The sequence below is a fragment of the Pseudomonadota bacterium genome, from assembly GCA_039028935.1.
In the GTDB taxonomy this organism is placed as follows: Bacteria; Pseudomonadota; Gammaproteobacteria; order Steroidobacterales; family SZUA-146; genus SZUA-146.
In genome coordinates this window covers 1-43,341 of record JBCCHD010000033.1, presented here as the reverse complement: position 1 = coordinate 43,341, position 43,341 = coordinate 1, and the positions used below count along the sequence as shown (strand labels likewise).

Here is a 43,341-nt window from a genome sequence, read left to right as displayed (position 1 = left end):
GTCCAGCAATGTCCCGGCACATCCTGTGCTTGTCCTCGCTGTGCGAAATTAAGCTCAAGCTCGGGACCGGCAAAATACCATGTACGGTTATCCAAAAAGATCTCGATCCGATGGGTAAACCCAAAAAAATCGGCGACCCCAGGATTGGCTAAACAATCGTTCATTTGATCGGCTTTTGCGTAGAACGAAAGGTTAAGACACGCACTCACGCACAGCAGCCAGAGTGCACTTTTTGTTGGCGCCAAAAAGAAACGTTTCATTACCATCACTCCTTTGCGTTAGGGCGCTACGCCGCTAGGGCCCGGTGCGCCCAAGAAACTCTGGCTGACAAGTACAAAATCAACGAAATTAACCGCACCGTCGCCATTAAAATCGGCGTCAGCGTCGTTGCCGAGGAATACCGCGCTGAACTGACTTACATCGATAAAGTTAATGACGCCATCGTTGTTGAGGTCAGCGTCACAGACATTGCCAAACCCATCACCATTCGTATCACGCTGATCGGGATTAGCCACATTCGTGCAATTGTCGGTGTCGTCACCGACCCCATCACCATCAGTATCGGTGATTACATCGCACAAAAAGACATCGCCGCGAATCGAATCGATTGCGGCTTCCGTCACCGAATCGTTCGGGTTATCCGATACGACGAAACGCACGCGCACGTCGGCACTGGGTGTCACGAAGTCACCAACATTCACGCTGTCTTCGATCCAGTTACCCACGCCACCTGAGTATCGAGCGGCTTCCACCCAGGCACCACCCTCGCTCGACAGTTCGACCACCAAACTGTCATCGCCATCGTCATTAGAAAACCAGTACACATAGCTCACCGGACCATCACCTTGTGAGTAGTCCATGGCGGGTGAAGTCAGAATGGCAGGCCCACCATCGACATCGGCCTCACCAATACCACCACCCGGTGTGCCCTGTCCGGTGAAATAGCACTGGTTGTCGGCATCGCCTGGCCATCCCCCGCCCGGTTGCGCGCCGGTGCCGATTGGCGTACCCAACACCCATTCTCCGGTCGTGAGGTCCGTGGCTACGGTCGACCACCCGGCGTCGGATGCAAACGTATCGCTGAACGTATTCACTACCTGACTCACCGCGGTGGTCGTATAACTGCCCGTCGACGGTTCGGTAAACGTATCCCCCTGCGCATTTTGGGCGGTCACTGAGTAGGTGATCACGCTGCCACACGTTGCAGCGGGTAACACCGCTTCGAAGACGCCACCGCCCAAACTGTTGAGGGCAACCGGGCTTTGGGATACGCCATCGATTGCCAGCTGAAGCGTGGCCGTAGCCGGATCAAGTGGTGATCCAATCTCTGAAATCACTAATTGAAGCACAGTGGGTGACTGTGGTGTCACCGTGGTTGGCAGTCCGCCCGGGAAATCAAATCGCAATAAATTGGGATCGACATCAAGCACAAACAGACCGTTTTGCACGTCGCTGGCTAAAACTCGATCGGTACCCAGAAAGGGGTAGACACCCCAATTGCCGTCAAAGAAACCGTTCGCACCCGTCAAGAGTGACGTGTCGTAACTGGCGACAACGTCCCAGGTAGCACTCACCGGGTCGATTTCAAGCACCTGCAAACCGGCTTCATACCAAGAAGCGTAGACCGTATTACCAACCACCACGGGATTATGGGTACTGAAAGCGCGACTGGAGTCAAGCGTGAGCGCATCGCGAAGTGTGAGGGTGACTGTTGTGCCATTGTCATCGAGTTCGTAGAGCGTCAAACCACCACTCGCCCGTTCTTCTGATACCACCAAGAAACGATTGTCACCCGTTGGCCAAGCCGCATGGACGGCATTGCCTTGCGCCGAACCCATAAACACCGGTGGCCCACTATCGAGGTTCGACACATCAAAAATACGAATCGAGTCCCAGGCGGACACGTAGAGTCGATCATCCTGCACCGTAATGTCGTGCACGAACTGATTCCCGACGTTAACCATTTCGTAGGTGCTTGTCGCAATCACGCTCGGCGCGCTGTCAGGATCGTAATTTCGCAGGTCAACAATGTCGACTTCGTTTAATTGACTGTCCACGAGGTACAACCAGCCCTCATAATAAAAGGTGTTGTGCACCGCCGTTCGGACAGTAATATCGGTGAGCTTCACCGGCGCAACCGGATTGCGCACATCAACGATCTGCGCACCGGGGCTAACCCCTTCCAGGCTCACGAACATCAGGTCGTTGTGTACTTTAACGTCTTGCGCGCTCGCTCCACCGACACCCGTGTCGTAAGTCGCCGCTAACTGTGGCGAAGCAGGATTGGAGATATCCACAATATTGATTTCGTTAACGCCGAATCGAGCAAGATAGGCGTAATTGCCATCGCCCCAAATATCGGCGTAGTTATTCGCCTGATCAAATGTGCCGACCAAGCCAATATTAAACGGTGCCTCCTGCGCAGAGATCGCCGTCGCAAACGACAAAGAGACGAGCATGGTGACCAACGCACTGAATACCTTGCCCATCGACACATTAAAGCGCGCATTGTGTCGTGTGTCAGAATTTGCTGCGTACTCTAGCGCGCAACCCGTTGCGTTCCGAATCATAGTGGTACCCCCCCTAAACATTAACTGAACAGGCGGCTACTGTTGCGTTCGTGCGATGGATCCCCGCCGATTTATTCTGAGTATGCCGCCGATTGTCATCGAGTCTAGCACGCTCCCTTACACCGAGGACATATCGGGCGAATTCCGATCGACGCCTGCAATGTGACGCACCTTAGCCACGCGACCGTATGGGAGTAATCGGTATAAACCATACGGTTTTCAATCGCTAACCGCCCAATACAGGGCGTCAAATGACGACCGTCGATGAGCCTGTATTCGCGCAGACCAATGCCATACGAGACTCAGTATTCACATATGAATGGAAATGCTGCACGAAATTCGGATTGCAGCGCCTAATTGCAAACGCAACGCGGCACAAGTCGCCGTGTGGGGCCTAAGATTGTGCGCTTATCGCGCACGGGTACAAGAGGAGCTTGTGACCGAAACGAAGGAGAACTATATCGGGCGCGCGTGGTATTCCCAGCCAAACGAAAAGAACAACCGATTGGTCGCTATGTCCACGGGACAGGCTTAACGTCTTGGGCATTCCGACGGGGTGGAAGGTAACCTGGTCCATAAACTGGTGCGAGGTGGCATCAGCGTTCTCCCTCTGCCAATGATCCCCACCCCTCCAATCGGGAATCAGCCGACACGCTATCCGATTTACCCTCTCAGTGAACACTCTTTGGAACGGATCGTATCAACCAATTGCTTTGCGCTACCCGCTGTGCCACCTGCGCCTCTACTGCGTCGGCTTCGGTCGATTCACCGAGCATTCGCAACACGACACTCTTCGCAATTTTCCCGGCTATCTGTGCTTCGAAAACATCAAATGATTCCGCTTGGTGAATAATTCCATCCAGATCGTCAAGCGCATCCGTGGCCGACTCTTGATCCACGATGACCGAGCACATCGCCAAATTGATTTGGGCTCGCAGCACGTAGAGCAAATGTTCCTGATTGCTTACAGATTGCCTCAACCGATTGCAGCGATTGGCCATTTCTAGCGGTGGCGCGGCACTTGAAAAGTCGATCATCTCAATCGCAATAGAGAGCGACAGGTAAGCGGCATCATCCGTTATCAGCCCTTGTGCCGTATCAAGGTGTACCTCCTCACTTTCGGGCTCGCCGAGCGCACGATAAACACGTGCCAATGCAATAGCCGCTTCCGCACTGCTCAGATCAAGCCCAAGCTCTTGGAACTTCTTCAGCGTTTTCTCCAATTGTGCTCTCGCTGAATCAAATTGACCGGCATACAACAGATACAGTCCTTGTTCGTAGTGCGCGTTTAGAAGAAGATTACCCTCCGGACGCTCTTGGGCGTTTTCAGCAGCCTGTTCCATTAACCGTCGCGCCTCATCTAGACGCCCTTGACGCAGGGCAATTTGCCCACGCCGAAAAGGTAACCAGGCGATACCAATCTTGTCCCCGATTTCATGAAAGATCGTCTCGGCAGAGGCGTAGGAGCGCAAGGCCTCCTCGTAACGACCCAATTTGAATAACGATACGCCAATATTCTCGAGCGTAATCGACTCCCGGTTCTTGTTCCCCCGAACGCGCTGGTAGTCGGCAACTTCCTTCTTTAAGGCGAGACCGCGCTCCAGCCATCCGTGTAGGTCATAGGCTTGCGCGAGCGAATTCTGGGAGGCCGCAAGCTGCGGCGTGTTGCCCATCTCTTGAGACACTGCGACAGCGTCTTCCAGATAGCCCAGATACTCACTCATGTTGCCCTGTGCGTATTCATGCTGCGACAGCTGGCGAAGTATCTCTGGTTCCCGAGAAGTAATTCCTAGTTCATTGAATATGGCTCGGGCTTCGAGTAGAAGCGTCGGATTGTAGTTATCATCACAACGAGAATAGGCAACGAGCGCTTCGGCCATCAGATGCGACCTTTCGCTGGCTTTTTGTTTTGCTTTCGTTGCCAGTGCCGCACACTGACTGTAGTCACCGACCACATACCAATACCATGATTCGGTCAAATCAATGCGTGGGTCCGCACCGAGCCCGCCGCCCAGAGAACGCATTTCCGCAATGCTCTTTTCAAACTCATCACCCAAATTCTGACTCACCAGGGTTTCGGCCAAAGCCAACCGATAACTCAGATCGTCAGGGCTGAATTCTTTTAGGGCGCCGTAGACCTGCGACGCCCGCTCCCATGTCTCCGTGGCAACCGCATAACGAGCTTCGAGCTCCAATTGACGCTTGCGTGACAGCTTGTCGCTGGCTTCAAACGCTCGCTTCGCCGCATCGACGTACTTGTCTCGGTAGCCAAGTTGCAACCAAGCCCTCGCCAAACCCTCTAAAATTGTGGGGTTGTTCGGCGATACTGCCAACGCTTGATCAAAGTACTCAATCGCTTTAGTTGGATCGAGCGACTCTAGTGCCGCCATGCCGGACCCATAAAGGCGACTGGCTTTAGGACCAGGAATTTCATTGTTGGCAAATGAGACCGTGTCGCGTGCAAGGCCATCGATACCAAACCAGGCGTGCACTTGCTCAGCGCAGCGAATTGCCAGGTCGAAAATCCCATTCTTCGTGCCGACGATCGTCGCACTGCGCTGCGCGGATTCGCCACTATTGTCAACAAGCACCAAGGTTATGGATAGCACATCATCATCGCTGCCACTCACGACTGTCTGAAGAACCCAGGGCGCGTCTTTGCTCGACTGGGTTTGCACTTTACCGCCAAAGCGTCGGCCCAACTGAGCGGATTCGGTCACATTGGCAACCCGCACGTATTCGCTAGAACGTAAAGTTGCGTTCAGTGCTTGATTTAAGGCCTCCGCAACCCATGATCCACCGACTAATGCTTGGTCGACGGCGACCTTCTCACTATAGACCAGCGGGGAATCACTGTTTTTCTGATCAAACCCAAACCACCCGACAAACGCAAACGTACAAACCAGTAAAACGAGTATTGCAACGGCAGGACCCCAATTTGCTCGAGACTCGGACTCATCCAGCGCCCGTAGTGCGTCAAGGTCGCTACGGATGTCTTTGGCAACATTTCCTTTAGGATCGCTGTTCGGCGAATCATTGGCAGTCATCCCTACCCCCACTACATTATGATTTTTGAGACGTTTGAGATCGTTTAGCGGTGTTTCCCAGCAGAGTCAGAATCGCCGATTTAAGTTGTGCCGCTCGAACCGGTTTGTGCAACAACGGAACGCCCTCCGTTAACGCTAGGGCGGCGAGCTCCGGTGACGTGTTGCCGGAAATCAAAAGAGCTGGGATGACGGATCCGTGTTCTTGGCGTACCTCACGCATAATATCGACCCCCGTTTTATGATCACCCAACTCGAAGTCACAAATCAATACATCGGGTTTGTCTTGGGATAAAGGCTCAATACCATTGTTCATCTCAACGACGAATCGCCACTTCTTCAACAGCTTACCTGTGGCACGCAGCGTATCCGGATCGTCATCTACGATTAACACACGAAGCGGCTCCATTGAACGCTTGTCCCTTTCGGCACGCAAGGTCTTCGCAACCGCCGCTGACTGCATTTTGAACGGACCGACCCGAAAAACACTTCCGCGACCAGGTTCTGATGTCAAATCAATCTGCTTTTGAATGAGCTTTGCGAGACGACTAACGATGGCTAGACCCAGACCAAGGCTACTGTATGACTTATCCATTCTGTTCGAGTCTAATCGGGTAAACTCTTCGAAAATCCGTACTTGATCTTGTTCGCTAATCCCGATCCCTGTATCTCGCACTTCCAGCCAAATTCCATCATCCCGCTCACTCGCCACAATGGACACTTGCTGACCATCCGCATGCCTTATCGCGTTAGCGACCAGGTTCTGTAGAATTCGTCGAATCACTGTGATGTCCGAATGAATCCATCTCGAGGTAGGATCGGTAATCAACGCCACTTGATGATGGGTTGCGGCAGCAGAGAACTCAAAGCCAATTTCCTTGATGACTTCGCTAACCTCAAACGTCTCATGCCGAATTGAGACCTGCCCGGTGTCCAACAGTGTCAAATCCAATAATGAATCAAACAGCCCGGCCAGCGATTCAACCGACTTACGTACGCGACCGATGGTATGGGTCGTCTGCTCGTCGAGCTGTTCATCATCAATCGACTCCAATAGCAAGCTCGTTGCATGGAGCGGTTGACGCAGGTCATGACTGGAATGCGCCAGAAAACGCGATTTTGCCAGATTGGCCGACTCTGCCTGACGCCGGGACTCTTCCTCACGAACACGCGCCTGATCAAGTTCCCGCGCACTTTCTTCAACTTTCGCAAGCAGTGAATTTCGACTTGCTATCAATGCCACGCGCTGACGTACAGAAAAGTGTAACCGCAGCCCCAAAAATAACACCCCCAACCAAATGGCAATTAGAACCGATGCCTGCACGATAGAGAGGTTGTCACCCACGCCATAGACTTGTAATGCGGCTACGGGAAGCGCGACGCCAACGCGAAGAACCATAGGCACGATTAAGAGATGCTGAAAGACGACTGTGCAGATCGCAATCAACAATAAAAAGAACAACAACAAATACGGTAACTCGGCGGAAAAGTAGCGCCACGACGCATACGCCCAACAGCATCCGATCATCACATCCACAACCAGCACGAGTCTTGCGGTCGTATCGTCACTCAGCTGCGATAGCCCACATCCAAGTCGCCGGAAAGCAATTTCTAAAACACTTAATCCAATAATAACCACTAACCAAACCGTAAGATCTTCGCGCGAGTGTTCCCGCCAGAAAACCAACACAAAGAAAACTGCAACGATTACGTTAAAGGCAAGCAGTGGCAACGCAGACTTAGGTCGCAACCAAAGTTGGAGAAAATTCCTGGTGTCAGCATTACTGGATTTAGGGAATAACATTCCAAGCATGAGAGCGCGCATATCTCCGGCACATCTACCAAAACATAGTACCAAAACCCCTTGAGATCGCGTACCACCTGCATTAGTGCTTCCGTACTAATGGCACAGAGCTTAAGCTCGGGTACACTCAATACCTAATTGCGAGTAAGGAATTCCCGTGCAAGCGCTCGTCGCCGATGACCACCCGATTTTTCGAGAAGGCATCTGCCTGATGCTGACGCGTCTTTATGCCGGCATCACAATACATGAGGCGGGCGACATCGCCGGTGTGAGGGATGCGCTGGTCGTGAATCCATCGCCGGATATCGCCATACTCGACCTTTTCTTTCCTGGTTTTGATCACCAGAAGGATCTGCCAAAGCTGCGACAACAGCTCCCGTTTACGCCAATCCTGGTGATCTCGATGATGCGCGACAGTGATACCATCAACGAGATAATGGCGACGGGCATTAACGGCTTTGTATCCAAAGCAGTCAAACCGGAGTTCATCTCGACGGCAATCGTCAATGTACTGGACGGTGAGACGGTGACCCTCATGGCATCCAGTCAGGGCGATTTTCAACAAGACGACGTGAATCAAGAGGACCCCCTCGCGGCCCTTTCGCCAAGGCAGATCGACGTGTTGAAACTCATCGCTAAAGGCCAATCCAACAAAGAGATTGCGCGCACACTGGGCCTATCACCCTATACGGTGCGCATTCACGTATCCGCTATGCTCAAGTCACTGGGTGTCAGTTCACGTTCAGCTGCCGCCTCGCTAGCGGCAACCTACGGGTTCCGATAGATCCCTAATTCTGCGAAAGATCCTCTACTTACTCAACCACTAGCCGGGTAATTTCCCCACTGATAATCTCGATAGCTTGCGATGCGATCGAATCGTCGGCAAACGTGATCGTGTACTCGCCGGGTAACAAACTTAGCGTCGGCCCGTTCGTCATACCGCTTGCCACACTGTCGCCGTTTGCATCCTCAACGTCAAAGGCCACCGAAATACGGGTTGCCAGCGCCAGAGAATCCGCCAGCCCATCGGCGCTGTCGGCATCAAAATAAGCGCCCCCGCCAAGCTTGGCCCAACGCTGAAACGCCTCACGTGCTTTCTTCTCATTGTCTGCATCAACGTCAAATCCAATGATGTTCAATTGTACGTCTATGTCGTTTTCGCGAAGCGCATTGATCGCCTCGCTCACATCGCCATCACAGGATTCTTCCCCGTCGGTAATGAGCACCACAGTCTTGCGACCTTTTGATAACCGCAAATCGGTCGCGACACGGCGTATGGAGGCCGCAAGCGGAGTGTAGGCGTAGGGCTGCGGCCTGATTCTTTTGATTTTCTCACGAACAGCTGTGCGGTCGAGCGACGCCAAGGGAATCTCCAGATCGGTGCGGCAACTACTGGCCTCGCGATTACCAAACACGCGCAAAGCGAAACCGATCTGATCCGGTAGTCCATTCGTGACTAAATCATCGAGCACATCGAGTGAAATTTGGTAACGAAATTCATCACCCAGTTTCTTATACATACTCCCAGATGCGTCCAGAATCACCTCAACCGCATCCTGTTGTGAGAGCGAGCGCTCCAGTTCAACTTTGAGGCTGCCAGGATCGGGAAGCGCTCGCTCATCGTAGTGTGCACTGATGCTGTAGGGTTTGGGTCGACGAATCTTGCATATTGCCCGATCAAACCCAACCTGTAGCGATCCCGCCGTTAACGCGTAGTCGTAATAGCCATTATTGACGGCTGCATAGCTTTGCATCATATCCTGTGGTGTCGCCCGCCCTTTGGAACTTAGCTCGAAACTGAATACGCGTGGTCTTACCTCACTCAATGCGCGCCACAAGTCGCCCGTTCTCTGCAGTCCATCGGTTTCTGCATCGGTCACAAACAATATCGCCTTTGTGCCCACACGATCTTTTAATTCTGTTGTCGCCATGAGTAGGGCCGACTCGGCATTACTGGAACCGAACCTCCTTCCTGAATTGACAATTGCTTGTGACACTCCGCTCGGATCACTGCTCCATTGATCCAATAATAGAACAGGCTCAGGATCATTAAACGGAATCAAATTGACTTCCTCGCGCTCTTGTCTGATGCCGTCGGCAAACGCTTTCATGGTGTGATCAATGACATCGTAGTACGGGCCGACACTGCCACTCGTGTCCCAAGAAAAAAGGACGGAGCGCTTTGGCTCATACAACTTCAAATAGTATTCCCCGGGTTGAACGCGACTACTGAGTTCCAAATACTCGTCGACGGTGCGCGACTCTGTTACCACCTCACGACCCGCCGAATCATACAGCTGGTAAGCGTATTCGATGGATGATCGATTGTGTAATCGCCATAAAAGCGTATTGGATCCGGTGGACACGCTCACCCGATACCAGTCCTCATCTTCCCCCACAAGAACCGTGCCGCCGACTCGATTATCGACAGTCAATAATGATGCCGAAGCTCGACTATCACCGGCATCGCGTTGTGTAACAGCTTCGTACGCATCTTGGGCTGCATAACGCTCGAAGGATGCCGCTTTTGTTGCATAGCCCCATTCTCCAACGACCGACTGGTAATCAAGGCTCGTTGCGGCCTCAATAATCTTGACGTGTTTCGGGACAATCGGCACACCGGCTGGCGGTGCAGCACGGAACTTGACAAATCGAGCCCAAACCGGTGAATCCAGCTGCAACGTTGCCACGTTGTCGCTGTCTCGCTTCAAGGGCCACTTGGCCAAAGGCCGCCACGGCCCGGTCGGACTGTCCATCGCGACCGCAATATCCACGTCACTGAAAAACCGATTGGTATTTTTCACGCCCCACTGTTCAGATGAAACCCATTGCAACGATGCGATTTTTGCAGCGCGGTTATTACGAAAACCCATCACCCATTCATACTTCTCATGCGACCCAGAAAACTGCCCATCTTCCGCTGCGGTACTAAATGTCTCATGGCAACAGCGACCACCGGTAAACGGGAGGCTATACACGTCGTAGCCACCCAACTGATTGTCTGCAATGTTGACCGCAGTACCGAGGACTTCGGCAGGCGAGTCGCTGACGATGACTTTCCATTCGCCAAACGCGATTTCGCGATTCTCCCCTTTGTAGCTATTGAGCATTCGCAACCGCGCAAATCGCGCTTTGCCAGGTTGCTCAAGAACGAAACCTTGCTCTTGCGCATCCGCGCGAAGAGACCCTTCGAGTACCGACGTGAAGTGCTTACCATCAGTAGACAGCTCCAGAGCAAACTCCTTGAGTTGATTCTCAGTGTGGGGGGAACCGGTCGGATGAATAATCGTACCAATGACGGTCAACGGCTTGTCGCCACCGAGCTCTACCGTGTAGACACCCGGCTTGGGATGCCAGGCGCCGGCAGATCGGGTGACGACGTCATCGGTTGCTCTACCTCCGTGCCGGCCAGCGTCCAACAGTCGTCCGCCCATGCCCGTCCAAGCGGCATTAACCTGCCCCAACAAAGCCTCAGGAATTGGCCAGAGACGAGTGGCATTAACCGGCGTCACACCGCACGCGGCGTCAAGAAATATCGAATTACCCGTGTAGTCATTTGAGCGAGTCCTAACGCCCATTGAAATCAGAGTATCCAGATCGTCACGTAGGTCCGGTTGCACCTGAATATCAAAGGTCACTCGCTTAGCTTCACCCGGATTTAGCGTCAACGCCGGTTGATCACTCTGAACATGGACACCCGCATGGCTACTTGCTGAAACGACTGTGAGATTCTCTACCTGGTCTGCCTTATTTTGCACACGCATCGCCAACTTGAGTCTTTGTCCCGTCTCTTCATACGCTGCCAGTGTTGGTGTGTCGCCAGTAATCTTCACCTCAATCGACGACAATTCATTGTCCGGCTCGATAAATGGATCGATGATCACGGCCTGCAGGCGATAGGTCCCCTGCCCCGGACGGCTGCTGCGTAGCCGCAGCAAATGATCTCCGGGCAACAGATCCTGCTCTATCTGCAGCGATTCGTTGGGTTGCCGACTGCTACCGATTCGATTTCCATCGACCGCTATACTCAGTTGGCCGTCGCCGGCCGGTGTTGCGTCGAAGCGTACGCGAGCATGGCCGGGCAAGTAAAACCGATAGTAGTCCGTATCGCCGCGCGCCAATTCACCGATGTAATCCAACGCAAATTGCATACGCTGCGCTTGGCTTCTATGGTCGTTCGGCTCGGTTTCAATTCGCGCTCCGGCAGACGACAGTGAACCGTGATCATCGGCAGCCATCTTCGCAGCACGCTCTTCGAGCGCCCCTACCCCCTCAACCGTCAGCGTATACGGCTCATCCACAGCAGTCTTTTTGCCCTTCAGCTTGACGATATAGTCCCCTTGCGGCAAAAACAGAAAGTCCAGAACACGCTCACTCTTGCTGCCACTGCGCTGTTGCAGTTCCCGGCCTCCCGACGTCTCCAACGAGATCGCATTAATGCCTTCGCTGGAAGCGACGATGCGCCACATCTTGCGCTCGCCACTCACACGAAAACGCAAAGCATCCACATCGTCTTCGCTGATCGTTCCTTTGATCAGGCCTTCTGAATTTAGGAGAGAGGCATCTTCTGCTCGGTCATTTGGCTCAACCTCTTCGTTCGTTCGATTAGGCCGAGACCCAGTCATCTTGAGGGAGTAGGCGATGGCATTTTTTTGTCTGGCGACCGTCGAGATAGACAGTAGATAGTCGCCCTTTAGCGTCAGTCCCGAGAAGATGGTGCGATGGCCACGTGTGCATTTGATCTTTTTGCCCGCGCTGCCGTACAGACACAAGTCAACTCTGACGGCAGTTGAAAGGTCAAAACCAATATCCCGATTGACATTCTCGTCCCCGATGGAGAACCGAAAATAGTCGACATCACCGATTCCCAGACTGCCTCGAATCGGCCATTCCACATCAACCTCAGTCGCCTCGGACCGCCGGTTGTTGGGTTCGATCTCAGTAGCAGTCGCCGCCTCACGGACGTCTTGCGCACTGTCGCTGGGTAAGGTCAAGGTCTGAGCACACACCCCTAGCGTCCAAAATACAGTCAGGAACGACGTCAACATGGGCGTTAATCGCAACTAAGTGGCCCCAGATCTAGATTCACATTCGGACCAACACCCACGTTTCCTTCAACCTCAAACGTACCCAGCATGAGGCTGGCAGCACAAGAAATTCCCAATTTGTATTTCTCGCAGAAACTGATACTGCCGCTGACACCAGCGCCAGTTCCAATTGAGTAACCACTCTCCTCAAAGCACTGAGACCCAATGCTAGCGGACGCGGCCACTGGCGATACGACGACTTCGAAACTTGGGCAGGTGACGCAGGTTAACCGCTCAATTCCGGCGGCCACCTCGGCGATCAATTGCTCGGTGACTTGTCCGTATTCAATCATTTTTGCCGAATACAGGGTCATGGTTGCCGTGGACCCTGTGAGCGCCCCTATTACGAAGCCCATGGCGTCATTCACGCCAATCTTTTCAAGCGTGAGGGAGTACTGACCCATCGCCTGGTGCTGACCACTTTCCATGACACCCACAAAAGCACCCGTTGTCTGATCAACACTCCACCAACCCCAGTGTGCGGAACCAAACAACTGCACGGCACTGGAAGGAATGATGACCTGATACCCCTCCTCTAGGGTTGCCTCCAAGCGTTGCAACACAATTTTTGGCAGCATCAACTCACTGAGCACTTCCTTACTCTTCTGTGTCAGCACCAATAGCTGTTTACCCTGTCGCTGGGCCGCGTCCATCAGTCGGGTGGTGGTAATAACCTTGCTCGGATCCGCTACAAATCGTTCCAGAACACTCCCCTCCAAATGAGACTCCTGCATGCCACGTGCGCGTTGAAATAGTGATGCCACGCCCTTTGGCATTCCCTCATAAGGCAATGCAACCACCTCGTCCAACCGCAAATCGAGCGTTATGTCGGTCGTGATGTCAGCGTCGCTGTCGACACCGGTCTCAACGCTACTGATGAGAATTCGCGGTGTCGAATGAATCACTCTCACTCCAGCCCCGCGCGCCAAACGATGGGTCATCGCATCAGACTCCATAGCAAACGCAAGATTAAGTAGATACGGCGTAAACGCATGCACCGCCTCGAGTTCGATGAGCTTTGACGCTCGTTCATTTACATTTTCGATAGTACCAATGGCGTTCAACTCACTTTTTGCGTGACTCACTACTTGGGGTTGCAAACGCGCCCGCTGTAACTCAAATTCGCTTTGGTTCATCAATCCCGCGATGACCGCAATACTGTACCGTCGAATGTCAGCTGGCCGATCCTTTTCGTTTGCTGAAACAAACAAATCACGCTGAATTTTCCGTGTCCGCTGGCCGGGCACACGCAGCTCAATCTCCAGCCACTCGCGCACAATGCGGTTCGACGCCTCTTCGATAGCAACGGTCGTTGCCTTAAGTGAATCGGGCTTTTCCCCTTTCACGCTGAATTCACCGCGATATTCAACACCGATCAGTTGACGGTCAACGCTGTTGTTTTGAATGGACGCTGCCTGGTCTTTTTCCTGAGCAGTGTCATTTGACCCTCCCATACCGAAACCGCCACCAAGTAGACCGCCTGGTTTGCTATCCAATAAGCCACGATCTATTTCCTGATCACCTTCTTGGCGCGGTTCGTATTGCGGAATCCCACGCAGCACAATTGAAATCGGATGCCCCGTCAACTCAGACACTGTGCCGCGAACACCGCCTACACGCTGACGCGCACCGCTCGCCGTTTGGCGATACAACGTGAACTTTAGCTTCTGCTGGAGCTGGCTCGGCAGTGTTTCATGAGTCTTGGAAACGGTACCGAATGATTGGCCGGGCTGGGCATTGGGAAAGGAGGGGTCCAAGGCAATCCAATCGCCATTCTCTTCCAGCTGAACTTCGAGCCATACGTGTTGACGGACGACGCGTTGCATCTGTCGGTCGTTCACTGGATCGTATCGATTTCTCGATGTCGATACTTGACCGGCAGCGGAGTAGTCAAATGGACTGGAATGAGAATGACCAAGCAGTTGCGCGATCGCCTCTTTATTTAACCCACCTTCAACAAAGCGCACCGCATGCACCGAGTCGCGTATGGCCGCCGCAAGAAGCAGAGATTGGTCCACCGAATTGCCTCGCTCGTCTCTGGCGGTGCCCTCGGCATCTCTGAGCGCCCCGCGATAAGGCACAAAGTCAATCTTGGAACTGACCGCCTCAAAGGCATCCGAGTAGTAATCGCTAACAAATGCCGACATCGGCGCCGCAGAACAGGGTTCGGCCTGAACCATCCACACAAAGACGAAGATGAAAATCGCGATGGCGTTCCTGAACATGATTACCCCCAAGGCTGCGTCTGCTACACATCGGTCGCGAGGATGATAGCGAAACAGTGCTCAACAAGCCCTAGTACACATGCACTACTCGTCGCCAAACGCCTTTAGTAGCAGCATTTGGGCCCGACTAGTACGTCTGCCCTAATTGAGTTCACTACTGGCGTCTCGTAGCGTAGCCCAATGTTTTGCACTGCTCATTAGGATAAAGCCATGAAAAAACTCACCCTCATTTTCTTTCTCTTTGGGGTGTCCAGTTCGGTCTTAGCCGCACAAATCACTGCTGAAGTACGGATTGGCGACACCAAAATTTCCCGCATTGACACCTATGCCAATTCCTCGGGCGATTTGCGTATTGAGGAAAGAAATTTCAGCACGAGCTCTACCATGTCGGCAGCCGGCTCCGCATCGAGCAACGATGCACAGGTTGAATACCATTTGGGCAAAATCCAGGAAGTCACGCTCTTTCAAAGCCGCGGCGAGGCGATCGTCGATCTTGACGGTACGGTGTGTCGAAAACTGACCGCTGACTCGCAGGCACCAATGGGGCTGGACGCCGCTATGGGTGGAATGAAGATGGGTGACATGCAAAAGCAAATGGCCGATGCCATGGCAAAAGCGAACGCCCAGATTGCAGAAGCTATGCAAGAAGCTCGAAAACAGGGAATGTCTGCTGAACAGGAAAAGGCGCTTAATCAGCTAATCAATCCAATGATGAACATTACCGATGCCAAACCGCGGGGCACCATGACCGCAAGGTCGCTTGGCGAGACCAAAACAATCGGCAAGTATAAGGCCAAAGGTTATTCAGTCGTTGACGAAAGTGGCGCTGAAAAACACCGCATCTGGACGGTCAGTACCCGCAAAATCGACGGCGGCAAAGACATTCGTCGCGCTATGGAGGCCATGGCATCAACGTACGAAGATTACCTCGCTAAGCTCGGTGGCGGTGCACTGATGGAAACAGAACTCACGGGCGTGCTGTTCAGCGAGCAGTTTAAGAACCAGTACCCAATAAAAATTGAAGACTTGACGACCGGCGAAATCACGGAAGTGATCGACGCCAGATCTGGCGGAGACTCGGTGGACTTTTATCCCGAGTGCGAAGTTCGCTCCATGATGGGCAATTGAGTGTGGTCAGCTTAATCAGTTCGCACTAACGTAAGGGCACACAATCGATTGAGATACGCCACCGATTAATTGCGCGATGATCGTCCTGAAGGTCGCTGAATACAACCTCAGGGCGGTTTTGACCCGGCGGGCTTCGCACCTAAGGCGCTCGTCGCCAATCGCTGGCGCGATTGGTCGAACCCCGTTCCATTTGCTGCGCTCATAAAACGGCTCCCTTACTTCTAGAAGACCTCGACAAATTAAAAAGCCCCCTGCGCCAGAGGCGCAGGGGGCATTTTAATTAGATGGCGTCCCCTAGGGGATTCGAACCCCTGTTGCCGCCGTGAAAGGGCGGAGTCCTGGGCCTCTAGACGAAGGGGACGGGACGAACAGTTGGCGACATTTTGTGGGAGGCCCAAGGTTCCCGATTCGCCAAGATTGGGCATTCTAACAGAAAGTCTGGCTGTGTCGAGAGGTTTCTTTAATCCACTATCTAATTGATTTTTTTCTGTTTCTCAAGGGCCGCCTGCAGGATAAATGGGGCCCGGCCCCGAATCAGCAAGATCGGGCATGAGATCCAGGGCGATACGCCATATCGGACCGCAGGCTACGGCAAGAGATCGACCCGAGCAGATACCAATCTAGGATGCCAAGCCTCCATCCGATCATAAGCCAGTTCCGTTTCATGACGGTCCATTCGATCGACATTCTGTCTCTATGCCACCTTACCCAAAGGGCCGATTCGATAGGCGCGCTTTCTCGAGGGAAACCGACCTGGGAGCTCATAATCACGGTTGAGGATCACTAAAAAATCGGCTCGTTTCGCCAAATTCTCTGGACCGTCCCGTTTAGGCCAATACTGACATTCCATTCTGATCTTCCGCGCTCAAGCCGTAGGAAAACAGACCTCTCACACGCGTTATTCAACTCATCACAAGGAAAGGCCGCAACCGGTGTCTTTGTAGATTTCCCCCCCTTTTCGGTGGTTAAATACCGTATGGGAAGAGTGTCCAACATCGTCATTTCGCTAGCGGCCCTGATTGTGCTTGCGCCGGTGCTGATCTTTGCTGCGATCTGGATCAAAATTGCATCGCCTGGTCCGTGGCTTTTTAAGCAGCAGCGCGTTGGGCGCGACGGTAAACTGTTCGACATTTACAAGCTTCGCACCATGCATGTCGCCACTGAGCGTGCTCACACCGGCAGCGTCACAGTCGAAAATGATCCACGGTTATTTCGAGGTGCTCGACTGCTTCGCAAAACGAAACTCGACGAGCTCCCTCAGCTACTCAATGTGCTCGAGGGAAGCATGGCGCTCGTGGGACCACGACCCACTGTACGGGAAGACTACGACCGCATGAACGAAACACAGCGAGGGCGATTCGCTTGCACACCCGGACTGACCGGGCTTGCACAGATCTCGGGAAACACATCTTTGTCCTGGCCTGAGCGTATCGAATTCGACCTAGACTATATTCGTAATCGTTCTTTCTTCAATGACATAAAAATTTTAGTTAAAACCGCTCTGCTTATTCTAACCAACCGGGCAGAAACCCATCCCGGTAGCGCTGACGAGTGGCAAAAACCTTGAGCCTCCCCAAAATCGTATGTGTCGGATCCAACCTAGAAAGCGAGATCGCCTTGCGTGGCATCATTTCGCACAACATCAATGTGGTGGGCTTAGTAACCCGGCCTTCGGGCAACCGAGGAAATGTCTGCGACTACGTCGATCTGCATCCTCTCTGTCACGAGCACGACATCACCGTTATCGACACGCTCGACATTAACTCAGAAGAAACTCTCGCTCGCGTCAAAGCACTCGATCCCGACTACATCTTCACACTCGGCACGAGCCAGCTTTTCAAGCAAGAGTTTCTATCATTGGCCAAACAGTGGGTCATCGGCAGTCATCCGTCGCCGCTCCCCAAGGGACGCGGTCGCGCACCGGTGCCTTGGACTATTTTGCAAGCACACCGCGAATCAGCCGTGAGCTTTTTCAAAATGGAACTCGGCGCCGACACCGGCGACCTATTGCAGCGAAACCGCTTCTCGATCCCCGAGCGTGCGTACGCCAACGAAGTCTACCAGCTCGTCGCGCATAACCTTCGCGATGGTTTTTGTCAGCTGCACGATAAAATTGTTTCCGGCACAATCGAGTTCCTGCCTCAAGACGCCGAACAAGCAACCTATCGAGCCAGGCGCGGTCCGGCTGATGGGTTCGTCGATTTCGCCGCCGGCGCGAGTCAAATCGACCGTCTGATCCGTGCGGTCTCACACCCCTATCCAGGGGCCTATGTCTATTACGAAGACACCAAATTTGAGGTCTGGGAAGCCCATCCAAACAACGCACCGCAGATCATGGGCACTACCGGCCAAATACTGGCGGTGGCGGACGATCAAGTGCTGGTGCAGGCCAGTGACAAGCCACTTTGGCTAAGCAGCTTTACTCAGTCGGGCACGGCGATACCCGCCTCCACCTTTCGTGTGGGACAACATTTCAATTACCGCCTGCATGACGAAGTGTTCGCTATCAAGGAAGCCATCCGTGCGTTACAAAAGAGGTTGGACTAATGCTTAACTTTGGCAATACGCTTGTATTGGCGGCGCATCCCGATGACGAAGTGCTTGGCGTCGGGGGTACCATACCCCGTATTAAGGCCAACGGAGGCCGGGTTACCGTTGTCATCGTCACTGATGGCAGCTCAACCCAGTATGCCGGGAACGCTGAAATTGTCGAAAGTAAATCTCGCTCGCTTGAAGAAGCCAACAAACTGATCGGCACCGACAACGTTATTCAATGGACGTTTCCCGACATGAAACTCGACTCCGTCGATCATGTCAGTCTCAATAAAGCCATCGAAGCAATCATTGCCGAGCGCCAATTCGAGACCGTGTTCGTGCACAACCGCAACGACATTAATCGCGATCATCAACTAATCTACGAGTCTCTGCTTGTCGCCACGCGCCCAGTGGTCGATCAACCTGTGAAGAATATTCTGGCCTATCAAGTGAACTCCGCCACCGAATGGGGTGGCCGCACCGCCGACACGTATTTTGTGCCCAACCTATTTGTTGATATCAGCGCCACCATCGACACTAAGCTCAAAGCGTTGGAATGCTATAAGGATGAGTTGCGTGATTACCCACATCCACGAAGCGTGAAAGCTGTGCGAGACAGGGCAGCCGTGTATGGATCAGAAGTGGGCTACCACTACGCCGAAGGGTTTGAAGTCATTCTGAGCCGCGTTTCCTGACACGCCGCACGCGACAGAATCAAGTCCACCGCGTGCGCCCTACTTTGTCGCACGTTTCATCACGTCGATAGTTTCTTCGATAACGCGTGCGATGTGCTCGGTAGTTAGAGTGGGATGCACCTGAAACATGATCGATGTTTGCCCAAGCTCATGCGCAACTGACAGCGGTTTCTCAGGCGCGAGACCCATCGACTGAAAAGCGTGTTCCTGATAAATTTCTGAACACGAACCAGAACCAACCGGCACACCGCGTTCGATTAGCTCGACGAGTATTCGGTTGCGATCCCACCCGGCTTTTAGACGCGGCGCATCGACGAAGGCGTAAAACTTGTAGTAAGCATGCTTGATGTCGTCAGGTGGTAAGGTCAAGCGAAGACCGGCGACAGACGAAAATCCTTGATTGAGCTGAGCGGCGAACTGTCTTCGTTTGGCAACCCAGTCTTCCAGATGGCCAAGTTGAACCCTCGCCATCGATGACTGCATCTCTGTCATTCGGTAGTTGCTGCCAACGCCTTCGATCATAAACTTGAACAATCCGGGCTCGCCCGGTTGCTCACTTTTGCTTTGACTTTTACCATGATCTTTTAGCGACCAGAGCGCTTGATACAAGTCCGCATCGTTGAGAGTGATAACGCCACCTTCGCCACCGGTTGTCATGATCTTGTCGGTACAAAAGGAAAACGACCCCAAAACCCCCATTGACCCTACTTTCTTGCCTCGAAATTCGGCGCCATGTGCCTGAGCACAATCCTCGATTATGTGTATACCGCGAGATGAACACAGCGCGATCAAACCATCCATATCGCACGGCCAACCGGCCAGGTGAACCGCAATAATTGCCTTGGTTTGAGGAGTTAACATCCGTTCAACGCTCGCTGGAGTAATGTTCTGACTGTCACGGTCAATGTCCGCAAAGACAGGTCGCGCACCCCGCCGCAGCACCGCGCTCGCCGATATCACAAAGCTCCGAGGCGTAACAATTACGTCGTCACCAGGTCCGACACCAAGAACCTCAAGAGCCATATCGAGCGAAACGGAGCCGTTGGATACCGCAATGCCAAACTGCGTGCCAGTATACTCAGCAAATTGCTTCTCAAAGTTTCGTCCTTCCTTACCAGTCCAGTAATTGACTTTACCGGACCGCAACACATTCGAAACGGCTAACACTTGCTCTTCATCGTAGGACGGCCAAGTAGGCCATTGATTGAGTGGATCTGACATTGTGATTCTCTATGACTATTTTGTCAGAACCCATCCGGCCGCATTGGCATCATATTCGGGTCTGAACACTTTTTCTAACAACAGCGCGATTCCTAACGACACGCCACAACTCACTGCTTACTTAACCTTATCGCCGTAGTCTGGTATCCCGTTTCCATCAGCATAAACGGAATAGTGCATCATCAAACCCACAGGCATTACGTCGGTTCTTTTGCGCTACTCGTACCCTAGTTGTTCAAGTGTAGACTGAATCAGCGGGTGAATGTTCTCTCGAATTTCAGGCGCGAGCCGGTCCCTGCCCTTTCCTACACTGTCGGTCCTCACCGTGCCGACCACTCTGGCGATCTCCTCGCTGGAGTCAGTCGACCCCAAAAAAGTGAGTATTTTTCCAAGTTCTTCTTTGGGCTGGCGAACTATGTCTTCATAGCGCAACCGATGGACTCTCGCCGAATCCAAGGTACCCAGCGCCGACGCCGCACTCTCCACGCAGTGCTTCCACTGCAGCGCGCACACCTGCTCTAGCGAATACTTTTCGAGATAATTAGGCATACAATCTAACTGCGGCCCCCAAAAGGACAGTCGATTCTCTTCCGAGAACAGTTTGTGGACGCGCGTACGAAAATAGCGAATTGAGTAGTATGGCAGGTCAGCAAACGGTACATAACGTGCTTTGCGGGCTAGATACGGAATGTCCATCTTCGATGTCCAGCGTTTGATCGACGACCGCACCACATCAACACCATCGCGCACAATAAAGATATATCGTGCCTCGGGAAGTATCTTTTCGACAAATGGCACGCGTAACGAGTTGGCGCACGTTTTTTCGATTGTGCGCATTCTCGGCTTTTCTATCTTGCCGAACTGTCTGCGAATATAGTCAACTATTTTTGGCGTCGCCATTTCTGACGTGAGCTCATCGGACGGATAACGTGCATTGCCATAGCGCCATATATAATTGATTTCGTCGCATGGCCAGGTATGAAACGAATCCAGGTCGACCAAAAGATCACGCAACATGTTGGTACCAGAGCGTGGCGCTCCGATGATGACGATTGGTTCACACCTCATGCGACACCCTTTGCGATACCTCTTTGGCCAACTCCGACCACACATCCAGAACCTTTTCCTGCGAAAATAACTCGTTTGATACGGACCGAATACGCAGGGATCGCTGTAACCGCTCCTCTTTGCTCATACTCAACGCCTCTATCCTCTTAATGAACTCATCCGGCTTCGCCACATCAATAACTTCACCGATATGATGCGTATCAATGAGAGTCGCCAAGGCACTGTCTTTTTCGATTGCAGCGAGTATCGTGCAGCCCTCTGAAAGGTAGGTCATCAGCTTGCTGGGGAAAGCGTAACGGAAAATATCTTTTGATAAGCTGATCAAACCGGCGTCACACATTTGCATCGCACGCCTGGCTGCCGGCAGTGGACTGTGCGGCAAGAAAAACACCCGTTTGTTCAAATGCTCGCCAGCAATCTCAACAAGCTGCGCCTTGGCCTTGCCGTCGCCCATAAACCAAAACTCGGTATCGAGAAGCGTGCCTTGTGCAAGCGATTCGACGTATAACTGTAATACCGTATCGAGCCCCTGAAACCGCCCCAGGTTCCCAGCGAACAGTAGTCGAAAAACACCTTCGCGCTGAGCAGGCATAGGGTCTGCTTGCGGCTCGCAACCAGCCGGCGTTTCAAACGAAGGCAGTTCAAAATTATTGATGATCTTGAAGCGAGCCGATAAACCGGGTTTTCTATCCTTAATACTGTTCGCCATATCATCTGATAACACCACCACAGTGTCTGCGAACTCACAGGTCTTAGTATCCGCATTTTGTAGCCGCTTGAATATCATTGGGTGTCGAAACTCGCCGGATATGCGTCCGATCTCGGGATGGATGTCCATGCAGTGATAAATCATCGTCGCCCCCGAAAGTCGGCACGCCCAGCGAACGACGACACCGAGTATCACCGGCGGAGCGGTGGAGACCATAATCATATCGTAGCGCTTCCTGATCACGGCCTGCCATAGAATCGCAATGGAAAAACGCGCCACGTTCCATAGTCGCGCCAACGAGCGTCCTACTTCATTGGGCAAAGAAACACGACGCACGCTGAAGCCATCGATTGTTTCAACGGACTTTTGCCTAGCTATGTTGGCTTCACGCTTGTAGCCGGGTTGTGAGCTCAACACATCCACCTCATGACCGTCTTTTGCCCAGCGAGCAACGATGGCACGCAACAACGACGCATAGGGAGGAGTATCCGGCCAAAAATAGCGGTGGATTGCCAAAATACGCATAAATCAGAGAATCAATTTGCGGGCGGTCGAGATATGGATCGTGCCAGGCGATCTATAACGAGACCGAGCACGTTTGACCCGTGCCTAATCCCAGTCATACCGACTGAAGGTGTCCATGTTTCGCCAACTGTTTGCCAGACGGGCCGTGCCGGCAATCAGTTTGACCACTCGTTCCGATGTATTAGTGACCTCATATTCTTCGGGAATCTCGCGTCTGGAGTTGGAAAACGCATCACGATCAGCAGTAGCAATCTGCACGCCACGGATTAAGGCGTCTCTATCCAGACCGGTTAGCGAAATAATACCTTTATCGAGCGCCTCGGGTCGCTCAATTGAGCGACGCAACGTGACCGCTCGAAAGCCAAGGATCGCCGACTCTTCACTGATTGTGCCGCTGTCAGATATCGCACAGTGCGAATGCAGCTGCAGCTGGTTGTAATCGAAAAACCCAAACGGTTTCAAAAACTGAATGTCCTTGCGATTTGTGGTTGCACCGAGTTGCTCCAATCGATTACGTGTGCGTGGATGGGTCGACACGATCACGGGTAAAGAAAACTCTTCGACCAGAGAATCGAGCATGGCTAGAACCCGCTCGAGGCTGTTTCGGCTGTCCACGTTCTCTTCCCGATGAACACTAACGATAAAGTAGCCGCGCTTCTTGAGGTCTAGCGTATCGAGAATGGTCGATTGCTCGATTTTGGCTCGCGAGTGTTCAAGGACTTCGCGCATTGGTGATCCAGTTAAATAGGTGAAACGGTGTGCCAACCCCTCGCTCAGCAAATGGCGTCTTGCATGCTCGGTGTACACAAGGTTGAAATCGGCCAAATGATCAACCATTTTGCGATTGATCTCTTCAGGTACGTTGTTGTCAAAGCTCCGATTGCCCGCTTCCATGTGGTACGTCGGTATCTTCATACGCTTTGCCATCAGCGCGGCGATCGCACTGTTGGTGTCGCCGAGCACCAGAACCGCCTCGGGAGATTCCTGGATCAATACTTCTTCGGTTTTGATTAGAATTTCCCCGAGTGTTCGTCCGAGCGATGTGGTATCCACTCCAAGGAAGTGATCAGGCTGACGTACTTCCAGTTCTTCGAAAAACACATCGTTTAGTTCGTAGTCGTAATTTTGGCCCGTGTGAACAATGCGATGATCAAAAAACTGATCGAGCGCAGCCATGACCCGCGAAAGTCGGATAATCTCGGGGCGTGTTCCAAGCACAGTCATGACTTTCATTTATTGGCCCTCAGTCGATTCGACTCGCTCAAAGAACGTATCGGGATTATCGGGATCAAAAATCTCATGACTCCAGAACAGCGTCATGAGCTCGTCGTCGCCCACATTGGTGATGTTGTGGGTATGCAAGGTAGGCATATCAACATAGGCCGGTTCGCTGCCACTCACTCTGAAAGTCTCGACTTTCTCTTCACCCAGGGCACGAATCTTGATAATAGCCTCACCCTTTACCACCAGAAAACGCTCGACCTTATTGAAATGATAGTGATCACCGCGTGTGATGCCGGGTCGGGTAGTCGATAGAAAAGCCTGCCCGCCGTTGCGGTTCTTGACCGCCTCAAACAGCGCGCCACGCTCATCAACATTGAGCTTCAGACGGCGCGGGTAGAACGATGGATACAAAAAAGATCGCATCGTATTGAACATTTGCAAATCGAGTCGATTGCGCAAATCTGGAATCACATCACCTCTATAGCTATCTGAAAAGTCCGTCAATTTTCCTGCAGCGCTGGCCACCGACATTTTGTGCCCGGCTAACCGCACTTCACCCTGCGTGCATCGTTCGATGGCGGCTACGGTGGCTTGCGCAATGTCCTGCGCATGCAGCAGTTCGAGCTGGCCTCGTCCATTAACACTCAACTGTTCGTCTTGAGCTAGCTGATAACAAAAAGTGTGAAACGCCGAATTGTAGAACGGTCGACCACCCTCCCCAAACACATGCGGCAACACCATTTCAGTGTATTTTCGTTGGGTGTCTTGTGCCGCCCAGGCATCGAGCAAATCGTGTGCCGCGCGCTTGCCGCGTGCATAGGGCGAATCGAAGACCTTGTGCGTACTGTTCATGTACACGACATGCGGATTGACTTCGGCTACTTTCAACCCATCGAGCAGCTGCTCAGCAAGCGCGATGTTCCCCTGTTCAACATCCGCGTCTTCGCCGCGATTAACACCTGCGCAATGAATCACGGCTGTCGCGGTGGCAAGCGCCGATATCAGCGCTTCCTTGTCATTGAATGACGCCCGATCAAGCGCAACAATCCGGTCTCGATACGTCGGCAATGAGCCGAGATAGAACGACATGTGTCGCCCAAGCAGGCCGCGCTCTCCGGTAATTACGATACTCATCTGGCTTCACCACTATATTGATTTACCGAGCGCCTGCTGTACTTCCGGCAACGCCAGAAGCAGTGCATCAAGCTCGTCGTCGGTCAGTTGTTCAGTGTTGTGCGAATGATAGCCTTCTACCGCCACCTCTTCCAGATCACCCTCTGAGAAATACTTGTTGTAGTTGAGATCCCGGTCGTCGTAGCGAACTCGATAATAGGCCCCCATATCTTCAGAGCGACGCAATTCTTCTGCGCTTGCGAGGGTCTCGTAGAGTTTCTCACCATGCCGCATGCCGATCTGTCGAATCGGATTTTCCGCCCCAAATAGCCTGAGCAGCGTCTCCGCCAGCTGCTGCACGGTGCAGGCCGGTGCTTTTTTGACAAAAATATCGCCCTGGGTCGCATGGTCGAACGCAAATCTGACCAGCTCAATCGCATCCGGCAACGACAGCATAAACCGCGTCATTGAGGGTTCAGTAATAGTGAGCGCTTTACCCGATTGGATCTGTTTGATGAACAGCGGAATTACCGATCCTCGCGAATACATCACGTTGCCATAGCGCACACACGATACAACCGTGTCGTTACGCCCCAACTTTCGGCTTTCGGCCTGAGCCACTTTCTCCATCAGCGCCTTCGACATGCCCATTGCGTTCACCGGCATAACCGCTTTGTCGGTGCTCAAACAAACCACGCTGCGGACACCAGACTCGGCCGCCGATTCGATCACATTCTGACTTCCGATGATGTTAGTTTTTACCGCCTCGAGCGGAAAAAATTCGCAGCTCGGTACTTGCTTCAACGCCGCCGCATGAAAAACGAGCGAGACCCCTCTCATTGCTTTGGCAACCGATTGCTTGTCACGCACATCGCCAATATAAAACTTGATCTCGTTTCGCTCGTACGAAAGACGCATGTCTTCCTGCTTGGCCTCATCTCTGCTCAACACCCGAATCTCGCTCACGCCGTTGTCGAGCAGGTATTGAGTCATCGTTTTGCCAAACGACCCGGTCCCCCCGGTGATGAGTACGGGTCCGTCAATGCGAGTTGATGTGTTCACTGCTAACTTATTCCTTGGGTTTTTAACGCATGATTAAACATGTTTCGATTGCAGAGCTGAGCTTCATTTCGTTCAAAACGGTCTTTGGCCCAGGCTATAACATCCTGCCGCAGACGCGCGTGCCGCTCCGGGCTCATCTCGTATAGTTCGGCAAGCTTCCGGGCAAACTTACCCGGATCGGTCAGCGGCAAATCCCAACCGACCCCATTCGCTTCCAACTTTCGCCAGGGTGTCGTGTCGGCAATAAGCAACGGGAGTCCTGCACACAGAGCCTCGGCGATAACGTGCCCGAAATTCTCACCCTTTGTGGGGAAGAAGAACACATCATATCGAGAAAGCGTGTCGATTACCTCTTCTGACGCAAGCGTTCCTTTTGTCGTAACGCGTATATTGTCCGGCAATGAACGTATGAGCGATTCGCAGTGTGTCCAGTGCTTCTGATCTTCAATCGGACCATAGATATCGTAGTCTACCGGACAACGGGTTGCGCCCAACACATTGAGCGCATAGTCCAGATTCTTTTTCGGCGACAATCTCGAAAGGAATACCGCCTTGAGCGCCCCGTCATTTCGGCCGGGCAGATGCGAGGCATATTGTCGCGTGGCGATATCCTCGGCCTCAAAGATATCCACGCCCTCGCCGTACGCCGCAAGAATATCCTGCTTTTCGTGACCGGTAGAGGCCTGCCACAACACCCTTTTTTGCCAACCCAGCCACCTGTAAAATCGGATGAACAATCGTTTTCGCCGAGGTTTCAGCTCGAGGGCGCCGGAAGAAAACTGGCCTCGCGGCCCAAGTACCACAGGACGCCCAGTTCCGGCATTTAACCATTGCGGCAACAAGGAGTAGACCAGCGAGAAAAAGCTGTTAAGGTACAACACGTCGTAGTGCGTATCGCGCAAGACAGCACGAATTTGACCAATCGCTTTCCAACCGGGTGATATGTACCGCACTTGTGCACGACCTACCTGGCGCCAGGCGGCTGGATCGGCGTTTGGATACGCCGTAGCATCGCCCAAGTCACGGTCGCGCGTTACCACACGATACTCAAATTCATCGTGCGTGGACTCAATGAGATTGGCCAGTGTTTTCACCGGCCCGCCACTTTTGTGTCCAGGCAAATACCAGCCGACAAAAACAAGCACAACTTTTCTGGCTTTCATGGAATCAATCATCGGCGTGAGCTCGGGTCGGTAGCCCGCCCGTTCCTTTTCGCCACGTCGTAAACAATGGCCACATCGGGATTTTCTCGCGCAGCACTCGGGCAGATTTTGACTGTTGCTCATCGACAAACGACTTGGCGGAATGCCCCCAAGTCAGATTGACGCTGGAATCGTGTGCATGATGGACACGAGCCTCGGGGACCAACACCTGACTCAATCCGTTCTTGAAGCACAACCAGCTCAGAAGGTCCTCTTCGCCAAACATGAACAACGCTTCATCAAGCTCACCCACACGATCAAGAAACAGCTCAGTCAAGCACAAAAACGCACCATGCAGTTTATAGACGTGTCGTGGCGGGCCGCCATCCTCGGAAACATGCGCGCGAGCTGATAGTGCTTTTCTCGTGCCGGGCAGGTAACGCCCTAACAAATACCGCAACCTGGTTCGCAGCGAATTAAGGGGCATACCCGCTCGAACCCACCATAAATCGAAAAGATATCGCGCCGTTAATCGTTCGACGCTTGGATTATCAACAGCTCCATCGCTTTCAATCTGCGGCGCGACAACACCGGCTTTGCTGTCGATGGCCGATTCAAGGAGAGAAAACAGCGCTTTTGTCCGCACCTCCGTATCGGGTGTGGCGATCAGCACATGTCTAAAGCCCAATTCGCGCAGCGCACGGATGCCAACATTGTTTCCAAAGGAGTAACCACCATTTCTGCCAGAAGACACGACATCGACATACTCAACTTTACCAAGGTGCGTCTGCAGTTTCTGCAGCGATTCGTTTGGCGAATCGTTGTCGACGACTATGATGCGAAGCGGTGCGGGATCGCACGACAGCAGAGATTTTACGCACTGAATCGTGGACTCGTAGTCATTGTAATTCAAGACAACCACCCCAATCGAAGGCACTTTTCTCTCTCCCTTACTCATTGATCAATCACATTAATCGGGGAAGGCGATGCGCGGCCCTGCGGTTTTTCAGGCTGCACGCAAATCGCAACACATAAAAACAGCAGCAAGTGATAAAACGCGGAGATTGGCGACATCGCAAACCCACCGTTTGTGCCCATGTAAAACAGATAGCCGATACCCAATGCGAACATAACTACACGGTAAGAGGTCGGGTTGTGCAGCACCGGAAGCGTGATGGTCGCAACGTAAGTAGCGAAGTAGAGTGTCGCCCCTACGAATCCAAGCTTCATGATTACGGCAAGAAAATCGACTTCATACATAAAAGGACGGAGTTCGTTGCGAATAACGGCCGCCGAAGAGCCAAAACCATTGCCGAACCATGGATGCCGGTTGATCTCCACCAGAAGTGAATCAATCTGGCCCTGCCGAACCTGAAAACTGCTCGAGCCTATGTCGCTAAATCGCTCAATAAACATGTCAATATCGATAAACAAGACAAACGCAACGATTACACCTGCCAAGCCCACGAGCAGGGGCCCCAGTATTTTTAATGGGCGGCGCTCCAGATTCAACACCAACATGGGCGAGACGATTATCACAAAAATGGCGATCGCTACGATCAATGATTTGTGCCCATCGAGGAGCGCACCAAAGAACATCAAACCGATCAGAACAAGATGGATGGCGTTCTTTGATTGCATAAACCGAAGCGTAAGCAGCGCGATACCCATTAATATGTATTGCCCCGCCTTGGTGTTGGCACGCAACACGCCATTTGAGGCACCAAGCTCCCAGGTAAAACCAAGACTCGACAAACCGAAGTTGGCTGCAAGTAGATTCGGCAAGGTTAACTGCTCAAAGAATAAATAGTAGAGAGAGAAAACGGAAAGATTCATGAACACAACAAGAAAAGCTGCAGCGAGAATAGCGCGGCCCAGTGTCTCGGCCAAATCGTTGTGTTTCACAAAGACGTAGAGCACCGGGAACACGAGATAGACTGGAAACCCTGCAGAATCCTTGAGCACGTAGACCAGATTATTACCCTGATGCAAAGACAGAACCAGCCAAAAAAAATAGATCAACACAAAAACTGCAACACTTGCGTAAATCGGCGTAACCGCCAACTTCGGAATCCGAATTAGGCTGGTTATCACTGATACACCGATCCCCATCAATGTCGCCAGAATGACGTACTTAATGATATTAAAACTAACGGGTAACAACGCAACACTTATAACGAAGATGTAGAGCAATAGCCTGTTCGCCACGCCCGCTCGCCCCAGAGTTGGATTAATTAAAAGCGCGGGGATCACACCACGCCTCCTTGCATCTCCATTCTGCCGGCAACCGTTTCCAACTGTTCTATCGGGGCCCACCAGTTCAGTAAAATCGGTGCATTGAGCGTCGTTGCACCGCGCTTCTTTTGCCACTCATACAGCTCGCACGCAAACATGGCGACCAACCATTCTCGCCAGGTCAGGCGCACCTGTAAGACGTGACTCATTTGTGACCAGATTTCGTCTCGATTAATCAAAGCCCAAATATCCTGCCGCCCTTTCAGGGCTTCTTGATGGGCTAGAAAATAAAGATCAAAAAATGTAGGTAGGTACAAACACTCTTCCAGATCGATAACCATCGGTCCGTCGCTGGAGTCGATAATATTTAGTCCACTCAGATCCCCATGCGATGGAGTAAAACTCAACCGCTGCAGCTGCTGAATATGTGATGCTGAAAAAGCACGGAGCGCATCGCGAGTGGACGATGGCAATGGCAATGTCATTGCGTAGCCAATAGCGTCACGCCAGTAATCTTGCGGACTATCTGCGTGTGCTTCCTGCGAAAGAGACGTATAACGATCCAGCAAGTGCTTAAAAATCTCTGCACGTCTTCCTGCCGAGAGCGCCGTAAACACTGACCCCGACACGAATGTTTCGAGCAGTCCTGCGCTATCTTCTAAGACTTCAAAAGAAGGCGAAGCGATGTGTTTTGACAGTCGCTGGCGCAGCCTGAGGACGTTCTCATTGATAGACGCGTCACCTGTCTTTAACACACGGGCTTGATCGCGATGAATCAAAATGGCATTGCCGGCCTTGGCGCAAACGAGTATCGAAAAACTATGTTGCAGATCGTTTTCTGCCTGAAGCGCGAACCCCTTGACGCGCGCAAACACAGGCGGAATCAATCTGTAAATCGCGTTGCGCACCAACCGACTGGCCATGCCACCTTGCGCCGCTTCCTTACCTTTAGTCGAACGTAAACTTTGGGGTAATCGCGGTGTTCGCCAATGCCGGGCGATAGCGGGCTCAGTGAGAATCCACACACCGAGGCGAAGATGTTGTTGGTGAGTTTGCAGTGCGCTTGCAAGCTGTCGTTTTTCTCGCCTGATTGAAAGGGCCTTTCGCCATATGGCAGACCACCCACGTTTCGAAACCACTTTCCACCAGCCTCTGAGTTCAGGCTGCCGGGCGATAAACACCGATTCGCGCGAGCATTCTGCCGGCCTTGGAACGGGCTCGCCACAACAGAAACCGCACCGACTCCACAAAGCGCAGTGCCGCGCTTGGATTGCTGTCTCCATTGGTAGCCATCCACAATTCTCGACCGATGCGAACATCGCCAACAAAGACGACTTTCTTGTAGTGTTTTTCAAGGGCGGCAACAAATTTCTCTTTGGTGTATGCCTCTTGCTGCACGCTGGCGTTCATATCAAGATGCCCAAATCCCTTGATGTCCGGGCATTCCGGCCCCACCCATTCGATAAAGAGCGTTTGCTTTCCATGTTCGGACAGCTTGGCGATGATGCGATCGAGGCTGCCGAACTGCTCGGTAGCAGAATAAAGCCAATGAATGAGCGCAAAAGCAAACAGCACATCGGCGTTGTGAGAAAGGCCTTCCACCTTGCTTTGAATCGTTTTGGGCGCGGTGGCATCGATGTGTTTGAGCCCGGCGTTCACCAACTCAAGATATTCGGCATCATGGTCAACGAATGCGATGTCCCTGAATCCGTCAAGATAGGCCTGGAAGCCCATCACGCCCGCCGAACAGCCAAGATCGATGAGCGAAAGCCGGGGATCGCCAAACCCCAGCAAATAGGGACGGATGAGTCCGTACTTCTTGCGATGATCGGCTTTATGCATGCGAATCCGCGACGACGAAAGGCAATACTGCTGGTAACCGTCAAAACAGATGTAATCCTGTCGAAATCGAATTGAAGGCACTTCTGCTTGATTTCCTGCCTTACGCACAGGATCAACGTAGGAACTACTCATGTAGCAAACACCATCTGAAATTTTGGCAAAACGGACATCATCGGCACGCAAACCACGACTCGCTATTTGTCTTTGTCTGATTCGTTGTTGGATAAATCGGCATTATCTATTTACGCCAGTCGATAGGCCCCGGCATGATGTCGAGGCGATGGTACACGGAATAGGACATCATTATATTCCAGACCACCGTGGATAGCGCGGTTGCAGCCGCCGCCCCGATCAGGCCGAACGCTGGAATCAATATAAGGTTTAGAACAGTATTGACCCCGGTTCCTGCGAGAATGGCTCGAGCCGTGTCACGTTCGTGTCGTGTCATGCTCAAGAATGTGCCCACCGACCCTGCGCTGGCATTGATCAACTGGCCAACTCCGAGCACGACCAACGCTGGATAGCCTCTGACAAACTCATCACCGAATACCCGGTCGAGGATGAACTGACCAAAGACGACCAGAACAAGAAGAACACCGACTGCAATGGCCAGAATTGCCCGAGTGGAAACGGTCATCAGCCGCTGGAGCTGCCGACGATCGCCGGTCACGTGCAGTCGGGCGATATTTGGCGCCAATACCGCATTAATTGCGGCAAAACCGAAGGATACCAGCATCGCACCTTGCACAGCAATATGATAGATGCCGACGTCCTCCGGACTGCCCAGCACACCGAGCAAAATGATGTCTGTTTTCTGGATGATGAGATTCGCCGCTCCGAGCAACGTGAATGGCAACAACGCGCGCGCCCAACTAGAGGAATCAAATTCCGGCGGCAAGTCTCTGGACGCGGCCGGCCAGAACCGGCGTAAAAGCACGAGCAAGGCGATGAGCGCAGCAGCGGTTCCGATGAGAGTCGCTAAGATCGCCTCATTTGCCCTGAGCTCTTCATCGAAAAAGACGAATATTGACACGACGATCGCGAGAGTTAAGAGCGGCTTGAACGCAGCCAACGGCCAGGTCGCATGCACGACCCGATGGAGACCCTTAAGAAACCCGCTGAAAATTTCCGCCATAATCATGAGCGGAAGCATGACCAGAGCAATCAGAAAGACAGTCGGCTCCATGGCCGGTATGTGTGCCGAAAATGCCCGCAGAAGTACGCCGAGCAGGATCACTACGGAGAGTGACAGCAACATGAGTTGAAGCGACCGTCGCCTCAAACCGTTGAGTAACGACCAGCGCTCAAGCGTCTGGAGCGCTGCGATTTCCCTGGTGGCAAGCTGAGGCAAGCCAAGTTGAGCGAGCACCGCGAGCAACCCAACCACTGTGATCGCAAACGTGAAGTATCCGTAGTCCTCTGCACCAAGAATTCGCGCGAGTAGAATTGCGGTGACGAGCGACAGTACACGCTGAAAGACACCCAATCCGGCCGTACCCAGAGCACCCCGAATCAGAATGGACTTGAGCGACTGCGCCTGGGGAGCGCTCACGGGTAAACTTCCGCGTCCTTAAACAGTTTCCCCAGCTCGTCTTTGTCCGACACCAGCGGTTGGACGGTATCACCCAGCGGCCAGTCAATCGCAAGCGTGGGGTCAGCCCAGTGAATGCAGTGCTCGTCGTTCGGGGCATAGTAGTCGCTGCATTTGTACTGAAACTCGGCGGTGTCCGACACAACGAAAAATCCGTGCGCAAAACCGGGAGGCACCCACAGCATTTTGAAATTGTTACTCGACAAGGTTACGCCAACCCATTGTCCAAACGTGGGTGACCGGCGTCTCAAATCTACGGCTACATCGAACACTTCACCCTTGGTGACGCGCACGAGTTTTCCCTGGGACTGATTGAGCTGATAGTGCAATCCGCGCAATGTTCCCTTTACCGAGTGACTATGATTGTCCTGAACAAAGTCAATGTCGATTCCACCTTGAGCAAATTTTTGACGCTCCCAGGATTCAAGAAAAAACCCGCGCTCATCGCCAAATACTCTTGGCGTGACAACGACTACGTCAGCGATGCGCGTTGGCGTAAACTCCATGATCTATCCGAATATGGGCTCGTCGAGCACCGACTGCAAATAGCGACCATATTCAACGCGGGCGAGTGGTCGCGCAAGCGCTTCCAACTCAGTCGCGCTGATATACCCCATGCGATAAGCCGTTTCTTCCAGGCACGCTACTTTTAGTCCCTGGCGTTTTTCGATGGTTTCAATAAAGCCCGACGCATCGTGCAGGGAGCTGTAGGTACCTGTATCCAACCAGGCGAAACCACGCCCAAGCAACTCGACTTCCAGTCTTCCGTTTTCCAGATAGTGTTGATTGACCGAAGTGATTTCAAGTTCGCCGCGTTCAGATGGCGCGATGGTTTTGGCAATGTCGACAACCGCATTGTCATAGAAGTACAAGCCTGTCACAGCATAATTTGAAGCGGGGTTTTGTGGCTTTTCTTCTATTGAAATCGCTTTTCGTTGCTGATCGAAAGTCACAACGCCAAAACGTTGAGGATCGGTAACACGATAGCCAAACACGGTGCCACCCTGGTCAGACTGCGCCACCTGCTGCAGCATCGTGCTTAACCCATGCCCGTAAAATATATTGTCACCTAGAATCAGCGTTACGTTGTCGTTTGCGATAAACGATTCACCGATAATGAACGCCTGTGCCAGGCCATCAGGCGAAGGTTGAATCGCGTAAGAAAGCGAAATGCCAAATTGAGATCCATCGCCAAGAAGCCGAACGAAACCAGCCTGGTCTTCGGGCGTTGTGATGATGAGAATATCTCGGATACCAGACAGCATAAGCACCGACAACGGGTAATAAATCATCGGTTTGTCATAGACAGGAAGCAGTTGCTTCGACATGGCCCTGGTAATCGGATACAGGCGCGTACCGCTGCCACCGGCGAGAATAATGCCTTTACGCATGACCACCACCTCCAGTTGCCCGAGCGTCGTTAAGAGCCGCCACGGCGCGGCCTACACCTTCTTTCCAATCCGGCATGCTCAAATTAAACTGTCGCTCGATTTTATGGGTGCTGAGCTGCGAGTTCTTGGGGCGCATTGCCGCTTGCTTAAACGCCGAGGACGCCACAGGATGGATCGCGTCGCGTTTCGTTCGAATCGGCCACGCTTGCGACCGCGCCGAATCGATAGCAAAACGAGCGTAGTCAAACCATGACGTCGCGCCAGAAGCGGCCAGATGGTAAGTGCCGGCCGATTGCGAGTCACGCATCACATGTCGCACCGCATGCGCCGTCACATCGGCGATCAAATCAGCACCGGTTGGCGCGCCAATCTGGTCATCGATTACATCGAGACGGTCTTTCTCGGTTGCCAGTCGCAGCATGGTACGAATAAAATTATGTCCGCGGTTGGCATATACCCATTGCGTTCGAAAAACAAGATGCCGATCGTGCGCCTCTCGCACCAACTCCTCTCCCTGCCACTTACTCAAACCGTACACGTTTAGAGGTGCAGCCGAATCGGTTTCTTTCCATGCAGCAGAACCCGAGCCGTCAAAAACATAGTCGGTTGAATAGTGCACAAAAAGCGCGCCGCAATCCGCTGAGGCTTTTGCCAAGGTAGCAGGTGCAATCGTGTTTAGTGCCCTGGCCTGCTCTTGCTCAGACTCCGCTTTGTCGACGGCGGTATAGGCCGCGGCATTCACGACTACATCGGGCATCATCTTGCTCACTGTTTCAATCAGCTTCTGCGGTTGATTGAGATCGCCGCAGTAGTCATCGAGCCCGCTGCGCCCCAGCGCCACAACGGTGCCTAGCGGCGCCAGCGCGCGTCGCAGCTCCCACCCGACCTGACCGTTGGCACCAAACAGCAGTAACTTCATGCTGAGGGGCTCCGGTGATGGTAATTGTTTTCAATCCACTCCCGATAGGCGCCACTTTGCACTCTGGCCACCCACTCGCTGTTCGACAGATACCACTCAATCGTTTGCTTGAGTCCCGCATCAAAGGTTCGGCTCGGTTGCCAGTTCAGCTCATTACTCAAACGCGAGTCATCGATAGCGTAGCGCCGGTCGTGGCCTGGACGATCTTCGACGAAAACGATCTGTTCACAACGAGATCGCCCGGCTCGAGGTCGCAGTCGATCAACGTGATCACAGATTGCGTAGACCACATCCAGATTGGTGCGCTCGGAGCGTCCACCGATGTTGTATGTTCGACCACTTTCACCCGTCGCCAGAACATGACGCAGCGCATCGGCATGATCCTCGACATGAAGCCAATCGCGCACGTTAGCGCCCTGTCCATAAACAGGAAGCACTTTGCCTTCTACCGCATTCAAAATCATCAGTGGAATGAGCTTTTCAGGAAACTGATAAGGCCCGTAATTGTTGGAACAGTTGGTGATGACTACGGGCAACCCGTACGTTCTGTGCCATGCGCGCACCAGGTGATCGCTCGCGGCTTTGCTGGCCGCATAAGGCGAGCTAGGCGCATAAGGTGAGCGTTCGGTAAAAGCCGGGTCATCGGGACCAAGATCGCCGTAGACTTCGTCGGTAGAAATATGGTGGAAACAAAAGTCAGCCCGCCGCTCATCCGACAGCGTATTGAAATAGTCGCGAGCCGCTTCGAGCAGGACGCCCGTGCCCGTGACATTCGATTCGATAAAGGCGGCCGGTCCAAGAATCGATCGATCCACATGCGACTCGGCAGCGAGATGCATGATCGCGTCTGGCTTGTACTCAGCCAATATTTCACTCATTCTCTCGGCGTCGCAAATATCGGCGCGTTCGAAAATATGCCGATCGTGCGTGCGCGCGTCACCCAACGACTCGAGATTGCCCGCGTACGTGAGTTTGTCGACACTCACAACGGTGATGTCAGAAGACCCGATTAACTGGCGAACAACGGCAGAGCCGATAAATCCTGCTGCTCCGGTCACCAGCACGCGAGACAGTCGGCGGTGACGTGTACGATTGTAATGTGTGCCCATGCGCAAATTCTGACCGATTAGCGATCGTGAGTCTGACTCGAATCTCTGTCGCGGTAGTGGCTTCGAAGCCCGATTATCAGCGCAGTAACAAATCCCAGGAAGCCGCCGAACAAGGTGCCGGCAATTGCAATGAGCGCGCGACGCGGCCGGGAACGTTCTTTGGGCGTGATGGCCGAATCAATAACACGAAAAGAAAACTCTTTGCTTCCTCGTGCCATCATCACTTTTTGCAGTTCCGACTCCATGAGTCGACCAATGGAATGCTGGATAGTCGCGAGGTTGGTTTCGACAAGCTCCGCCTGCAAATATGACAAATTGGCTTCGGCATCGCTGAGCTCACGCTGCCGTTCCCGCTCGTTTAACCGCTCGACAAACGTTGTAACCCAGTTCGCTGCAAGAAACGGATCGGTCCATTCAATACCAACCTGCACCAGATTATCGTCGGATGTACTCACTTTGAGTATCTGTTCATGAAACAGCTTCACGGCGTCTCGGATATCGGGATGATTGCTGGGATCCGGATCGATCCACTTACCCGAGCTCGCATCGTACTGATCGGCAAAAAATACCGGCAGCAGATTGAGCTCGGTAATGAATTCTCGCGCAAATTCCCGAGATTTAAGCACCGCCAATGGTTCACCGTTTCCGTTCGAAGGCACGCTGATGCCCGCAAGCCCTGCCAGGCTCCCGAACTGGCCGGACAACATCTCGGCCCCCTGATTTTCGGCCGGCGCCAGCAACGTGTTGGCCCGATACCATTCGGTCGCCATGAGCGCGTACGCAACAGACGCGACGGCGAACAGGAAGGAGGCGATAAAGATGATCCACTTGTGCCGCCAAACAATCTCCCACAACTGAGCCAGGCTGATCTCCTGCCCGCGAAACTCAGGCGGAAGCTCGTAGGCGCCAATCAAAACCCGGCCTGCCCCCCCCGCGGATTCTGTGGATTCTGGCGCGTTGGGTATATCCGAATTGTGCGGAACGTTTGACAACGATGGCTCCTATTTTTTCGGCGCAACCGCACCGCGATAGCTATGCGTGATAGTAGTCTTGCAGGCAGCGAAAGACCAGTAAAAACAGCAGAAATCGTGCTATTTCAAGGCTTTTCACATCCGCAGGTGCAACGCGGCCTTCGTGCAACAGGTTACAAACGTTGGTGAACCAGCCTGAGCATTCCCCACCCCTTGCACGTGGTCAGAGGGCGCGATTAGTGGGCGCGCACCACAGATCGTCAACCCATCAAAAACACCGAATGCGCGCACACCCTGCCCGTGCGGCAACGCGGCTAGCGATCCGGGTGAGTCTGTAGGTGAGGATTCGATGGTTCGACCGGCGCGATGAGTGGTGGAGCTAGGCGGGATCGAACCGCCGACCTCTTGCATGCCATGCAAGCGCTCTCCCAGCTGAGCTATAGCCCCACTCTGGCAGCGGACTGTACTCTAGCCCAAACAGGGTGTCAATCCGGAGCGACGACCGCCATAAGGTCGGGTCAGCCCTTCTACAAACGTGCCGAAAATCGATACATTCAGGTGACTGCACCGTGCAGTACGTAGCTAGTGTGGGCGGCTTCGCCAGTTAATAAAGTAGCGCGTTTCCCGATCGGTTTGACCACTCTCTACTGTTTCCCCATCCCTGAAGCCAATGCCTACTTTCAGCTGCCCCCCACGAAATGGACGGGCATTCACCAGCTCCGCATCAACATAGTCCTGACGAGTGGCCGATAGCGAGTGACTCGAATCGGGTGGCCCGCCTCGGTTGAGCTTGCCTCGACGAATCATCGCCTGCCAGCTACTCGCTTCGGCCGAGTTCACTGTAGCGATGAGCGCAAGTTGGCTGCTGTCGCTGTCTGTGGAATGACCGATGGCCCGCCCTCTGTAGCGATAACCCGACGGATACAGGCCGTTGGCATAGGCACAGTTAAACAGACGACTGCTTTCATTGAACTGGCAGGTCGTATCCGAGTATTCGAGATTGACTCTCACGGTGGACTGGGTGGGCGACCAAGCGAAACTGGTGGAGAGCCCACCCATTCCAAGATATCGACTCGGAAACCCGCCGGCCTCATCTTCACCGATAAACTGACCATAAGCGGTGATCGGTACGCCAAACCGATTCAAACTCCAGCGCGCATCAAAACCGGCCAACTGATTGCCGGGTTCATCTTCTCGTGTCACGCCCTCGCCGACATTATCCTGACCAATGATCAAATCAATGAGACTGCTAAACGATTCTGGTCGACCTTCCCCCCCCCATTGGGCGGTACGACTGACGCCAAGCTCAAGAGAGCGAAATGGTTTAATCGTAACCCGCGCACCCAGTAGATACGGATTGCTCACACCGCGATCCGTTTCCATACGTCGCGCAAAAATCTGCGCCGACCAGGGGCCCAAATGACGCAATACCGGCATGGTGAACGGGGTCGCAACATTCCGACGTATTGTCACGCCCGGCACTGGCCGTGCATTACTCGACAAAATGAGACTACCCGCATGACCAGGCCCCCACCAGCTTTCCAGACTCCCCGCCAGAATTGCCGTGTTCTTGTAGAGATAGCCGATGTAGCTTCCGTCGAGGCGCACGCTGTTCGAGTCGACTCGGTCATCAATCAATCCAAGCTGAACATTCGCCACAAAATTTCGCCCGACGTAGGAAAGACGACTGTCGAGCGCAAACTTGCCTTTCTGCCGTTTGTCGAAAGTTCGAAGTTCATCAAGATTCTCATAGGCGCCAACTTCGTAGCTGGATATCAAAATACCCCAGCGCGTGCTGTTGGCAACCCGTGCATCAAGACGGTTGAGCAATCTGAGGATCGTGGGGTTTTTAATAGGCTGCCGGTCAACCGAATCGAGTGCCGTCGCCACATCTGCCCAACTCATCGGCCAGGTGGTGATAGGCGTGCTGACCAAGCCTCGGTCGGCAAGGTATTCGAGGTCGTGTCGAAGCGCCGTATCGCCGGTCTCGGTATAAGGACCGGCAAGCACGGCGATCGCGTTAAGCCAGAACACGAACAAAAGCAGAGTAAACAAGTTGCGTATGCGGGCAAATTCCATGCGAACTCTCTTCCAATAGGTTGCAACAGCACTTGGGATAGCGATCAGATCACAGGTACCCGTCGATGCGGAACATTCGCTTGCTCGCCCCGGCGAACAGTGCGATGCAAAACGAGTTCATATTGGGCTAATGCTCGGTTTGGCCCACCGGTTAAGCAAACCAAACAGATCAGGCGGACCCGAACCCGAAGCGTCGTGCCGAAGTTAGAAGGACGCGACGGCTGCTGCCGCCACGCCTATATTGTAGACAATCTGCGTCACGCTGGTCCACAGTGACAAGTTGCTGATGCGGTCGGAATCGAGTGGCACAACGATCGTGTCACCCGGCCGCGTTTCGATCGATGCCCCAGATCGTCTGAACCAATTACTAGCCTGCTGCGCGACAACCTGACCGTCTGCACGAATCACGTAGATTCGTTTAACGTCGGCATTGCGAGTAACACCACCACTTTTGTAGATATAAGCAGACTGGTCGAGTTGCTTGTCGTAGATGTGCGAAGTCGGATACTGCACTTCACCAATTACCGTCACTTCCTGACTGATGCCAGGAATAACAAGTCGATCGCCGTCTTCCAGAATCACGTCATGCTGGGGATCGCCGAGCATCGCCAGCGACAAGTCGATCACGAGTCGCCCCAACGCTTCAGAGCCTTCCAGTTGTTGCAAGAGAGCTTCCGCCCGCGAGCGCGCCTCGGCTCGGTCGCCGCCACCGATGGCATTAATTTCCGCCCGCACGCGACTGGCTAATCGCTCAATTTGCTTTTGCTCTCGCTCACGCAAGTCGTCACGCAAAAACACGGAACCGCCAGCAAAGGCCATGTCGGTCAGGCCGCCGGCACGAGCGACAACCGTTGAAAGCCGCTCGCCGCGTGACACAGAATAGGTGCCGGGAAATTCAATCTCTCCGACGATCTCGACGCGCTGTCGCTCACGCCAAAGCGGCATTTCCTTGACGGTCATCACATCGCCGGGCACAAGCTGCAGATCCTCGGCAGGGACGGAATCAAGATCACGGAGCGACAGAGCGATATGTCTGGTATCGAACCGCCCATTGATTTCAGTGGTGCGGGTAAGTTCAGCACTTTCTTGGAACGCGTGATCACGAATACCGCCTGCGGCCCGGAGCAAATCACTCACGCGCATTCCGGATTCGTAAGGAAATTCGCCGCCGGATCGAACGCCTCCTTGTACAAAAACCGTTTGTACACTCTCTTCGTTACCAGCCTGTCGTCGAATTTCATTGACAAGTGGCGCGATGCGCTCCGCGCGATCCGTGTCAAGCGAAAACACGTACACCGCGTCGCCTTTGTCCAATGGCTTGTTTTGTTCGCTCAGAGGGTTGTTGCGCGCCAGCTGCCAGTTGGCACTTAGCAATCGAATCTCACCAGTCTGCTCATTTTTACGTCGGATCAGAATGTAGCTCTGATCCGCCTGAAGCTGGAACAGCTCGGCATCGGGAATTAGATCCAGCAGCCGCATTCCGTAACGCCATTGAACTTTGACATTACGGTCAATATGCCCGTGAAGCGTTACTGCATCGGTAACCTGGTCGAGAGCACGTAACACTTCAAGTTGATCGCCCGCCCCGACACGAACGGTGCTGCCATTTTGAATGTCAGACACAACTATCGATTTTTTGCCCGCGTCATCGTATTTCTCAATGCGGATTTGACGGGTAAATGCATCCGGTAGTAAACCGCCTGCCAATGCAATCACCTCATTGACCGTGCTCTCACCAGCCAGTTCGTAAATGGCAGGTCGTTTAACACGCCCAAACACCGACACCTGCTCAGCAACAGGCGGAACAAAAATGGCATCGCCCTGACGCAGCCGTAAATCCTGTCGCGTATTGCCCTTGAGCAATAGCTCATACAGATCGAGCACGCCCACAACTTTGTTCCGGCGCTTTAACTGCACACCTCTGAGCGAACCATTGGTTGAGATACCGCCAGAGATAAATAGCGCATTGGTTATTGTTGCCAGACTACTGACGGTGTAAGAACCGGGATTAGTGACGTCGCCCAGAACAAACACTTGAATCGACCTTAGTTCACCAAGCTTCAGCGACACATCAACACCGATATAACGACTGGTGACCCGTTCGGCCAGCTCCGCTCGTGCATCGGACAATGCCATTCCGGAGACCTGCACCGGTCCGATTTCCGGTACAACGATGGCCCCATTGCGATCGATACGCAGGTTGTAGCTGGCGTTGTACTGACCGTAAATCAACAGCGACAATTCGTCGCCGACCCCGAGTGTATAATTGACCGGAACAGGTAGATCACTGGCTGGCGTAAAACTGCCGGCCGAGCTTTTGAACAGGTCGTGACCAAACGGCTCGAGCGACGCTGAACCGCTGGCGGTCACCGGCAATCGAGACACATGGACAAATACATCTCTTAGAGCGGGTTCGGCGGTCAGCCTCAATTGCGCTTCTTCATCAGTCAGGCCCGATAGCATAATAGCGCCAGCACCAGGGAAGTCGAGAAACCCTTGCGAATCGATTTGATACACATTGCGCCCCAGTGCACGGGATACACTGTCGAGCAACCGCCCATCAAACGACTCGTCAACCGACAAATCAACGATCAGAAAATCGAGTGCGGCGATTTCAATACGATCGGATTGGGGCTCCGGCTCGTCGAGCTCAGGCACCGTAATCTCCATCGCGGAGTCGTTTGTTTCTCGCTGTTCATCGCTGGACGAACCGGGAATCGTTCCACCTAACGCATTGATTAATTGACGTTTTTGCGCAGGCGTTAGATTTTCGAGTTGTTGCAATTGAGACGGTGTAATCGTCTGCGCGTGAACAGGAAAGCACCAGCCCATCAGGCACAATGCCACGAGCGTGGTGGCCACAAAGACTGGACGAGGTGGCAGGTGAATGTGTTTTATCATTCTATTGATCTCACTTAAGCCATTTCAGGGCACGAGGAACCACTCTTACAATCACTCATTGCGAGCAGCCTGTCTCTGCCTGTTCTCCATAAACTCAATTGCCTGTGAGATTCGTTTTAACGCAAGCGCTTTACCTGCCACAGACAACGTTTGCCCAATCGACGGTGAAGAGGATGATCCTGTCACCGCAACGCGAATCGGTTGAGCGAGTTTGGGCATTTTCAGTTCGAACTTCTCGAGCGTGTCTTCCACCGCGGCTTCAATCCTATGGACCTGCCAGTCTTCGAGCTGCTCGAGCGCCGCATGGAAGTGCTTGACAGGCTCGATGCTGACAGGACGCAGAAATTTCTTCGCGGCCGTTTCGTCGTACGCATCAAAATCCTCAAAAAGATAGGCGACCTGATCCGCCAATTTTTCAAGCGTCTCCGCACGCTCTTGATAGATTTTAGCCACCTGTGCCAGGTCGGGTCCGTTTGAGTGCTCGATGCCACGCCGCTGCAAATGCACGGCCAGTAGCTTTGCAAGTCGATCGATGTCACACCGTTTGATGTATTGCTGATTAAGCCAGTTAAGTTTGCTGACGTTGAACGACGAGGCTGCTTTGTTGACGTCTTTCACATCGAAAAGTTCGATCATCTGATCCCGCGTGAACAGTTCCTGATCACCATGAGACCAACCCAACCGAACGAGGTAATTCAGCAACGCCTCGGGCAAGTAGCCTTGTCTTTCGTATTCGAGCACACTCACCGCGCCATGGCGTTTGGAAAGCCGAGCACCATCCTCACCCAAAATCATTGGCACATGGGCGAACTCGGGCAACGAATAACCCAGTGCATTAAAAATGTTCACCTGCTTAAAGGTGTTTGAAATATGATCATCACCTCGTATGACATGAGAGATATTCATATCCGCATCATCCACCACCACGGTGAGGTTGTAGGTGGGGGTACCATCACTGCGCTGAATGATCAGATCGTCTATCTCACTGTTGTCAACCATGAGCTCACCCCGAATCAAATCGGTAAAACGGGTATTGCCGGTTGTCGGGCGTGCTGACCGTCGATCCGTTCTCGGCGGCGCAGTGCGAGGGGCCGCAGATGACGGCCCCAGGCGCGATCTCGCATCTGGTCGGACCCGCGGGCGGCGACTCG

At 53.1% G+C, this 43,341-nt stretch carries 31 protein-coding genes and 2 tRNA genes; 5 read left to right on the top strand and 28 right to left on the bottom strand.

Annotation, left to right across the window (positions count from 1 at the left end; all coding sequences use genetic code 11):
* The 4 genes from AAF465_13880 to AAF465_13865 form a co-directional block, all read right to left on the bottom strand.
* A partial coding sequence (locus AAF465_13880) for a hypothetical protein (protein MEM7083814.1) occupies nt 1-260 on the bottom strand: 260 nt, incomplete at its 3' end.
* 18 nt (nt 261-278) lie between these two features.
* Nucleotides 279-2,570, bottom strand: a complete 2,292-nt coding sequence (locus AAF465_13875) for a thrombospondin type 3 repeat-containing protein (GenBank protein ID MEM7083813.1) — start codon at nt 2,568-2,570, stop codon at nt 279-281.
* A 671-nt stretch (nt 2,571-3,241) separates the two neighbouring features.
* Nucleotides 3,242-5,617, bottom strand: a complete 2,376-nt coding sequence (locus tag AAF465_13870; protein MEM7083812.1) for a tetratricopeptide repeat protein — start codon at nt 5,615-5,617, stop codon at nt 3,242-3,244.
* Nucleotides 5,618-5,633: 16 nt separating this feature from the next.
* Nucleotides 5,634-7,427 (bottom strand): hybrid sensor histidine kinase/response regulator, encoded by a 1,794-nt coding sequence (locus AAF465_13865; protein MEM7083811.1) that lies wholly within the window; start codon nt 7,425-7,427, stop codon nt 5,634-5,636.
* 148 nt (nt 7,428-7,575) lie between these two features.
* Here AAF465_13865 and AAF465_13860 point away from each other — a divergent pair, with 148 nt between their 5' ends.
* Nucleotides 7,576-8,202, top strand: coding sequence for a response regulator transcription factor (locus tag AAF465_13860; GenBank protein MEM7083810.1), 627 nt, complete (start codon nt 7,576-7,578; stop codon nt 8,200-8,202).
* 28 nt (nt 8,203-8,230) lie between these two features.
* Here the strand turns inward: AAF465_13860 and AAF465_13855 are convergent, their stop codons facing one another.
* Together AAF465_13855 and AAF465_13850 are read right to left on the bottom strand one after the other, a co-directional pair.
* Nucleotides 8,231-12,466 (bottom strand): VWA domain-containing protein, encoded by a 4,236-nt coding sequence (locus AAF465_13855; GenBank protein MEM7083809.1) that lies wholly within the window; start codon nt 12,464-12,466, stop codon nt 8,231-8,233.
* Nucleotides 12,467-12,471: 5 nt separating this feature from the next.
* A complete protein-coding gene (locus AAF465_13850) occupies nt 12,472-14,730 on the bottom strand; it encodes a hypothetical protein (GenBank protein MEM7083808.1) in 2,259 nt (752 codons plus the stop codon).
* Nucleotides 14,731-14,940: 210 nt separating this feature from the next.
* On the opposite strand from AAF465_13850, the gene AAF465_13845 reads away from it, so the two are divergent.
* Entirely contained in the window at nt 14,941-15,858 is a 918-nt protein-coding gene (locus AAF465_13845; protein ID MEM7083807.1) for a hypothetical protein, read from the top strand.
* A gap of 285 nt (nt 15,859-16,143) precedes the next feature.
* On the opposite strand, the gene AAF465_13840 is transcribed toward AAF465_13845, so the two are convergent.
* Nucleotides 16,144-16,219: transfer RNA gene (locus AAF465_13840), tRNA-Glu, on the bottom strand.
* Nucleotides 16,220-16,834: 615 nt separating this feature from the next.
* Here AAF465_13840 and AAF465_13835 point away from each other — a divergent pair.
* The 3 genes from AAF465_13835 to AAF465_13825 are packed head-to-tail and all read left to right on the top strand — an operon-like array spanning nt 16,835 to nt 19,088.
* A complete protein-coding gene (locus tag AAF465_13835) occupies nt 16,835-17,425 on the top strand; it encodes a sugar transferase (GenBank protein MEM7083806.1) in 591 nt (196 codons plus the stop codon).
* Nucleotides 17,426-17,475: 50 nt separating this feature from the next.
* The gene (locus AAF465_13830) at nt 17,476-18,405 is read left to right on the top strand and encodes a methionyl-tRNA formyltransferase (GenBank protein MEM7083805.1); all 930 of its coding nucleotides are present in this window, start codon (nt 17,476-17,478) and stop codon (nt 18,403-18,405) included.
* The gene (locus AAF465_13825; protein MEM7083804.1) at nt 18,405-19,088 is read left to right on the top strand and encodes a PIG-L deacetylase family protein; all 684 of its coding nucleotides are present in this window, start codon (nt 18,405-18,407) and stop codon (nt 19,086-19,088) included. Before AAF465_13830 ends, AAF465_13825 begins: the two co-directional genes overlap by 1 nt.
* A gap of 39 nt (nt 19,089-19,127) precedes the next feature.
* On the opposite strand, the gene AAF465_13820 is transcribed toward AAF465_13825, so the two are convergent.
* The 21 genes from AAF465_13820 to gltX form a co-directional block, all read right to left on the bottom strand.
* On the bottom strand, nt 19,128-20,309 hold the full coding sequence (locus tag AAF465_13820; protein MEM7083803.1) for a DegT/DnrJ/EryC1/StrS aminotransferase family protein: 1,182 nt from the start codon (nt 20,307-20,309) through the stop codon (nt 19,128-19,130).
* Between the two features lie 216 nt (nt 20,310-20,525).
* Entirely contained in the window at nt 20,526-21,377 is an 852-nt protein-coding gene (locus AAF465_13815; GenBank protein ID MEM7083802.1) for a sulfotransferase, read from the bottom strand.
* Entirely contained in the window at nt 21,367-22,611 is a 1,245-nt protein-coding gene (locus AAF465_13810; GenBank protein MEM7083801.1) for a glycosyltransferase family 4 protein, read from the bottom strand. Before AAF465_13810 ends, AAF465_13815 begins: the two co-directional genes overlap by 11 nt.
* 84 nt (nt 22,612-22,695) lie before the next feature.
* A complete protein-coding gene (gene wecB / locus AAF465_13805) occupies nt 22,696-23,844 on the bottom strand; it encodes a UDP-N-acetylglucosamine 2-epimerase (non-hydrolyzing) (GenBank protein MEM7083800.1) in 1,149 nt (382 codons plus the stop codon).
* Nucleotides 23,845-24,969, bottom strand: a complete 1,125-nt coding sequence (locus AAF465_13800; protein MEM7083799.1) for an NAD-dependent epimerase/dehydratase family protein — start codon at nt 24,967-24,969, stop codon at nt 23,845-23,847.
* Between the two features lie 12 nt (nt 24,970-24,981).
* A complete protein-coding gene (locus AAF465_13795; GenBank protein MEM7083798.1) occupies nt 24,982-26,010 on the bottom strand; it encodes a polysaccharide biosynthesis protein in 1,029 nt (342 codons plus the stop codon).
* Nucleotides 26,011-26,012: 2 nt separating this feature from the next.
* Nucleotides 26,013-27,173: a glycosyltransferase family 4 protein gene (locus AAF465_13790; GenBank protein MEM7083797.1), complete on the bottom strand. Its 1,161-nt coding sequence runs from the start codon at nt 27,171-27,173 to the stop codon at nt 26,013-26,015.
* A 4-nt stretch (nt 27,174-27,177) separates the two neighbouring features.
* Nucleotides 27,178-28,110 carry a glycosyltransferase family 2 protein gene (locus AAF465_13785; GenBank protein ID MEM7083796.1) on the bottom strand — a complete coding sequence of 311 codons (933 nt, stop codon included), beginning with the start codon at nt 28,108-28,110 and terminating at the stop codon, nt 27,178-27,180.
* Nucleotides 28,107-29,405, bottom strand: a complete 1,299-nt coding sequence (locus AAF465_13780) for a hypothetical protein (GenBank protein MEM7083795.1) — start codon at nt 29,403-29,405, stop codon at nt 28,107-28,109. Before AAF465_13780 ends, AAF465_13785 begins: the two co-directional genes overlap by 4 nt.
* The gene (locus AAF465_13775) at nt 29,402-30,310 is read right to left on the bottom strand and encodes a phosphotransferase (GenBank protein ID MEM7083794.1); all 909 of its coding nucleotides are present in this window, start codon (nt 30,308-30,310) and stop codon (nt 29,402-29,404) included. The genes AAF465_13780 and AAF465_13775 overlap by 4 nt, the downstream gene beginning before the upstream one ends.
* A gap of 235 nt (nt 30,311-30,545) precedes the next feature.
* Entirely contained in the window at nt 30,546-31,361 is an 816-nt protein-coding gene (locus AAF465_13770; protein MEM7083793.1) for a hypothetical protein, read from the bottom strand.
* A gap of 106 nt (nt 31,362-31,467) precedes the next feature.
* Nucleotides 31,468-32,781 (bottom strand): flippase, encoded by a 1,314-nt coding sequence (locus AAF465_13765; GenBank protein MEM7083792.1) that lies wholly within the window; start codon nt 32,779-32,781, stop codon nt 31,468-31,470.
* Nucleotides 32,778-33,326 carry a dTDP-4-dehydrorhamnose 3,5-epimerase gene (rfbC, locus tag AAF465_13760; GenBank protein MEM7083791.1) on the bottom strand — a complete coding sequence of 183 codons (549 nt, stop codon included), beginning with the start codon at nt 33,324-33,326 and terminating at the stop codon, nt 32,778-32,780. The genes AAF465_13765 and rfbC overlap by 4 nt, the downstream gene beginning before the upstream one ends.
* Before the next feature lie 3 nt (nt 33,327-33,329).
* The gene (rfbA, locus tag AAF465_13755; protein ID MEM7083790.1) at nt 33,330-34,211 is read right to left on the bottom strand and encodes a glucose-1-phosphate thymidylyltransferase RfbA; all 882 of its coding nucleotides are present in this window, start codon (nt 34,209-34,211) and stop codon (nt 33,330-33,332) included.
* Nucleotides 34,204-35,130: a dTDP-4-dehydrorhamnose reductase gene (gene rfbD / locus AAF465_13750; protein ID MEM7083789.1), complete on the bottom strand. Its 927-nt coding sequence runs from the start codon at nt 35,128-35,130 to the stop codon at nt 34,204-34,206. The genes rfbA and rfbD overlap by 8 nt, the downstream gene beginning before the upstream one ends.
* Nucleotides 35,127-36,239: a dTDP-glucose 4,6-dehydratase gene (gene rfbB, locus AAF465_13745; GenBank protein MEM7083788.1), complete on the bottom strand. Its 1,113-nt coding sequence runs from the start codon at nt 36,237-36,239 to the stop codon at nt 35,127-35,129. The genes rfbD and rfbB overlap by 4 nt, the downstream gene beginning before the upstream one ends.
* 17 nt (nt 36,240-36,256) lie before the next feature.
* A complete protein-coding gene (locus AAF465_13740) occupies nt 36,257-37,231 on the bottom strand; it encodes a Wzz/FepE/Etk N-terminal domain-containing protein (GenBank protein MEM7083787.1) in 975 nt (324 codons plus the stop codon).
* A 350-nt stretch (nt 37,232-37,581) separates the two neighbouring features.
* Nucleotides 37,582-37,657 (bottom strand) — tRNA-Ala (locus AAF465_13735).
* Between the two features lie 135 nt (nt 37,658-37,792).
* Complete coding sequence (locus tag AAF465_13730) at nt 37,793-39,289, bottom strand: capsule assembly Wzi family protein (protein MEM7083786.1); 1,497 nt, start codon at nt 39,287-39,289, stop codon at nt 37,793-37,795.
* Nucleotides 39,290-39,493: 204 nt separating this feature from the next.
* Entirely contained in the window at nt 39,494-42,190 is a 2,697-nt protein-coding gene (locus tag AAF465_13725) for an SLBB domain-containing protein (protein MEM7083785.1), read from the bottom strand.
* Between the two features lie 51 nt (nt 42,191-42,241).
* Nucleotides 42,242-43,300, bottom strand: coding sequence for a glutamate--tRNA ligase (gene gltX, locus AAF465_13720; GenBank protein MEM7083784.1), 1,059 nt, complete (start codon nt 43,298-43,300; stop codon nt 42,242-42,244).
* Nucleotides 43,301-43,341: the final 41 nt, after the last annotated feature.

Bases quoted from the DNA above. Each gene is read 5' to 3' on its own strand.
- AAF465_13875 (MEM7083813.1), bottom strand. From the start codon at position 2,570: ATGATTCGGAACGCAACGGGTTGCGCGCTAGAGTACGCAGCAAATTCT.
- AAF465_13870 (MEM7083812.1), bottom strand. From the start codon at position 5,617: ATGACTGCCAATGATTCGCCGAACAGCGATCCTAAAGGAAATGTTGCC.
- AAF465_13865 (MEM7083811.1), bottom strand. From the start codon at position 7,427: ATGCTTGGAATGTTATTCCCTAAATCCAGTAATGCTGACACCAGGAAT.
- AAF465_13855 (MEM7083809.1), bottom strand. From the start codon at position 12,466: ATGTTGACGTCGTTCCTGACTGTATTTTGGACGCTAGGGGTGTGTGCT.
- AAF465_13850 (MEM7083808.1), bottom strand. From the start codon at position 14,730: ATGTTCAGGAACGCCATCGCGATTTTCATCTTCGTCTTTGTGTGGATG.
- AAF465_13845 (MEM7083807.1), top strand. From the start codon at position 14,941: ATGAAAAAACTCACCCTCATTTTCTTTCTCTTTGGGGTGTCCAGTTCG.
- AAF465_13835 (MEM7083806.1), top strand. From the start codon at position 16,835: ATGGGAAGAGTGTCCAACATCGTCATTTCGCTAGCGGCCCTGATTGTG.
- AAF465_13825 (MEM7083804.1), top strand. From the start codon at position 18,405: ATGCTTAACTTTGGCAATACGCTTGTATTGGCGGCGCATCCCGATGAC.
- AAF465_13820 (MEM7083803.1), bottom strand. From the start codon at position 20,309: ATGTCAGATCCACTCAATCAATGGCCTACTTGGCCGTCCTACGATGAA.
- AAF465_13815 (MEM7083802.1), bottom strand. From the start codon at position 21,377: ATGAGGTGTGAACCAATCGTCATCATCGGAGCGCCACGCTCTGGTACC.
- AAF465_13810 (MEM7083801.1), bottom strand. From the start codon at position 22,611: ATGCGTATTTTGGCAATCCACCGCTATTTTTGGCCGGATACTCCTCCC.
- wecB (MEM7083800.1), bottom strand. From the start codon at position 23,844: ATGAAAGTCATGACTGTGCTTGGAACACGCCCCGAGATTATCCGACTT.
- AAF465_13800 (MEM7083799.1), bottom strand. From the start codon at position 24,969: ATGAGTATCGTAATTACCGGAGAGCGCGGCCTGCTTGGGCGACACATG.
- AAF465_13790 (MEM7083797.1), bottom strand. From the start codon at position 27,173: ATGAAAGCCAGAAAAGTTGTGCTTGTTTTTGTCGGCTGGTATTTGCCT.
- AAF465_13785 (MEM7083796.1), bottom strand. From the start codon at position 28,110: ATGAGTAAGGGAGAGAGAAAAGTGCCTTCGATTGGGGTGGTTGTCTTG.
- AAF465_13775 (MEM7083794.1), bottom strand. From the start codon at position 30,310: ATGGCCAGTCGGTTGGTGCGCAACGCGATTTACAGATTGATTCCGCCT.
- AAF465_13770 (MEM7083793.1), bottom strand. From the start codon at position 31,361: ATGAGTAGTTCCTACGTTGATCCTGTGCGTAAGGCAGGAAATCAAGCA.
- rfbC (MEM7083791.1), bottom strand. From the start codon at position 33,326: ATGGAGTTTACGCCAACGCGCATCGCTGACGTAGTCGTTGTCACGCCA.
- rfbA (MEM7083790.1), bottom strand. From the start codon at position 34,211: ATGCGTAAAGGCATTATTCTCGCCGGTGGCAGCGGTACGCGCCTGTAT.
- rfbD (MEM7083789.1), bottom strand. From the start codon at position 35,130: ATGAAGTTACTGCTGTTTGGTGCCAACGGTCAGGTCGGGTGGGAGCTG.
- rfbB (MEM7083788.1), bottom strand. From the start codon at position 36,239: ATGGGCACACATTACAATCGTACACGTCACCGCCGACTGTCTCGCGTG.
- AAF465_13730 (MEM7083786.1), bottom strand. From the start codon at position 39,289: ATGGAATTTGCCCGCATACGCAACTTGTTTACTCTGCTTTTGTTCGTG.
- AAF465_13725 (MEM7083785.1), bottom strand. From the start codon at position 42,190: ATGATAAAACACATTCACCTGCCACCTCGTCCAGTCTTTGTGGCCACC.